This window comes from Pseudonocardia sp. MH-G8 (assembly GCF_002262885.1).
Classification (GTDB): Bacteria; Actinomycetota; Actinomycetes; order Mycobacteriales; family Pseudonocardiaceae; genus Pseudonocardia.
This window is the reverse complement of record NZ_NKYF01000033.1, coordinates 57126-98395: the sequence shown is the minus strand read 5'-3', so window position 1 is coordinate 98395 and position 41270 is coordinate 57126. Positions and strand designations below refer to the sequence as shown.

The window sequence follows — 41270 nt, the reverse complement described above, 5'->3', positions numbered from 1 at the left end:
GGCACAACACCGGGATCTCCACGCCCACCTGCTTGGCGGCGTCGTAGATCGTGGTGCCCTCGGGAACGGTCACGTCCCGACCGTCGATCGAGGCGGTGACGGTCCGGAGCGTGGTGGGCGGCTCCTGGACTGTGGTCATGAGGTCTCCCGATCGGTGCGGCGAGCCGAACGAGGTGCCCGGCGACGGGTCGTGCCGACTCTCGTTCGCATCACGCCCGAGGTCAAAGCAATCCTGGCTATGGGTTGATAACCGTTGCTCATGACTGCGGGACGAGACGGATCAGCCCGCGAGCTCGGCCCGGCTGCGCTCCATCAGTCGCATGATCATCGGCGTGAATATCAGCTGCATGGCGAGGTCCATCTTCCCGCCGGGGCACACGATCGTGTTCGGGCGCGACATGAACGAGTCGTGCAGCATCGCCAGCAGGTAGGGGAAGTCGATCCCGTGCGGGTCGCGGAACCGGATGATCAGCATCGACTCGTCGGCCGCGGGGATGGTCCGGGCGATGAAGGGGTTCGACGTGTCGACGATGGGCACCCGCTGGAAGTTCACGTCGGTGTGGGAGAACTGCGGGCACATGTAGTTCACGTAGTCCGGCATCCGGCGCAGGATCGTCTCGGTCACCGCCTCGGCCGTGTAGCCGCGCGTCACCTTGTCCCGGTGCAGCTTCTGGATCCACTCGAGGTTGAGCACCGGCACGACGCCGATCCGCAGGTCCCCGTGCCCTGCCACGTCGACGGTGTCGGTGACGAGCGCCCCGTGCAGGCCCTCGTAGAACAGCAGGTCGGTGTCGGGCGGCAGGCTCTCCCACGGGGTGAACGTGCCGGGCTCCTGGTCGTAGGGCGCGGCCTCCACCTCGTCGTGCAGGTACTTGCGGATCTTGCCGGTCCCCGTCTCGCCGTAGGTGCGGAAGAGCTCCTCGAGCTGGTCGAAGAGGTTCGCCTCGGGGCCGAAGTGGCTGAACGTGTGGTCGGCCCGGGCGTGTGCCTCGGCCATCGCGGCCTTCATCTCGGCCCGGTCGTAGCGGTGGAAGCTGTCGCCCTCGACGTAGGCGGCGTTCACGCCCTCGCGCCGGAAGATCTGCTCGAACGTGCGCATCACCGAGGTGGTTCCTGCCCCGGACGAGCCGGTGACCGAGATGATGGGGTGCTTGCGTGACATGGTGCCTCCTTCAGCTCGCGGCGACCCGGAACAGGCCCCGGTCGCCGTACAGGGGCGAGTCGTACGGACCGTCGTTGAACTGGCGGTGGTAGCGGTCGATCAGCGCGACCTCGTCCTCGGCCCCGAAGATCAGCGGGCAGCGCTGGTGCAGGCCGGTGGGGACGACGTCGAGGATCCGCTCGCGCCCGGTGCTCGCCGCGCCCCCGGCCTGCTCGATCAGGAACGCCACGGGGTTGGCCTCGTAGAGCAGCCGCAGCCGGCCCGGCTTGGCCGGGTCCTTGGTGTCGCGGGGATAGAGGAACACCCCGCCGCGGGTGAGGATGCGGTGCGTCTCGGCGACGAGCGAGGCGACCCAGCGCATGTTGAAGTCCCGGTGCCGCGGCCCGGACCGGCCGATCAGGCACTCGTCGACGTAGCGGCGCACGGCCGGTTCCCAGAACCGCCGGTTCGACGTGTTGATCGCGAACTCGCTCGCGGGCCCCGGCAGCCGGATCGACTCCCGCGTGAGGACGAACTCGCCCAGCGCCGGGTCGAGGGTGAACGCGTGCACGCCCCGCCCGAGCGTCAGCACGAGCATCGTCGCCGGGCCGTACAGGGCGTAGCCCGCGCAGACCTGCTCCGTGCCCGGCTGCAGGAAGTCCTGCGTGGTCGCGTCCGCTCCGGGCTCGGGTGCGCGCAGGATCGAGAAGATGCTGCCCACGGACATGTTCACGTCGATGTTGGAGGATCCGTCGAGCGGGTCGAAGACCAGCAGGTGGTTCCCGCGCGGGATCTCCGCCGGCGGCAGGTGGGGCTCGTCGAGCTCCTCGGAGACCAGTCCCGCGAGCCGGCCGCTGCGCTCCGTCGCGCGGAGGAAGTAGTCGTTGGCGAGCACGTCGAGCCGGTGCTGCACCTCGCCGTGGACGTTGGTCCCGCCCGGTGCGTCGAGGGTGTCGCGCAGCGTGCCGAGCGCGACGCGGTTGGCCACCGCTTTGCAGGCGAGGGCGACGTCGAGGATCAGGGAGTCCAGGTCCGCGGCGGGCGCGGGATGGCGCCGGCGCTCCTCGATGAGGAACTGCGCGAGGGTCACGTGGTCGGCGAGCATGGGTTTCCTCTCATCCCGGTGCACGGGTGGGCGGAACACGGCCGCCGCATCCGACTGTGCGCGCGCTCGCGGGTCCGGACATCCCCCTGACGGGGGGCCGGTGGGGGGTGTCAGCCGGGCGGTGTGCGCCATCCGAGTTCGGGGACGCCGAGCAGGTGCTCGATCAGGAGCCGGGTGGACGGCGTCGGGTCGTCCTGGCTGACGACGTGCCACGGCCGGTCGAGCGGTACGCCGGGTACCGGCAGCTCGACGAGCGCCCCGGAGTCCAGCTCGCGGCGCACGGCCCGTTGCGACACGAGGGTGACGCCGAGCCCGGCCACGGCCGCGGCGATGACCGCGCCGTTCGAGCCGAGCGTCAGCTGCGGCGGGGTGATGTCGAGGCGTTCGAGCAGGGTGGCGCAGGTGGCCCGCATCCCCGACGCCGGCTCCCGCAGCAGCCAGGTCACCCGCCCCGGGTCGAAGCCCGCGCGCTCGTCGGGCGGACCGACCACGACCAGCGAGTTCGGGCTGACGGCCCGCACCCGGGCGGAGCGCAGGTCGTCCGGCGGCCGCCCGGCGACCACGAGGTCGGCCTCGTGGCGCGCCAGCATCGGCCAGATCAGGCCCCGCGGCGCGACCTCGAGCCGCAGCACCACGCCGGGGTGCTTCGCGCGGAACGAGGCGAGCATGTCCGGGATCAGGAACTCGCCGGCGGTGGTGACCGCGGCGAGCCGGATCGCGCCGTGCTCGGGATCGGCTTCCGAGCGCGCCGCGACCACGGCCTCGCCGTGCAGGCCGAGGATCCGGCGCGCGTACTCGGCGTAGCGTTCCCCCGCCGGGGTCAGCCGGACGCCGCGGCCGTGCCGGGTGACGAGCGGGGTGCCCACCTCCGCGCTGAGAGCGCTGACGGAGGAGGACACGGACGACTCGGTCACCACGAGGCGCTCCGCCGCGCCGCGCACGGAGCCGGCGTCGGCCAGCTCGACCAGCGCGCGCAGCCTGGCGTTCGTGGTCATCTCGTCGCCCGGTCCGTCCCCGTCAGGCCGAGCGCACCGTGGCCCCCGGCTCGGCGTCGTCGCGGAACACGCGGCTGGCGAGCAGGTCCGGTGCCTCGATCGTGGTCAAGGCCGCCAGGTCGACCCGCGGGTCGGCCTGCTCGACGAGCCTACGTGCCTGCCGCAACCGGGCCCGTTCCACCGCGTTGCGGACGCTGCGCGCGTTGGCGAACCAGGGCTGCCCGGCCCGCCGCTCCAGGTAGCGGTGCAGGACCTCGCGCGCGTCGTCGGACAGGCGGTAGTGCAGCCCCTCGGTCATCAGGACCGCGATCTGCTCGAGCTCGCCGACCGTGTAGTCCGGGAACGTGACGTGGTGGGCGATCCGGCTCTGCATGCCCGGGTTCGCCGCGAAGAACGTGTCCATCTTGTCGGCGTAGCCGGCCAGGATCACCACGAGGTCGTCGCGGTGGGCCTCCATCACCTGCAGCAGGATCTCGATGGACTCGGAGCCGTAGTCCCGCTCGTTCTCCGCCTTGTACAGGTAGTACGCCTCGTCGATGAACAGCACGCCGCCCATCGCCCGCTTGATCACGTCCTTCGTCTTCGGCGCGGTGTGCCCGACGTACTCGCCGACGAGGTCGTCGCGGGTCACGCTGACCAGGTGCCCGCGGCGCAGGTAGCCGAGCCGGTGCAGCAGGTCGGCCATCCGCATCGCGACGGTCGTCTTGCCGGTGCCGGGGTTGCCGGTGAAGCACATGTGCAGGGTCGGGCGGGCGGCCTCGATCCCGTAGCGCTCCCGCATCCGGTCGACCAGCAGCAACGCCGCGATCTCGGTGATCCGGGTCTTCACCGGGGCCAGGCCCACCAGCTCGGTGTCGAGCCGCTCCAGCACCTCGTCGATGCCGGCCTCCCGCCGCGCCGTAGCCAGGTCGACCACGGCGTCGGCGGGAAGCTGCGCGGCCGCCTCACCGTCGGGCTCGGGTTCCGACCCCTGGTCGGGCCGGAACCCGAAGGGCGCCCCCTGTCCGGTCCCCGTCGTCACGGCGCCGGGTACCGGTCCCCGGAGGGACGCTCGGTCGCGTAGGAGTGCGTCGTGTACTGGATCCGCCGGTCGGAGGTCTCCTGCCGGTCGAGCCGGAAGCCCGGCTCCGCGGCGGGCCGCTGCACGATGAACGACAGCGCGGTGGTCTGGCGGCCCAGGCTCGCGTCGTAGGCGGTGAGCCGGATGTAGGTGTTCGGCTTGGCGGTGCGGCAGGCGTTGACCTCGAGCAGCACCCCGGCCGGGTCGCGCAGGTCGAACATCGGCAGGCCCCACATGTCCCAGTAGGTGTTGCGCGGGTGCGGGTCGTCGGTGAACTCCACCGCCAGCGGCCAGCCGTTGGCGAGGCAGTAGTCGATCTGCTGGGTGATCTCGGCGTCGGTGAGGTCGGGCAGGTAGGAGAAGGTGCCCTGGGTGATGCGCACGGTGTCGGCTCCTTCAGGCGCTCGTCGGCGTCGCGACGACGTCCGGGGTGTCGGTGGACTCGTAGTTGAAGGTGATGTCGCCCCAGGTGGCCAGGGCCATGTCCAGCGGACGGTTGCGGGCGGCGGCCCGCTTGAGGATCTCCGGGCCCTCCTTGTAGTAGTCGAGGCCCTCGTTCCGCGCCTTGATCATCGCCTCGAGCGCCACGCGGTTCGCCTCGGCGCCCGCCGCGATGCCCATCGGGTGCCCGATCGTGCCGCCGCCGAACTGCAGGACCACGTCCTCGCCGAGGTGGTGGATCAGCTGGTGCATCTGGCCGGCGTGGATGCCCCCGGAGGCCACGGGCATCACCCCGGGCATGGACGCCCAGTCCTGGTCGAAGTACAGGCCCTTCACCGGGTCGGCCTTGACGTTGTTCAGCCGCAGGGTGTCGTAGAAGCCGGCCGTGGTGTTCGGGTCACCTTCCAGCTTCCCGACGACGGTGCCGGCGTGGATGTGGTCCACCCCGGCCAGGCGCATCCACTTGGCGATCACCCGGAAGCTCACGCCGTGGGTCTTCTGCCGGGTGTAGGTACCGTGCCCCGCGCGGTGCAGGTGCAGGATCACGCCGTTGGCGCGCGCCCAGTTCGCCATCGACTGGATCGCGGTGTAGCCGACCGTGAGGTCGATCATCACGATCGCCGAGCCGAGCTCCTTGGCGAAGTTCGCCCGCTCGTACATCTGCTCCATCGTCCCGGCGGTGACGTTGAGGTAGTGGCCCTTGATCTCGCCGGTGGCCGCCTGCGCCCGGTTGACCGCCTCCATGCAGAACAGGAACCGGTCGCGCCAGCGCATGAACGGCTGGGAGTTGATGTTCTCGTCGTCCTTGGTGAAGTCCAGGCCCCCGCGCAGCGCCTCGTAGACGACGCGGCCGTAGTTGCGCGCCGAGAGGCCCAGCTTCGGCTTCGTGGTCGCGCCGAGCAGCGGGCGCCCGTACTTGTTCAGGTGCTCGCGCTCCATGACGATCCCGTGCGCCGGACCCTGGAACGTCTTCACGTAGTGGGTGGGGATCCGCATGTCCTCCAGGCGCAGCGCCTTGAGCGGCTTGAACCCGAAGACGTTGCCGATGATCGAGCTCGTCAGGTTCGCGATCGAGCCTTCCTCGAACAGGTCGAGGTCGTAGGCGATCCAGGCGATGTACTGACCCGGCGTGCCCGGCACGGCCTCGACCTTGTAGCACTTGGCCTGGTAGTGCTCGAAGGTCGTGAGGCGGTCGGTCCACACGACCGTCCACGTCGCGGTGCTCGACTCGCCGGCCACGGCGGCGCCCGCCTCCTCCGGTGGCACCCCGTCCTGCGGCGTGATCCGGAAGGCGCACAGCACGTCCGAGTCCTTCGGCACGTAGTCGGGCTGCCAGTAGCCCATCTCGGCGTAGGGGATGACTCCGGCGTTCCATCGGTCCGTCATGCCATCGAGAGTGAGCTGCGCCAACCTCAGTGTCCATCGAGACTTCCCGGCGGAACCTTGAGTGATCACTGAAGAGTCACGGTTCCCCCCGGCGTCTCCCCAGGTTGGGTGAGGCCCAGGTCAGGGGTTCCTCCGTACGTTCGCCGGCGACGCTCACCGACGGAAGGACCTCCCGACATGGGTTCGTGCAGGCAGATCGCGCAGCAGCTGGTGGCGCCCGGCAAGGGCGTCCTCGCCGCGGACGAGAGCATCGCCACGATGTCCAGCCGGCTGGAGAAGGCGGGGGTGGAGGCCACCCCCGAGAACCGGCGCCGCTACCGGGAGCTGCTTGCCACTACGCCGGGCCTGGCCGACAGCGCCTCGGGGATCATCTTCGCCGACGAGACCCTGCGTCAGACCTTCGCCGACGGCAGCCCGTTCGCCCGCGCCGTGCACTCGCTGGGCGTCCTGCCCGGCATCAAGGTCGACACCGGTGCCAAGCCCTGTCCCGGGCTGCCCGGCGAGACGGTGACCGAGGGGCTCGACGGCCTGTCCGCCCGGCTGGCGGAGTACGCCGAGATCGGGGCGGCGTTCGCCAAGTGGCGCGCCGTCCACGTCATCACCGACGCGCTGCCCAGCGCCGGGGCGCTCCGGAGCAACGCGAACGCGCTCGCCCGCTATGCGGCGGCCTGCCAGGAGGCCGGGATCGTGCCGATCGTCGAGCCCGAGGTGCTCATGGACGGCGCCCACCCGATCGACCGGTGCGCGGAGGTCACCGCCGCGGCGCACGCCGCCGTCCGCGAGGAGCTCGCGCTCCTGGGCGTCGACCTCGCCGGGATCGTGCTCAAGCCCAACATGGTGATCGAGGGCCGCGACCACGCCGGGACCACCTCGCCGGAGCGGGTCGCCGAGGCCACCGTCGAGGTGCTGCGCGCCTGGCCCGACGAGCTGGCCGGCGTCGCGTTCCTCTCCGGCGGGCAGCCGCCCGAACGCGCGACCGCCAACCTCGAGGCGATGCAGCACCACCGCACGCCGTGGCCGCTGACGTTCTCGTTCGGCCGGGCGCTCGTGGACCCGGCGCTGGCGGCGTGGCACGGCGACCCCGCCCTGGTCGGGGCGGGGCAGGCCGCGCTCGCCGAACGCGTCGCCGCGAACGCGGCGGCCGTGCGCCGCTCGCACACCGAGTTCGTTGCCGGCACACCGACTGCAGTCGGTGTGTGAGCACCGCTATCGGTGTGTGACGAGGGTCAGCGGGAGGGGACTTCCACCGTCACCGTTGTTCCTCCGCCTGGCTGCGACGTGATCTGCAGGCGTCCGCCTACCAGCTCCGCGCGCTCGACCATCGAGTGCAGGCCGTAGCCGCGGACCTCGGCCGGATCGGAGTCGGCGGTGGCGGAGGTGTCGAACCCGATCCCGTCGTCGGTGACCTCCAGCCGCGCGTGGCCGCCTTCCACGTCGAAGCGCACCGTGGCCGATGAGGCGCGCGCGTGCTTGACGATGTTCTGCAGGCACTCCTGCGCGATCCGGTACAGCGCGATCTCGACGTGCTCGGGGAGCCGGTGCTCGGCCAGCTCGACCTCCGTCTCGATCTGGGGTGTCGAGTGCGCGAGGCTCGCGAGGCCCCCGGCCAGCCCGAGGTCGTCCAGCACGGGCGGGCGCAGGCCGCCGATGGCCGAGCGGGCCTCGTCCAGGGCGAACCCGAGCAGGTCGCGCGCGCGGGTGAGCTGGGCCGCCACTTCGGCGGGCTCGCCGCTGCCCACGGCGTGCGAGGCGGCGTCGAGGTGGTAGGAGAGGCTGATGAGGCGCTGGGAGATCCCGTCGTGGATGTCGCCCGCCATGCGCCGGTGCTCGGCCTCCTGCGTGGCGATCACCCGCTCCACGAACTGCTCGTGCATCCGTTCCCGGGCCGCCAGCCGCCGGTGCAGGCGGGCCTGGTTCAGCGCCCCGGCGACCAGCCGCCCGATGACCCGCAGCAGCTCGATGTCGCGCGAGGTGAACTCGCGCCGCTGCACGGTGTGCACGTTCAGCACGCCGACCAGGCCGCCCGGATCGATCTCCATCGGGATCGACGCCATCGAGATGAAATCGGCCCCGCGCAGTCCGGGGATCGGGACGTAGCGCGGGTCGGACGCCTTGCCGTCGGGGAGCACCACCGGCGTCCGGTGCTTCGCCACCCATCCCGACACCCCGTGTCCGAGCGGCAGGTGCACGCGGCCCACCTGCTGGTCGAACGGCGGGGTCGCCCCGGCCAGGGTCAGCGAGTTCTCGGTGTCGTCGAGGAGGTGCACGAAGCACACGTCGGTGGCCGTCGCGTCGGTGATCAACCGGGCGACCTCGGCGGCGAGCGGCTCCACCTCCGGCCCGGTGGCGGTGAGGTGGATGACGTCGAGCAGCAGCGCGACCTCGCCGTCGCGGTCCACCAGCCCGCGGACGAGCCCGGGGCCGTGCCGGTGCTGGGCCATGGGCAGGCGCTGCCCCGTCGGACGCGTCACTGGAAGATCCCTTCCCGCAGGGCGGTGGCCACCGCGTTGGTCCGGTCCCCGACCTCGAGCTTGCGGTAGATGGAGCGCAGGTGGCTCTTGACGGTCTCGTCGCCGATGACCAGCCGTGCGGCGATCGCCCGGTTGGACAGACCCGAGACCATGAACGAGAGGATCTCGCTCTCGCGCTGTGTGAGCCCGTGCCGCGCACCGGGCCAGTACTCGTCGCGCTCCAGGCGTGCCGCGGTGTCCACGGCCCGCGCCGCCATCCCCGGGTCGATCACGGTGTCCCCGGCGTGCGCGCGCTCGATCTGCGCCACCAGCTCCTCCCCGCCGATCCGCTTCAGCAGGTAGCCGGACGCGCCGGCGCGCATCGCCTGGAACAGGTACTGCTCGTCCTCGTAGACCGACAGCAGCACGACCTTGCGCTCCGGGTCGCGCTCGCGCACCGCCCGGCACAGGTCCAGCCCGCTCGAGCCCTGCATGCGGACGTCGCACAGCACGACGTCGGGCGTGAGACCGACGATCACCGACATCGCACTGTCCGCACCGACCGCCTGGCCGACCACGCGCACCCGGCTGCGGAACGCGGCGAGCATCGCCTTGAGCCCTTCGATCACCATCTCGTGGTCGTCGACGAGGACGACCCGGACGGGCCCGTGTTCCGGCGTCACCATGCGAGGAGCGTAAGCGGCCGCGCGCTGGGGGAGGTGGGATCTGCGGCGCGATCGCGCCGCCCGATCCCCCGGCAGCCCCCCGGGAAGGGGGACGAGGAACCGGCCACACCTGCCTAGCGTCGGCGGCACGAGAAGGAGGTGGCGCGATGACGGAGACGGTGTCGCCGATGCTGGTCGCATCGGTACTGCCGGCCGATTTCGCCGACCTGGGCCGCCAGGTCCAGGAGATCGAGAAGGCCGGGGTCGACCGCGTCCAGTGGGATGTGATGGACGGGAGGTTCGTCCCCAACATCACGTTCGGGCCGGACGTGATCGCGTCCTGCCGGGGCCAGGTGGACCTGGGGTTCGAAGCTCACCTCATGGTCGCCGAACCCGACCCGATGCTGGCCCGGTGGGTGGAGGCCGGCTGCGAGATCGTGATCGTCCACGCCGAGGCGTCCCGGCACCTGCACCGCACGCTGGGACGGATCCGCGAGCTCGGCGCCCGGGCCGGGGTCGCGCTCAACCCCGCCACGCCACTGGCCGCCGTCGAGCACGTGCTGGACCTGGTGGACCTGCTGCTGGTGATGACCGTGAACCCGGGGTTCGGCGGCCAGGCCTACCTGGCCGGGATGGAGCCGAAGATCGCCGCGGCAAGGGCCGAGATCGACCGGCGCGGGCTGGACATCGAGCTGGAGGTCGACGGGGGCATCAGCACCTCCACGATCCGGACGGCCGCCCGGGCGGGCGCGCGGGTGTTCTGCACCGGTTCCGCCCTGTTCACCGGGCCGGGGACGATGGCCGACAGCGCACTCGCGATGCGCGCCGCCGCGACGGGGGAGATCGCGTGACCGGCCCCCTGAACGCCGCCGCCGGCGGGGCGGCCACGGCCGTCACCGTGCCGGCCGTGCACCCGGACGACCTGGCCGTCGACACGCTGCGGTTCCTCGCCGCCGATGCCGTCCAGGCCGCGGCCAGCGGGCACCCGGGGCTGCCCCTCGGCATGGCCCCCGCCGCGTGGGTGCTGTGGTCGCGCCACCTGCGCCACGACCCGGCCGACCCGGACTGGCCCGATCGCGACCGGTTCGTCCTGTCCGCGGGCCACGGCTCGGCGCTGCTGTACGCGCTGCTGCACGTGACCGGCTACGACCTGCCGATCGAGGAGCTGCGGCGGTTCCGCGCGCTCGGTTCGCGCACCCCCGGGCATCCCGAGCACGGACTCACTCCGGGCGTCGAGACCACCACCGGGCCGCTGGGTCAGGGTCTGGCCAACGCGGTGGGGATGGCGCTCGCGGAGCGGATGCTCGCGGCCCGCTGCAACACGGGCGGGCACCGGGTCGTCGACCACCGGACGTGGGCGCTGGTCGGTGACGGCTGCCTCATGGAGGGGATCAGCCACGAGGCGGCGTCGCTGGCAGGGCGCCTGCGCCTCGGCAAGCTGACGGTCGTCTTCGACGACAACGACGTGACGATCGACGGTCCGGCGCGGCGCAGCTGCGCCGATGACGTGGAAGGCCGGTTCCGGGCCTACGGCTGGCACACGCTGCGGGTGGACGACGGCACCGACCTCGAGGCCCTCGACCTCGCCTACGCGGCGGCCGCCGACGACGAGCGGCCCACGCTCATCGCCGTCCGCACGACGATCGGGTACGGCGCCCCCGAGGTGGAGGGAACGTCGAAGGCGCACGGCAGCCCCTTGGGCGAAGAGGCGATCGCGGCGATGCGGCGCCGATTCGGGTGGCCCGCGACGCCGTTCCACGTGCCCTCGCCGGTGCGCCTGGCCGTCGCCGAGCGGAGCGGCCACTGGGCCGCCGAACGAGCGGAATGGGAGCGGGCGCACGCCCGCTGGCGCGCCGCGCACCCGGACGTGGCTGGGTGCTTTCCCCTGGACCGGATCCCGGGGCCCCCGGACCTCACGGTCCTCGCCCCGCTCGCCGACCGCTGCGAGGCGGGCGGGGCGATCGCCACGCGGAAGGCGTCGGGCGCCGCGCTCGACCTGCTCGCGACGGAGTACCCGGCGCTGGTGGGCGGCTCCGCCGACCTCGCGTCGTCGACCAACACCGCGATCCCCGGCGGGGACGTCGGCCCGGGCGACTTCGCGGGGCGGACCATCCATTTCGGGATCCGGGAACACGGGATGGCCGCGGCGCTGAACGGCATCGCGCTGCACGGCGGGCTGAGGCCTTTCGGCAGCACGTTCCTCGTCTTCTCCGACTACCTGCGGCCTGCGCTGCGGCTGTCCGCACTGATGCGGCTCCCCGTCATCTACGTGTTCACCCACGACTCGGTGCACGTCGGCGAGGACGGGCCGACGCACCAGCCCGTCGAGCACGTCGAGTCCCTGCGCCTGATCCCGGGGCTCACCGTGCTGCGCCCCGGTGACGCCGCGGAGACGGCGCTGGCGTGGGAGCTCGCGGCCGCCGACCTCCACGGCCCCACCGCACTCGTGCTGAGCAGGCAGGACCTGCCGGTGCTCGGCGGCGACGGCCTGGACGACGCCCGGCGGCACGGCGCCCGGACGGTCGCAGACCCCACCGGCGCGGTCGACGTCGTCCTCGTGGCCGCCGGGTCGGAGGTGGCGCTGGCGCTCGACGCGGCCGCGTTGCTCGCGGCCCGCGGCGTCGGGTCCCGCGTGGTGTCGGTGATGTGGCGCGAGCGGTTCGAGGACGCGCTGGCCGCGGGGACCTACCACCTGCCGGACGTGCCGGTGGTGTGGGTCGAGGCCGGCGTGCGGACGGGGTGGCGCGCGACCGCCGGTCCCCGCGACGCGGTGATCGGGATCGACCGGTTCGGGGAGAGCGGCAAGGGGCCCGACGTCGCCGCGCACCTCGGGCTGTCCGCCGAGGCGGTCGCCCGGGTGGCCGTCCGGGTGCTGGAGGCATAGGTGGCGCCGCAGTTGCGCGCGGTGATCTTCGACGTCGACGGCACCCTCGCCGACACCGAACGCGACGGCCACCGCCCGGCGTTCAACGCCGCGTTCGCCGAGCACGGCCTGGACGTCGAGTGGGGGGTCGCCGAGTACGGGCACCTGCTCGCGATCACCGGCGGGCGCCGGCGGATCGTCGCGGACCTGCGGGCCCGCGGCTTCGGCGACGAGGCCGACGAGCTCGCCGCCCGCGTTCACCGCACGAAGACCGACCTGTTCATCGAGTGCGTCACGAGCGGCGCGATCGTCGCCCGTCCCGGGCTGCCCGAACTGGTCGCCGACCTCGCCGCCGCGGGCATCCGGCTGGCGGTGGCCACCACCGGCCGCCGCTCGTGGGTCGAGCCGTTGATCGACCGGCTGCTGGGCGCACACCCGCCCGAAGTCGTGGTGACCGGCGACGACGTGGCCGAGCTCAAGCCCGATCCCGAGGTGTACCTGCGGGCCCTCGCCGAACTCGGCCTGCCGGCCTCGGAGGCGCTGGCCGTGGAGGACTCGGCGGTCGGGCTGCGCGCGGCGACCGCGGCGGGCCTGGCGACCGTCGTGGTGACCAACGGCTACACGGCCGAGCAGGACTTCGCGGGCGCGGCAGCCGCCCTGCCCGGTTACGACGGCCCGGAGCCGCTGCGCGCGCCGCGGTGCCGCGCGCTGCACGGGCAGTGGTGGAGCGCCGCCCTGCGGCACGCCCACCAGGAACGAGGCGGCACGGCGTGACGGTGCGCATCGGTGTGAACGGGTTCGGACGAATCGGGCGCAAGGTCGTCGGCTGGTACGACAACGAGTGGGGCTACGCGAGCCGTCTCGTCGACTTCACCAACCTCGTCGCTCGAAGATCTGACCCGCATGCCGCGGTACCAAGGCGATGATCGTTGCGAGATCCATCGATTCGCCCCGCCGAGGGCGCTCACCTCGATCTCAGATCGATCGATCGATGCGAGGTCGAGCTCTTCGCCCTGAGCGGGGCGATCCGGTGGATCTCGCAATGATCTTGTTGGAGGCTCGAGGCGACCTCTACAGGAGCTGGCCTGTGCGGTGCGGGGAGTAGCCGAGGCGCAGGGACAGCTCGTGTGCCGCCTCGCGGGTGGCCCGGCCCAGCTCGTCGAGGCGGGAGGTCGGGACGCGCTGCTCCGGCCCGGCGACCGACAGCGCGGCGACGGGTCGGCCGCGGTAATCGAGGACGGGGGCACCGGCCGCGCGGATGCCGGGCTCGTTCTCTGCGTCGTCCACGCTGTAGCCGCTCTGGCGGCACCGCGCGAGCTCGGCGAGCAGCTCGGGCGCCGAGGTGATCGTCCGGTCGGTGCGGCGCGGCAACCCCGCCGCGATGGCCTGCTCGACCACCCACTCGGGCGAGAAAGCCAGGATGGCGCGGCCGAGCGAGCTGGTGACCGCGGGGTTGCTACGCCCGATCCGTGAGTGCATCCGCACCGGGTGCGGGCTGTCGATCTTCTCGATGTAAACGACCCTGTCCTCGTCGAGGACGCCGAGCGCGCACGTCTCCCCGGTGTCGTCGGTGAGGCGCCGCATCAGGTCGCGCGCTTCCGAGCGGATCTCGACGGAGTCGAGGTAGGACGCGCCGAGCTCCAGCAGGTGCCGGCCCACGCGCCACCGCCCGCCCTCGCCGGTTCGCGCGACCCGCAGGTCCTGCAGCACGGTGAGCAGCCGGTGCACCGTGGCTTCCGGCAGGGAGGCTGCGGTGGCGAGCTCCGCGAGCGTACGGCCGTCGACCGCCTCCGAGAGGAGGTCGAGGAGTGCGAACGCGCGGACGAGGTTGCGCGCGTGGCTCGGTTTGGCCGCGTCCTCGGTCGCGGGGGAGGCCGCTCGCCTGGTGGAGATCTGCTGCTCGGTCATGTCGGTCCTCGTCGGTTCTCGCTGAGGTAGAGGTGGGCGAGCCGTTCGTACAACTGCTCGGCCTGGGACAGCTGGGATACCCCGACGTGCTCGTCGGGTCCGTGTGCGACCGAGAGCCAGCCGGGGCCGAGGGCAGCGATCGAGGGGGTGCCACCGAGGTTGCTGAAGTGGGTGGCATCGGTTCCGCCGGGATATGCGCCGAACGGCAGCGCGCGGCCCAGGACGTCGACGCACGCCTGCTGGGCAGCGGTGACGACGGAGTGGCCGGGGTCGATCTCGGCGGCATCCATCCAGCCGAGCGAGCCGTCGGCGTAGCGGATCTCCCAGTCGACGTCGGCGGGGAGCGCGGAATCGAGGAGGTGGCGCAGCTCGCGGTCCAGGGTCTCGCGGTCCATCCCGGGTACCAGGCGGATATCGGAGGCGATCACGGCCTCGCCTGGATGGACACCGTAGAAGACGCCGCCCGACATCCGGACAGCCGCGTTGACGGTCGGTGTGCAGGGGATCGACGGGGCGCGTGCGACGTCGGGGGTGAAGTCCGCGATCGCGATGGCAGCCCTGGCGGCGGCGACGGTGGCGCTGGTGGGGAGGCGCTCGGACAGGCCGCTGTGGCCCTGCTTGCCCCGGACAACCACCTCGAAGCAGCAGATCCCCCGGGAGATCAGGTACAGCGCCTCCCACGGGTCCGACACTCCTGAAGGTTCGCCGATGACGATCGCGTCGGCGTCGACCAGGCCCTGTCGGGAAAGTGCGATGGAGCCGTGGTCGGAGCCGGCTTCCTCGTCGGCGGTGAGGATGAGCGACAGACGGCCGCCCCGCGCCGTTCGGGCCCAGGACCGGATGGCGAGGAGCATCGCCGCGACCGCGCCCTTCATGTCGGACGAGCCGAGGCCATAGGCGAGGTCGCCGTCCACGACCAGGTCGAGCGGGGGCGTGCGCCATGCCGACAGGTCGCCGATCGGCTTGGTGTCGAGGTGCCCCGACAGCGCCAGGTGCGGCCCGGTTCCGGCGTCGGCGGTGACCAGGACGTTGCAGCGACCCGGTGCGGTCTCGACCACCTCGGCGGTCAGCCCGCCCTCGCGGGCGTGGTCGGCCACGAACGCGGCGATCCGCGCCTCGCCGACACCCGGGTTCTGCGAGTCGATCGCCACCAGCTCCGCGGCCAGCTCCAGTACCGGTGATCCCACACCAAGCTCCCTTCCGGGTGGCATGCCAGGAGATGCCGTCCGCATCAAGTCTTGACGTAGTCTTCCATTTTTGCCTAGCGTTCGGAACCGCCTTCCAAATTTGCTCATCGAGGAGCGTCATGGGACGTGCGGAACCTGGAACACCGCTACCGGGGTGGCGCGCGCTGCTCGCCCTGCTGCTGGCCGTGGGGATCGCTGTGTCCGGCTGTTCCATGACCCCACCCGGCCGCATGATCGATGCTGGCGCTGCGCCGCCTGCGGGCGGCCAGCCCGGTCTCCCCGTCATCGGGGTTTCCGCGATCGACCTGACGTCGTCGTTCTTCGTCGGGATGCGCAGCGCGGGGGAGGAGGCGGCCGCCGACTACGGCGTCACCACGGTCTGGCAGAGCGCCGAGGGCAGCGTCGAGCGGCAGGTCTCGACGATCCAGAACTTCGTGAACCAGCGGGTCAGCGCGATCCTGATCGACCCGCTGGACAAGAACGCGTTGCAGCCTGCCATCGCCCGCGCTACCCAGGCCGGGATCCCGGTGGTGACCATGGGTAACAAGATCGAGGCCGACGGCAATCACAGCACCCTCTACCACGACGCAGAGAACATGGCGATGGTGGCGCGCGCGACCGGCGCATACCTGGGTGGGCGCGGTGAGGTGGCGCTGCTGGTCGGATCGCGCGGCAACTACGTCTCCGACACCCGGGAGCAGGCGTTCGCGTCCACGCTGCAGCGGGAGTACCCCGGTGTCCGGCTGGTCTCGGTGCAACCCACTGCGTTCGACGCGCGCAAGGCCTCCAACACCACGGTGACGTGGATGACCACCTACCCCGACCTGGACCTGATCGCCTGCATCAGCGGCCCGCTGTGCCTGTCCGCCAAGGCCACCGCGTCGTCACTGAGCAGGCCGGACCTGAAGGTGGCCGGGCACGACGGCGAGCAGGACCTCCAGCCGTTGCTGGACAACGGCTCGATGATCATCGACGTGCTGACCGGTCCCGAGCGGGTCGGGTACTGGAACGTCGCGGTCGGGGCCCGGCTCGCCAAGGGGGCCGACCTGCCTCGCGACCTGTACATGCCTTCGTACTTCATCACCACCGACGCGACGGCTGCCCAGCTTGAGCAGCGCGGGCTCACCTTCCCGTACGTGACACCCGAGCATGCCGCGGAGCTCAGCCGTTCCTACGAGTCCGAGTTCGGCCCGTCCTTGCCCGATTCCGAAATGACCACCGTCCAGTGACGCCCTGGGCGCCCTGACCCTGAAGGACAAGGCCATGTCCGCGATCCTGCGACGCAGCCCGCTGCTGGTCCTCATCGTCGTCACCGTTGCTGTGTTCGGCGTGCTGCGCCCCGAGTTTCTCAGCGTCACAGGCTTCCTCGACATCGGGCAGCAGATCGCAGTCACCGCGATCCTGGCGTTCGCGCTGACGGCCGTGATCGTCGCGCGCGGGATCGACATCTCGGTGGGCTCGACGCTCTCGGTGTCGGGCGTGATCGGCGCGCAGACGCTGTCGGCCGGGCTACCCGCGCCGCTGGCGATCGGCGCGTGCGTCCTCACCGGCGCGGCGATCGGCGCGTTGAACGGCGTGCTCATCGGCCTGCTCGGGGTGAGCCCGCTGATCGCCACGCTCGGCACGATGGCGTTCGGGAGCGGTGCCGCGCTGGCGCTGTCCGGCGCCTCCTCGATCGCAGTCGATCAGATCGCGATGCTGATGCCGGGCGGCAGCTACGTCGGCCCGATCCCGTCGTCGGTGCTCATCGCCGTGGTGCTCATGTTCGCCTGGATGCTGGTGCTCGGCCGCACTCTGTACGGCCGGTGGGTCTACGCGGTGGGCGGAAACGTCGACGCCGCCCGTGCATCGCTCGTGCCCGCCCGGCTGGTCCAGCTGTCGACGTTCGTGCTGGCCGGTGCCTCGGCCGGATTGGGTGCGGTCGTGATGATCGGTCGGGTCGGCTCGGCACAGCCGATGGCCGGGCAGGGACTTGAGTTCGCCGCCATCACCGCTGCGGTGGTCGGCGGCGCCAAGCTCTCCGGCGGGTCCGGCACGATCGGCGGCACCATGCTCGGCGCGATTTTCGTCGGTGTCGTGAACTCGGGCTTGTCGTTCCTGGCCGTACCGCAGCAGACCATCTACGTCGTGACCGGAGCGCTGGTCATCATCGCCGTGCTGCTCACCCAGCGGCAGGAGCTGACCGCATTGTGGGACGGCGCGCGCCGCGCGTTGCGAAGCGGCGAGGCGCGTGCGGGCACGTCGGTCGGCAAACGGCGCGCGCACCGCATCGAGCTGGAGGGCGTCGGCAAGAGCTACCCGGGTGTACGGGCGCTGCACGAGGTGTCGTTCGCGCTCGGCTCGGGCGAGGTCGTCGGGTTGGTCGGCGAGAACGGTGCGGGCAAGTCGACGCTGGTGAAGATGCTCGCCGGCGCCCACGAACCGGACACCGGGCGGCTGCTGCTCGACGGTGAGCCGGTACGGCTGCGCTCCGCCGAGGAGTCCCGCGCAGCCGGGGTCAGCGTGATCCACCAACACTTCAGCCTGGTGCCCGATCTGACCGTGCTGGAGAACCTCTTCCTCGGCCGCGAGCCGACCCGGTTCGGGGTGCTGCGTCGCCGCCACATGCGCGAGGAAGCGCGCAGCGTTCTCGACGAGCTGGAGCTGGACGTCGACCTGGACGCGCGACTGGCCGGGCTGCCGGTCGGCGAGCGGCAGCTGGTCGAGGTCGCCAAGGCGATGCTGGACGACGCGTGGCTGGTCATCATGGACGAGCCGACCTCGACGCTGTCCCAGCGCGAGCGCGAGCGGCTCTACGAGCTGGTCGGGCGGCTGCTCGAACGCGCCGTGGCGGTCCTCTACATCTCGCACCGGATGGAGGAGGTCTACCGGCTGGCCCCGCGCGCGGTCGTGCTGCGCGACGGCGAGCTCGTCGGCGAGGCCGACCTGTCGGAGGTGGCCGAGCCGGCGTTGATCGCGATGATGGTGGGCCGGCGGATCGACGCGGTGTTCGCGCACCGCGGGACCGAACCGGGCGAGGCGCTGCTGGAGATAGACGGGATCGCCGACGGCGGCCGACTGGTGGAGGCGTCGCTGACCGTGCGGGCCGGGGAGATCGTCGGGCTTGCAGGGCTGATGGGCTCGGGCCGTAGCGAGGTGCTGCGTTGCGCCGCGGGTCTGTCCCGCCGGACCGCGGGGCGGGTGCGGGTGGACGGGCGTGAGCTGCGGTCCGGCGACCTGCCCGAGGCGAACGAGCGGGGCGTGGCGTACGTGCCGGAGGAGCGGCTGCGCGAGGGCGTCGTGCCGGCGATGTCGGTCGCGGACAACATCGTGCTGGCCTGGCTGCGCAGCCACTCCCGGTTCGGCGTGGTGCCGCGGGGTGCCGGGCAGCTTGTGAGCGAGTCGATCGAGCGGCTGGGGATCAAGCCGCCGGCACCGGACCGGGCCACCGGCGTCCTGTCCGGGGGCAACCAGCAGAAGGTGGTGCTGGCCCGCTGGCTGGCCACCGAGCCGCGGGTACTGCTCCTGGACGAACCCACCAACGGTGTCGACGTGGGGTCGAAGGCGGAGATCCACGCGACGATCGGTGACCTGAAGGAGCGCGGGCTGGCCGTCCTGTTGGTCTCCAGCGAGCTGCCCGAGCTGCTGGGGGTGGCCGACCGGATACACGTTATGCGGGGTGGGCGCGTCGTGGGCGAGCTACCGCGCGGGGCGACCGAGGAGCAGGTCATGGAGCTGGCCTTCGGGCAGAGCCCCGCGGCCACGGCCGGACAGCACGAGATTCGATCTGGGAGGAACCAATGACCGTGAAGATCGCCGTTGTCGGGGCAGGCTTCATGGGGCGCCTGCATGCCCGAACCGTCGCTGAATCCACCGAGGCCGAGCTGACCGCCGTGGTCGACCGGGACCCGGAGGCCGGCCGGGCCACGGCCGAGGAGCTGGGCACCCGGCACCTCGCCGAGGTCGAGGACGCGCTGCAGGAGGACGTCGACGCGTTCGTGGTGGCCGTACCGGACCGGGCGCACGTCGGCCCGGCCACGACGGTGCTGCGCGCGGGGCGTCCGGTTCTTCTGGAGAAGCCGATGGCCGACACCCTGGAGGGCGCGCGGGCGATCGACCGCGCCGCCGCCGAGGGCGGGACCGGCGTGATGGTGGGCCAGCTCCTGCGCTTCGACCCGCGCTACGCGGGCGCCGCGGCCGCTGTCGCCGCCGGTGACATCGGTGATCCACTGCATGTGACGGCAGGGCGGATCGCGGCCCGCGACATCGGCCTGCGGATGAACGGCACCAGCTCGGTCCTGTTCTACCTGGGCGTCCACGACGTGGACGCGATGCAGTGGGTGACCGGCAAGCGCATCACCCGGGTGTACTCGCGCGCGGTCTCCAAGCTCATGCCGAGCCACGGCGTGCGGTCCGAGGACGCGATCCTCACCGTCGCCGACCTGGAGGACGGCACGATCGGTGAGCTGTTCAACGGCTGGACCCGCCGCTCGGACGACCCGGTCGGCATCGATGGCCGCCTGGAGGTGATGGGCACCGAGGGCACGGTCGCGGTCGACGTGCGCGACCACGGCCTGCGGGTGTACGGAGACGCCGGCCTCGCCACCCCGGACGCGCTGCACTGGCCGGAGGTCAATGCACGCATCCGTGGCGACCTTGCCGCCGAGGTGCGGGCGTTCGTCGCCTCCGTACGCGACGGTGCGACGTTCCCCGTCCCGACCACCGCCGCCATGCGCAACGTGGCGGTCAACGACGCGATCCTGCGTTCAGTGGAGAGCGGGAAGCCGGAGGACGTCGAGCTCGTCGACGAGGCCGAGTCGGCACGATGAACCGGCCCGGGACGGCGGCGCGGGACCTCGCGTTCCCCGATATCGGCGACCTCGCCCACCTGGACACCGCCACCATGGGCGTCCTCCCGGGCGAGGCCGCCGCAGCGCTGCACGACGCGATCACGCAGTGGACCCGCGGCACGGGCGACCACGGCGTGTGGGAGGCGGCCGCGGAGGAGGCGCGGGGCCTGGTGGCGGGCCTGATCGGGATGTCGGCGTGCGACGTGGCGTTGCTGCCCTCGCACGTCGCGGCTGCAGCCACGGTGGCACGGGCGTGGCCGCACGCCCGCGTCGTCGTCCCGGAGGAGGAGTTCCGCGCGAACCTGCTGCCCTGGATCGCCGACCGCGACCGGGGCGCGGTACGGCTCGTGCCGCCGCCCGCCACGACCGACGCGCTGTGTGCCGCGGTGGACCAGGGCGCCGACCTGGTCGCGGTGTCGAGCGTCCAGTCCGCCGATGGGCTGCGCGTCGATCTGCCACGTCTGGTCGAGCACGCGCACGATCGCGGGGCACTCGTGTACGTCGACGCCAGCCAGTCCCTCGGGGTGGACGCGACGCTCCGCCGCAGCGGCGCCGACTTCATCGCGGCCGTCGGGTACAAGTGGCTGCTCGGTGCCCGGGGCACCGCGTTCCTGGCAGTGCGGCCCGAGCACCAGCGGCGCTTCGCCCCCGTCCTCACCGGGCCCGAGTCGTGCGCCGACGGGGCGATCTACGGCGCCGAGCACCGGCTGTGGGACGACGCGCGGCGCTTCGACCAGCCCCAGGGGTGGCACGCGTGGGTCGCGACCGCGGCCTCGCTGCGCCACCTGTGCGCCTACGACCAGGCGGAGCTGGAGCGCCATGCCACCGGCCTCGCCGGGCGCTTCGTCGAGGCGGTCCACGCGCTGGGCGCCGCGACCGCCCCGGCCGACGTGCCCTCGGCGATCGTCGGCGTGGCCCACCGCGACCCGCAGGTCGCCGTCCAGCGGCTCCGGGACGCCGGGGTACGGGCAGCGGCGCGTGCCGAGTCCATCCGCTTCGCCTTCCACCTCTACACCACCGAGCGCGACGTCGACCGCGCGATCGCCGCACTCGCAGCGACTACCGGGAGCACGACATGACAGCCCTCGCCCCGTCCCGCCGGCCGTTGTCCCCGCGGCTGGCCGGTCCGGCAGTCGCACTCGTGCCCGTCGTCCTGCTGGTGCTGCTGCTGATCGCTTTCGCAATCGCGGACCCGCGCATCGCCGCACCGGTCAACCTGCGCAACATCCTGCTGCAGGCCGTTCCGATCGCGCTGCTGGCGCTGAGCGCCCACGTCGTGCTGGTGTCGGCGGGCATCGACCTGTCCGCCGGGTACGCGGTCGGGCTCTCGGGCGTGGTGATGGCGGGTCATCTCGACGTTGGCGGCAGCCTGCCGGCCGCCGCTCTCCTCGGCCTCGGTGGCGTCCTCGCGGTCGGCCTCGCGAACGGTGTCCTGGTCGGCGTCACCCGGTTGCCCCCGTTCATCGCGACGCTCGGCACGATGACGATCGTCCAGGGCCTCACACTGCTGGCCGCGCCCCAGGGCATGGTCCTGGTGGAGAGCGACTTCCTGGCCTTCCTCGGCCAGGGCTCGCTGCTCGGGATCCCCGTACCGCTGGTGGTCGTGGCCGTCGTGTCCGTCGCGCTGTGGTTCCTGATGCGGCGCACGCGCTTCGGGATCCGCACCTACGCGTACGGGTCCGACGAGCAGTCGAGCCTGCTGGCGGGCGTGCGGCGCGCGCCGCAGATGATGGGTGTCTACGGCGTCGCGGCCGTCCTGGTGTTCCTGACCACGGTCATGGTGGTCGCGCAGGTGCCGCTGGTGCAGCCGAACCTCGGCGGGATCAGCCTCCTGCTGGACGCGATCGCGGCCGCGGTTATCGGCGGCACCAGCATCTTCGGCGGCCGCGGCACGGTCGGCGGCGTCCTGGTCGGCGCGATGATCATCGCGCTGCTGACCAACGCCCTGCAGGTCCTCGGCGTGGATCCGTCCGCGATCGAGCTGTTCAAGGGCCTCATCATCGTTGTCGCCCTCGTGGTCGACGTGGCCGTGCGCCGCCTGCACCAGCGGGTCACCGGGATCGCCGGATGAGCGCCCGCGAGTGGACGCCGGTCTGCCGCGCCTGCGGAGCGCGCAATCCCGGGACGTGGTCGCGCTGCCCGGGCTGCGGCGGGGTCCAGGTACTGGAGGGCCCTCGGACCGTGCCGACGCCTTCGGGTGCCGGCGGTCTGTGGCGGTTCCGGGACGCCCTGCCGCCCGTTCGCCACGAGATCACGATGGGGGAGGGCGGCACCCCCCTGGTGCGCTGCGAGCGGCTCGCCGCTCGTGCCGAGGTGGCGCAGGTGCTGGTCAAGAACGAGACCGTCAATCCCACCCTGTCGTTCAAGGATCGGGCGATGGCCCTCGGCGTGAGCCTCGCACGCGCCGCCGACGCGCCGGGGGTGGTGGCGGCCTCCACCGGCAACACCGCGGTGTCGGCCGCCGCGTACGCCGCCCGCGCCGGCCTGTCTTGCCGGCTGTACTGCGCCGCCGACGCCGCCGGGAGCGCGAAGCTGCGCACTGCGCGGGCGTACGGAGCGGGTGTCGAGCCCGTGGACGGTGACTTCAGCTCCGCCCACGCCGCGGCCGCGGAGCTCGAGGCGGACGGGTGGTTCCCCCTGACAACCACGTTCCGCAACCCGTACCTGGTTGAGGCCCACCGCACCGTGGCGCTGGAACTGTTCGAGCAAACCGACGGCTTCGTACCGGACTGGGTGCTGGTACCGGTGGGAGCAGGCCCGCTGCTCGTCGGTGCGTACGAGGGCTTCCGTGCCCTCGCCGACGCGGGCCGGATCCCCCGCGTGCCCCGCATGGTCGCCGTCCAGGTCGACGCCTGCGCGCCTCTGGTGGACGCCTGGCGCACGAACGCGACCACGGTGACGGCGGCGAACCCCCGCCCGACCGTGGCCGGCGCCATCGCCGACCCGCTGCGCGGCTACGAGGACGAAGGCGTGCTCACGCTGGAGGCGGTACGCGAATCGGACGGCCTCGCCGTCTCCGTCCCGGACGAGGCCGTGCTCGAGGCGGTGGATGACCTGGCACGCCACGAAGGTCTGCTCGTGGAGCCCGCGGGAGCGGCGCCCCTCGCCGCTCTGGCGGCGCTGGCCGCGGACGGCACGGTCGCACCGGATGCCCGGGTCGTCCTCGTGGCCACCGGCCACGGCGCCAAGGAATGAGAAGGGACGAGGGAGAGCCCGTGACACGAGTGGCGATGGTAGGTGCCGGTCGCTTCGGAGCGCTTCATCTTCAAGTGCTCCGATCGCTGCCGGTCGAGGTCGTGGCCGTGTGCGAGCCGGACGTGGGGCGCCGGGCAGCCGTGCAGGAGGAGTTCGGGATCGCCGCGGGCTACGCGTCACTCGGCGAGCTGCTGGCACGGGAGCGCGTCGATCTCGTCGACATCGTGTCGGACGAGTCCTCGCACGGGAAGCTGGTGCTGCAGGCCATCGCTGCCGGCTGCCACGTCTTCGTCGAGAAGCCGATGTGCACGGACGTCGGCGAGGCGGAACGGATCGGTGCGGGGGCCCGGGAACGGGGCATCGAGGTGGTGACCGGGCAGATCAGCCGGTTCGGCGCGGGGTACCAGCACCTGCGGGACGTGCTCGACCGGGGCGAGCTGGGGCGACCGGTGAACCTGCGGTTCCGGCGCGACTTCAGCCGGTCCTGGTTCCCGGCGTTCGGGAAGCGGACCCATCCGGTCTGGGAGTCCGGGATCCACGACATCGACCTCGCCGTCTGGTACGCCGGGGCGCCGTGCCGCGAGGTCTACGCCGTGCAGCGCACCGTCTCCGGGCTCGAGCACCCGGACACGCTGGTCGCCGTGCTGACGTTCGCGAACGACGTGGTGGCCACGGTCGAGAGCGCCTGGCTCGTTCCGGACGCGGCGCCGCAGACGCTGCGGGGTGCGTTGGAGCTGGACGGGACGATCGACGCGGTGACCGAGCTGATCGGTGACCGGGGGACCGCGGCATACCGGCTCGCCCACGACGGGCTCTCGGTCCGCACCGACAGCGCGGTGGCGCACCCGGAGCTCACGCTGTGGCCGACCGTGGCCGGGCGGGTGTCCGGCGCGCTGCGGGACGAGCTGGGCTACGCGGTGGAAGTGGCGGCCGGGCAGCGGCCCCACGACGTGATCCCGCTGGACGAGGCCGTGGAGGGCGTGCGGATCGCAGCGGCGGTCCAGCGTTCCGCGCAGCGTTGCACACCCGTCACGCTGGCGGGCTGAGATGGGCGCGCGCAGGCTGAGCGACTCACTCTGGCTGGTCGACACGGGGTCCGCGTACGACTGCCACGTGTACGTGGCCGATGGCGGGAGCGGGGCGGCGCTGATCGACTGCGGGACCGGGCTGGCTGCCGAGCGCCTCCTCGAGGGGATCGAGGCGACCGGCTGCCTCGACCGCCTGTCGCACGTCCTCGTGACGCACTACCACGCGGACCACGCAGGTGGCGCGGCCGGAGTGCGCGCGGGGCGGGACGTGCGCGTGCTGGCGAGCGCCGAGACCGCGGCGGCGCTGGGCGCCGGGGACGAGGACCGCACTCAGGTGGCAGTCGCGCGTGCGGCCGGTGTCTACCCGGCCGACTACCGGTATCCGGCCTGCCGCGTGGACGAGGTGGTGGCCGACGGCGCCCGCCACGAGGTGGGGGAGCTGTCGGTGACCGTGCACGCCTCGCCTGGGCACTGCGACGGTCACCTGTGCTTCCTGGTCGACGACGGGGATCGGCGTGCGCTGTGCACGGGCGACGCGATCTTCAGCGGTGGACGGGTCTCGATCCAGCCGATCCCGGACTGCAGCCCGTACCTCTACGCCCGAACGTCCCAAAGACTGGCGGAGCTTCCGGTCGACATGCTGCTGCCCGGGCACCTGGATCTGGTCCTGACGAATGGGTCCGCCGATCTGGCCCGAGCCGCGGAGTCCTTCCGCCGGCTGATCCCCCCACCGAACATCCTGAAGGCAGACGATGCCGAGCCCGGCTGACGGGCGGGCGGGTACGGTCGCATCCGTGAGCAACGCCGCCTCGCTCCGCGCCGCCGTGCCGAGCCCGCTCGGGTGACGTCACGCCGCACCGTCGCGCTCGGCGCGCTGCTGGGGCTCGTCGTGGTCGTGGCCGCGGGGAGCCAGGGAACGGCCACCTTCACCGGACTGCGCTGGAGCCTGGATCGGACCGCGGGGCCGGCCGCGATGCCGGCGCGACCTCCCGTCCCGTCGCAGCCCCTGCCGTCCCGGGTACCGGCGACGCCGGGTGCAGGCGGCTCGTTCGACCTGTCCCGGATCCTGCTCTGGGTCGCGGTCGGGGCCGTCGTCCTGCTCGTCGCCGTGCTGGTGTGGCGCCGGCTCGCGCGCCGGTCGCCCCGCTCGACCAGCGGCGTACCGGCCACCGGCCCGCTGCTGCCGCCACCGCCCGAGCCCGAGCCCGAGCCCGAGCCCGTCCCGGAGCCGGAGCCGGAGCCGCCGGTCCTGCGCCGCGGGGTGGAGGAGGCGCTGCGGCTCCTCGACGAGGAGCGCGAGCCCGGCGACGCGGTGCTGAAGGCCTGGCTGGGCCTGCAACAGACGGCCGAGGACTCGGGCATCGTGCGCGGCTCCGCGGAGACCCCCACCGAGTTCACTGCGCGGATCATGAGACGGGTGTTCGCCGACGATCGCGCGATCCGGTCGTTGCTCGCCCTCTACCTGCGCGTCCGGTTCGGCGACCACCCCGTGAGCGCCGCGGACGTGGCACAGGCCCGGGAGGCGCTCGCGGGCCTGGCCCGGACGTGGGACGACGGCGCGGCGCGACGGCCCGCCTCGTGACCCCCGAGCTCCCGCACACAGGAGGGCTTGGCCGCCACCGCACCCGGGTCGGGCTCCTCGTCGCCGCGGCGACGCTCGTCAGCGTGGTGTGCTGGGTGGTCGGGCTGGACGCCTGGCACGCCGCCACGGCCGGGCTGGTCCTGGTGGCAGCGGGCCTCTGCTGGACGGCGCTGCCGGCGCACCGGGACGTGGCGTGGCCGCAGACCACCGGGCTGCAGGAGGAGGGCGCGCGGTGGGACGTCGCCCGGCTCTCCTGGTCGCTGCGCCCGAAGCGCGGGCGCGTCCCGCACGCGGGGCTGCGCCCGGTGCAGGACATCGCCCGGCGCCGGCTCGCGCCCCGCGGGCTCGATCTGGGGGATCCGCGGGACCGGCGCGCGATCGAGCACCTGATCGGCGAGGCCGCCTACGCCACCCTCGCGTTGCCCGCGAACCGCCCTCCACACGTGCGCGCGGTGCAGCACTGCCTCGACGCGCTCGACCGCCTCGACCCCACCCCCGCAGCAGAAGGAGACCCGGCATGACCGATGACCCCGCCCAGGCCCCGGTGCCGCTGGCGGTCGACGAGGTCGCGCGGCGCAGCGACGAGATCCTCGACGTGGTCGGCACGGTCGTGGTCGGGATGGCCGACGCCGTCGAGCTCGCCCTCGCGAGCATCCTCGCCGGCGGGCACGTGCTCTTCGAGGACGTCCCCGGGCTCGGCAAGACCCTCGCGGCCCGCAGCCTCGCCTCCGCCCTCGGCCTGGGGTTCCGCCGGGTGCAGTGCACCCCCGACCTGCTCCCCGCCGACATCACCGGCTCGTTCGTCTACGCCCCGGCGACGAACGACTTCGTCTTCCGGCGCGGACCCGTGTTCACCGGCCTCCTGCTGGCCGACGAGATCAACCGCACCTCGCCCAAGACGCAGTCGGCGCTGCTCGAGGCGATGGCGGAGGGGCAGGTCAGCGTGGAGGGGGAGAGCTTCGCGCTGCCGTCCCCGTTCCACGTGATCGCGACGTCCAACCCGATCGAGTACGAGGGCACCTACGCGCTGCCCGAAGCGCAGCTCGACCGCTTCATGGTGCGGCTCGCCGTCGGCTACCCGGACCGCGCGGGGGAGCGGCGCGTCCTGCTCGCCCGGGTCGAGCGCCGCCACGAGGTCGCCGGCGTGGACGCGGTGGTCGACGCGCCGACGCTGCGGGCCATGCAGGCCGGGGTCGAGACCGTCTATGTCGAGCCGGACGTCGCCGGCTACTGCGTGGACCTCGCGGTCGCGACCCGCGAGCACCGCTCGGTGCAGGTCGGCGCGTCGCCACGGGGCTCGCAGGCGCTGATGCTCGTCGCCCGCGCGCGGGCCGTCATGGCCGGGCGCGACTTCGTGACGCCGGAGGACGTCAAGCACGTCGCCGTCCCCGTGCTCGCGCACCGGCTCTCGCTGACGGCCCAGGCGTGGGCGGGCGGGATGACGGCCACCGACGTCGTGGCCTCGATCGTCCGGGAGGTGGCCGGACCGCCGACCGTCGGCGAACGCTCGGCGGCCGCCGCGGTGTCATGACGGGAGGTGAGCTGACGGAGTCGCCCACGGAGTGGGCGCTGAGCAGGAGCGGCACCGCGGTGGTGGCCGTCGCCGTCGTCCTCGCGGGGGCCGCACTCGTGCTCTCCCGGGTCGACGTCGCCCTGCTCGCGCTGCCGTTCGTCGTCGTGGCCGCTCGGACACGGGACCGGCGACGCAACGGCCGGAGCAGCACCGTGGCGGTGGACCTCGCTCCTCCCGCCCGCGGCGACGCCGAGCTGGAAGCCGTCCTGACGCTCACGCCCGCTCCCGGCGTCGACGGCGCCGCGCTGCGGGTGTCGAGCTTCGGCGGCGAGGCCCAGGAGATCGTGCTGGCCGCCGGCGCCCGCCCCGTCACGCTGCGGTTGCCCGTGCTGCACTCCGGACGCCACGAGGTGCTGCGTGTGGAGCACCGGCTGCTCGGCACGGACGCCGCGGTCCTCGGCGGTCCGCAGGGACCGTCGAGTGTGGAGCGCATCGTCCCGGTGCCCTACGCGGTGCTCGCGAACCTGCCGCTGCCGGGGCGGCTGCGCGGGCTGACCGGCACCCACGAGTCCTCCCGACCCGGTGACGGCGGCGAGTTCCGCGACGTCCACCCGTTCGCGCCCGGGGACCGGCTGCGCCGCATCGACTGGAAGGCCACCGCCCGGCGCGGCCGGTTCGCCGGTGACCTGTACGTGCGCCGCACCGCCGCGACCTCCGACGCCACGGTCGTCATCGTCCTCGACAGCGGCGACGACCTGGGCGAGCAGGTGGCCTCGTGGAGCCCGAGCGCGGGCACCACGACGGGGATCAGCTCCCTCGACCTCGCGCGGGAGGCCGCGGGCTCGCTCGCGGCCGGCTACCTCCGCGTCGGCGACCGCGTCGGGTTCCAGGACCTCGCGGGGTCCGACCGGATGATCGCCCCCGGTGGCGGGCAGCGGCACCTGTGGCGGTTGCTGCGCGCGATCGAGCTCACCCGGCCCTCGGGCGTGCGCGCCCGCAGGCGCCGGCCGCCGGTGATCCCGGCGAACGCGCTCGTCTACGTGCTGTCCACGTTCCTGGACGAGGAGGCGTCGCGCATGGCGGAGCTGTGGTCGGGCAGCGGGCACCGGGTGATCGCGGTCGACGTGCTCCCCGCCCCGGGCTTCGCGCGGGCCACCCGGGCGGAGCGGCTCGCCCACCGGATCGTGATGATGAACCGCAGCGACCGGATCCGGTCCCTGCAGGCGCAGGGTGTGGAGATCCTGCGCTGGCAGGACGACGGTCCGGGGGACCCGCGCGAGGCGCGCCTGCGGACGCTGTGCCGACCGGTGCTGTCCCGGCCGTTGCGGGGCCGGCGGTGAGCGACTCGTCGCCTCGGGTGCGCGCCCGGCCGCTTCCGGCGATGGGCCCGTGGTTCCCCGTGGCCGTGGTCCGGGTGGCCCTGGGCGTCGTCGGTGTCCTGCTCTGCCTGGAGCGCCTGGCGCCGGGCTTCTGGCTCGTCGTCGGGCTCGGGCTCCTCGGTGCCGCCGTCGCCGTCCCGGCGTGGGCCACGGCGTGGGTGCTGCTGCTCCTGCTCGCGGGCACCCAACTGCTGGAGCAGCCCAGCGCCCAGGACGGGCGCTTCTTCCTGCTCCTCGCCGGCCTGCACCTGCTCCACGTGCTCGCCGCGCAGGCGATCGCCCTCCCGCGGCGCGGCCGCGCGCAGGCGGCGGTCCTCGGACGCCCGCTGCTGCGGTTCGTCGCCGTGCAGATCCCGGTGCAGGCCGCGGCATTCGCCGCGCTCGCGCTCCTGGCGCCGGGCCCGGACGGCGCGCGCGTAGTCCTGCCCGCGGCGGGGATCGCCGGGGGCGTGGCGCTCGTCGCCGTCACGGTGCTGCTGATCGTGCCGCTGCTCCTAGAGCGGGAGCGTGGGCCAGGCCCCCCAGGGCTGTGACCAGTCGTAGCGCAGTTCCTGGTCCCCGGCGCGCCAGCGGCGCGGGGCGGTGGTGTCGAGCCAGTCCAGCGGCTCGATCCCGCCCGGCTGCCCGCCGTCCAGGGCGAGCCGGACGGCGGCGGTGAGGTCGGCGTCGGCCTGTGGGGTGCGGGCGGCGGGGTCGACGGAGACGAACAACGCGGTGCCGGACCGGGCCACGAGGTCGAGGAACCTGCGGTTGAGCGCCCACTCGGTGGCAGGCGTGCACGGCACGCAGTCGGCGTCCACCGCGTAGAAGCGATCATGCTGGGCCAGCCGGAACGCGAGGGTGTTCACGCCCATCCGGCGGGTGCGCTCCCAGTGCCGCCCGGAGGTGTCGTCCCCGGTGCGCTGCACCTGCACGAGCCCCGCGGCCAGGTGCCCGACGGTGTTGCAGCCGATCACCAGCGCGTCGCCCGCGGCCTCGGCGATGGTGCGGTAGAGGGCCACGAGCACCTCGGCGCTCGTGCGGCTGCGGTCGGCCATCCGCACACCGGGTTCGGGCATCTCGGGCGGCGTGCCCGGGTGGAACCGCCCGAAGACGTCATAGGTGCTGAAGTCGTGCTTGACCAGCTCGAAACCCCAGGCGCGGAAGCGGGCGACGTCGGCGGCCACGCCGGCCAGGGTGGAGGGGAGCGACGGGTCGAGGGGGAACCTGCCCGGCGCGCCGACGTCGGTCCGCATCCCGGCGGTCTCGATGCGGGACAGCAGCGGCCGGAACCACAGGCCCGGTCGGGCGCCTTGCGCGGCGATACCGGCGGCCAGGCCGGCCATGTCGTCGAACAGCCCGGGCAGGCCTGCGTCCCACGGTCCGCCCGGCGCGGTGCCGCCGCCCTCGGTCCAGCCGTCGTCGACCACGCAGAACGGGCGCACCGGGTGGTCGCCCGCGTACTCGGCGATCGTCGCGGCGTCGCGCAGCACGGCGTCGGGGCCGAAGTCCCGGCCGTAGGCGTAGTACCAGTTGTTGCAGCCGACGACCGGCTCCTCGGGGAGCAGCGGGTCCGGGGACATGGCCGCGCACAGCGCTCCCAGGGCCGCGTACGCGCTGGTGCCGTCGGCGGCGACGCCGACGACGGTGGCGGCGTGCAACTCCCGGTCACCGGGCAGCACCGGCAGGCCCCCGGAGCGGACGTCGAGCCAGAGCGTGGTGCCGTCCTCGTCCACCGTCCAGCAGCACAGGGCGCCCGCCCGGGTGCGCACCCCGAGGCCGGCGGTGGTGCCGGCGGCGGGGTCGGTGCCCAGCCAGTACCAGGGCAGCGGCCGATCCGGCTGGATGCCGCGCCACTGCAGCTCACCGTAGGACCGTTCCCACGCGTCGCCGAGCACGAGGGCCGGGCGGCCCCCGGGATGGCGGCGCCAGCGCAGCGCCACCGTCGACAGCCCGTGCGGACCGGGCGCGCCCACGGTCAGCCGTACGCCGCCGTCCGGCTCGCGGTGCGCGGTGACCTCGACGCCGGGCGCGGTCCAGCGGCCGGCCCCCGCGGAGGACGCGAAGCGGGGCGCCTCGCCGGCGCCGGTGACCACGTGGACGGAGTCGGGGAGGGGTACGTCGATCGTGAACACGGTCATCCCTTGACCGCGCCCGCGGTGAGCCCCTGGACGATGTGGCGGCTGGCGAAGGCGAACAGCAACATGGTGGGCGCGATGGTGAGCACGGCCGCCGCCGACATCGAGCCCCAGTCGATGTTGAAGCTGGAGATGAAACCGTTCAGCGCGGTGGGGATGGTCTTGTTGCTGTCGCTGTTCATCAACGTCACCGACAGGAAGAGCTCGTTCCAGCAGTTGACGAAGTTGAAGATGAACGCGGCCACGATGCCGGGCCGCATCACGGGCAGCAGCACCCGGAACAGGGCCCCGAACCGCGAGAGGCCGTCGATCATCGCCGCCTCCTCGAGGGCCTCGGGGATGTTGGCGAAGAAGCCGCGCAGCATCACCGTGCAGAACGGGATGCACACGGCGATGTAGACGAGGACGAGCCCGAACCGGTTGTCGACCAGGTTCAGGTCGGTCATCAGCAGGTAGAGCGGCCCCAGCGCGATGAAGGCCGGGATCATCTGGGTGACCAGGGCGGCCATCAGCAGCGCGGACTTCGTGCGGAACTCGAAGCGGGCCAGCACGTACCCGGACAGCATCGCGATCACCGTGGCGGCCGCGGCGGCCACGCTCGCGATGACCAGGCTGTTGACGAGGTAGACGCCGAAGTCGGCCTTGTCGAACAGGCCGCGGTAGTTCTCCAGCGAGAACGTCTCGGGCCAGTAGGCGATGGGCCAGGCGAAGACGTCGCCGGGCTCCTTGAGCGAGGTCACCACGATCCAGTAGAGCGGGAACACGGTGAAGAGCAGCCACAGCCCCAGGAAGACGAACTTCGTGGTCCGGCCGGCCGCGGTCTGGTTGCCGATCACGACCTCACCTCTCGCCTGTCGCGGGTGGCCAGCAGGAAGAAGATCGCGAACAGCAGCAGCCCGGCGACGATGAGCAGGCCGAGCGCGGAGGCCCTGCCGTAGTCGCCCTGCTGGGTCGTCTGGATCATCCACGTGGTCACGATGTGCGTCTCGTTGTTCGGCCCGCCGCCGGTCATACCGAAGATCAGGTCGGGGAAGTTGAAGGTCCAGATGATCCGCAGCAGCACGGTCAGGACCAGTGTGGTGCGGATGTAGGGGATGATGATCTGGAACAGCGTGCGCGTCCGGCCGGCGCCGTCGATCGCCGCGGCCTCGTACAGCTCGTCGGGGATGGACTGCAGCGCGGCCAGGATCATGATCGCGAAGAACGTGACGCCATACCAGATGTTGGCGGTCACGACGGCGACCATCGCCGTGTCGGAGGCGGCCAGCCACGCGATCGGCTGCTCGATGAGCCCTGCCTTCTGCAGCAGGTCGTTGACCGGACCGAACTCGGCGTTGAACAGCCAGCGGAAGAGGATGCCGATGAGGAAGCCGGAGACCGCCCAGGGGAAGAAGATCAGCGCCTGGTAGAGGCCGCGGAAGCGGAACTTCCGGCGCAGCCACAGCGCGAGCGCGAACCCGATCACCAGCTGGGGCACGATCGAGCCGACCACCCACACCGCGGTGTTGGCGAGGACCTTGCCCCAGACGGGGTCGGCGAAGACGTCGCGGAAGTTCTGCAGGCCCACCCACGAGGTGTCGGTCAGGTCCGACAGCTTCCAGTTGCGGAAGGCCATCTGGCTGCCCGCGATCACGGGGTAGTACGTGAAGATCGCGACGAAGATCGCGGCCGGAGCCGTGTAGGCGGCGATGACCAGGCCGCGGCGGGTGGTGAACTCGCGCTTGCGACCCGCACCTCCCTGCGGTGGGGCGGCTCCGGCGGGGGAACGCTGCCCCGCCGCGGGCTCCGTCGTCGCTGACGTGGCGGGCACGCCTACTCCCCCTGCTGCCACTTCTGGGTCCAGAAGGCGTCCCACTCGGCGAGCAGGTCGGTGGGCGTCATCGTGCCGAGCAGCACCTGCTGCACGTCGGTGTCGGCCTTCTGCTCCCACTCGGTCCACCAGGCGACGCCGCGCGGCTGCGTGACGTTGAGGTAGGTCTGCGGGTTCTCGGTCATGGTCACGTAGCTCGCCCACGGGCCGGTCCGGTAGAACTCGTCCTCGCCCGCCGACGTCAGGGTCGGCACCAGGCTGTTGCCCTTGGCGAAGCTCGCCGCGGCCTCACCTCCGGCGAGGAACTTCACCAGCTCGACGGCTTCGGGCTTGTGGGTGCTCGCCGCGGCGACGCCCCAGCCCGCGCTGGCCAGCGGCTGCACGGTCTTGCCGCTCGGGCCGGTCGGCAGCGGGGCGGTGGTCCACTGGTCCTCCGAGATCGCCTGGGACTCGCGGACCGTGGCGATCACCTCGGGGTCCTGCAGCAGGAAGGCGGTGGACCCGTTGGAGAAGGCCTCGACCATCTCCGGGTACCCCCAGGAGACGGACGACTCCGCGGATGCCGTCCGGAACAGCGCGAAGTACGTCTCGACGGCCTCCTTCGCCTCCGGGGCGGAGAAGATCGTGCTCCCGTCCTGGAGCCGGAAACCGTTCGCGGGGTCGATCCGGTCGGCGACGTACGCCGAGATGGCGGCCGTGACGTTGCTGTTGGCGTTGTTGCCCCCGCGGAAGGCGTAGCCGTAACGGCGCTGGGCCGGATCGTGGATCGCCGAGGCCTGCTGGAGCAGCTCGTCCCAGGTGGCGGGCGGCGCGCTGAAGCCGGCCTGCGCGATCAGGTCCGCGCGGTAGAACAGGCTCAGACCGTAGAAGCCGTACGGCACGTAGAAGGTCTTGCCCTCGCCGTTGTCGGCGGCGTTGACGGCGTTCTCGGTCATGGCCTGCCAGCCGTCCCAGTCCGCGAGGTCGGCCTTCATGTCGTGCAGCCAGCCGTTCGTCGACCACGGCCCGACGGTGATGTCGCGGACCTCGAGCACGTCGACGCCGCTGCCCGACATGAGCATCTGCTGCATCTTCTGGTCGGCCTGCTCGGTGGGCGGCGAGACCAGGTTCACCTCGACGTTCGGGTGCTGCTCCTCGAAGTCCGCGATGAGACCGTCGAGCAGGTCCGTGCGGGTCGGGTTCGTGAGGCTCTCGACCATCGTGAGGGTGACCGTCCCGCTGTCGCCGCCGCCGAAGGCGGAACAGCCGGGCAGGACCATCGCGGCGGCCACGCCGAGCGCGAGAGCTGCCTTCGTTCTTCTTCTCATGGGCTGACCTCCACTGGTTGTGCGGCCGCGCGGGCCCACTCGCCGAGAACGGGGACGCAGGCGTCGGCGAAGTGCTCGTAGTCGGCGGCGGTGTTGTAGACGTGCGCGGACAGGCGCATGTACGCAACGCCCCGGAAGCTGGTGAACGCGGCCTCGACGCCGAGCTCCTGGGCCACCCGGTCGCGCAACCGGTCGGCCGGCACGCGGTCGTCGGCCAGGCCGTCGGGCAGCCGCACCAGGCGCATTCCGGGCACCGGCATGCCGACGTCGACGGGGCGGGTGTCGCCGGTGAGCTCCGCGAAGGCAGCGCCGACGACCTGCTCCGCGTAGTCGGCGAGGTCGGTCATGTAGCGGCGGGCGGTGTCCCAGCCCCAGGTGCGCTCGATGAAGTCGAGGGACGTGGGCGCGGCCAGGTAGCTGGTGGCGTCGATCGTGCCCTGCTGGTCGAACCGGTCGGGGTAGGGCTCGGCCGCGCCCCACGAGTCGATCAGCGGGTGGAGCTGGTCGCGCAGCGGGCCCCGGGCGACGAGGGCTGCGGTGCCGCGCGGCGCGCAGCCCCACTTGTGCAGGTTGCCGACCCAGAAGTCGCACGGCACGTCCGCCGGCGGGGCGGCGATCAGGCCGGGCGCGTGCGCACCGTCGACGAGCAGCGGGACCCCGCGCCGCCGGGCCTCCGCGCCGATCCGCGTCACCGGCATGCGGCGCGCCGTCGCGGAGGTGATGTGGTCCACCACGATCAGGTCCGTGGCGTCGCCGAGCTCGGCGGCCACCGCCTCGTAGGCCTGCTCCTCGTCCGCGTCCAGCGGCACCCGGGCGGTGCGGACGCGGCCACCCCAGCGGCGCGCGAGCCGCTCGGCGCCCATGGTCACGGCGCCGTACCCGTGGTCGGTGACGATGATCTCGCCGCCGCGGCGGCGGGGGAGCGCGGCGTAGACGGCGCTGATGCCGGCGCTGGCGTTCGGCACGAGGGCGAGGTCATCGGCCGCCACCCCCAGGAAGGCGGCGATCTCGACGCGGGCGGCGGCGATCCGCTGCGGCAGCGTCGGGAACCACACCACCGGAGCGCGCTCCATCTCCGCGCGGAACCGGCCCTGCCGCTCCTGCGCGGCCAGCGGGACGGCGCCGAACGAGCCGTGGTTCAGGTGCGTGATCGCGGGGTCGAGCGACCACGCTTCGCCTGCCGGCCGCCCGTCGGGCAGCCGCAGCGGCCGCGGGGCGGTGACGAGCTCGGTCTTGCTCACGGGGCTTCACATCTCCAGATCGAATGACATCGGACGGTGCTGGTGACAGGTCCGATGACTCGACACCTTGGCAGGCTCGATCGCGACATTCAAGTGCGGATCTCGCATAGTCGTTAGACGACTTGGCGCTCTCGCCCCCGACAGTTCTGATGACTCGCTACAGTGCGGACGTCCGCCAGGTGCCCGCGCGGATCAGGAGGAGACCGGTGTCCGCAGTCGAGAAGGCGTTCCACGGGCTACGGCACATGATCGCGATCGGCCGTCTCGGCGCGGGCGAGCGCATCCCGCCCGAGGGCGACCTCTGCGCCGAGCTGGGAGTGTCGCGGGGGTCGCTGCGCGAGGCCGTGCGGATGCTCGCGGCCCTGGGCGTCCTGGAGCCGCGGCACGGCTCCGGCACCTACGTCTCGCCGCTGCGGCCCGAGGACGTCATCGGCAGCCTGTCACTGACCTTCGAGCTCCTGCCGCTGTCGGGCCTGCTGGAGATGTACGAGATCCGGCGCGTCCTGGAGGCTCACGCCGCGGCCGCGGCCGCCGCCCGAAGAACCCCGGAGACGGTGGAGACCCTCTTCTCGCTCATCGAGGCGATGGCGGCCACCGACGACCCGGCCGAGGCGTCGGAGCTCGACCACCGCTTCCACGCCGAGATCGCCCGCAGCGGCGGGAACCCTGCCCTCGCCTCCCTGCTCGCCGTCTTCCGCTCCCGCTCCCGCAAGTACCAGATCTTCACCTTCCCCGAAGGCCCCGAGCTGCGGCGCAAGAGCGACGAGGACCACCGCGTGCTGGCCACGGCGATCGCCGACCGGGACCCGGGCGCCGCCGCGGGCGCGGCGGAGGCCCACGTAGCGCAGACCGAGCGGTGGCTGCGCGCCCTCATGCCCCCGGTGGAGGAGGGCGGGGCGGGGGGCTCGCCCGCTGCGAGTAGCTGATCACCTGGACGGTCCGCGGGACGCAGCCCCAGGGTGCCCGCCGAGACCACCGGCGGTGGGCCGCACACACCTCCCGACTCCGGCACACACGTCCGGACATGTGTGCCGCACCCGGAAGGTGCGTGCCCCCGCCGTGAGGCGCACAGGGTGCGGTCGGGAGAACGGCGACGTGATCACCAATTCGGTGCAGGAACGGCGAGATGGAGCCTGTTGCCGAATCGGTCACGGGGCCGCACCGCGGGCGCTGGCGGGCGGGACGCGATCCGCGGTGATCGATCTGATCAGCACCTGGCAGCGGTCGCTGCGACGGTGGCGTACTTGTCGGGGTGTTCGGGGCCGGTTGATCGGTCTGAGCAGTGCGTGGGTGCGGGTGCTGCGACGGTGGCGTACTTGTCGGGGTGTTCGGGGCCGGGTGATCGGTCCGAGCAGTGCGTGAGTGCTGTCGCGGCGACGTCAGGTGCTTCTCGCAGCGATCACCATCGGGCATCCGAGGCCCGGGTCGGCCGCACGCTCGATCTGTCGCCCTCGCACCATTTTCGCTGATCACGGCCACCTCGCGTTCCCGACCGCGGCCGTTGCATGATCAATGAGACGTGAGCGGGGTCTGCTGGAGATCCAACCCCGCTGAGGTCTCGCTCGTGGCGCATCCTGCGGACGTGGCCGCCCAGGTTCCGTGCCCGTTGCATGACCAGGTAGACGTGAGCGGGGTTGGGGGAAGATCCAACCCCTCTCACGTCTACGTCGTCGTGGAATCTCCTGTGGGCGGGCCGTTCCCGGCTCGCGACCACTGCCTCACACCCCGGCCCTGGCCTTGGGCGCAGTCGGTCGGGTTTCCCCTGCTCCTGCCCGTCGGTGGGGTGGCCGGGTTGGCAGAACTGCCGAATATCGGGGTTGGGTGGGCGGCCGTCCCCGGCGCGGGCCCAGGCCTGTCCGCGACGAGTCCGTCGCTGCTGCGTGCTCGCGCACCTTGCGGTGGTCCCGATCCACCCCTTCCCGGTGATCATCGGGGCCGGTTCGAGGCATGGCCACCCCAATGATCGGGCGGGATCGGGACATGGGCTGCAGGGGGAGCCTGTTGCCGAATCGGTCAGGCCCGCACCGCGGCTGCTGCGTCGATCACGGGCACATGGTGGTCGGTCGATCTTCGGTCACGACCGTCCGCCCGTGATCGACGCTGCCGGTCGGGGCGCGGTGCGCGGTGATCGATCTGATCGGCACCTGGGTGCGGGTGCTGCGACGGTGGCGTACTTGTCGGAGGATCACGGCCGGGTGATCGGTGTGAGAAGTGCGTGGGTGCTGTCGAGGCGCCGTCTGGTGCTTCTCGCTGCGATCAGGGTTGGGTGATCGGTCCGAGCAGTGCGTGGGTGCTGTCGCGGCGACGGTGGCGTACGTGTCGGAGCGGTCAGGGCCGGGTGATCGGTGTGAGGAGTGCGTGGGTGTTGTTGCGGCGATGTCTGGTGCTTCTCGCAGCGATCACCATTGCGCGGCCGCGGGCCCCGATTCGGCAACACGCTCGATGCTGCCGCTTCTGCGCCGAACCGGCGATCATGGACAGTGAGGCGTTCCTCGCCAGGGCAGGAGGCGCGGGGCAAGCGGCCGCGAGCCGGGAACGGCCCACCCACAGGAAGGTTCACGTCCATCTGATCGCGAGAAAGGTGCGTTCAGCGGAACGCGAGGCGATCATCCCGGCGCGCCGGGGTGCGAGACGTACGTGAGTGCGGTGGTGGGGAGGCTGACGTGCGGCTCAGAACGTTCACGCCGGGCCCGACCACCGTCGTGGACAGCCTGGGACGGACCGGACCCCGCGGTCCGGGCGTGGACCGCCCACGCAGGGGGCACAGTGGTCGCGAGCGGCCACCGAGGACGAGAGGAACACCGATGAGCGAGGCGAACCCGGAGCAGCTCGAGGCGCCGGTGCCGGTCGTGTCTTCACCGTTCCACACCCGTGAGCGGGAGGAGCTGCAGGAGCAGGCCCGCGAGTTCGCGATGGGCCGCGTCCTGCCGCTGGCCGACGAGCTGGACCCGCGCAAGGGGGAGATCCCGCGGGAGCTGCTCGACGAGATGGGCGCGCTCGGCTACTTCGGGATCACCGTCCCCACCGAGTACGGCGGGTTGGGGCTGGGTGCGTTCGAGTACTGCATGGTGGCCGAGGAGCTGGCCCGGGCGTGGATGAGCGTGGGGTCGATCATCGCCCGCGCGCAGGGCGCCGGCACCGGCGTCGCGGACGGGGAGCGGCGCGCGGACCTGCTGCGGCGCAGCGCGCGCGGCGAGTGGATCGGCGCGATCGCGCTGTCGGAGCCGGACGCCGGGTCGGACCTGGCGGCGGTGCAGACGCGCGCCGAGCGCGACGGCGACGAGTTCGTGGTCACCGGGCGCAAGCGCTGGACCGGCAATGCCAAGGCCGCCGACTTCATCCAGATCCTGGTGCGCACCAGCGATCCCGGACCGGGGGAGCGGCGCTCCGCGGGCCTGGCCACGCTCGTGCTGGAGAAGGAGCGCGACGCGTTCCCGCCCGGGATCACCGGCACCCCGATCGACAAGATCGGGTACCACGGCTTCGTCACCTGGGACCTGGAGTTCGACGGCGTGCGGGTGCCGGTGTCGAACCAGCTCACCGGCGGCGGCGAGGGTTTCGCCTCCACGCAGGCGTGGCTGAACATCGCGCGCGTGCACACCGCGGCCCGCGCGGTCGGGCTGGCCCGCGCGGCGGTGGAGGACTGCATCGGCTACCTGCAGCAGCGGCGCCAGTTCGACCACCCGATCGGCGACTTCCAGGCCGTCCGGTTCACGCTTGCCACGATGGCGGCGCGGGTGGAGCAGGCGCGGTCGTTCTACCAGCACGTCGCGCACCGCATCGACCAGGGTGAACCGTGCGAGCGGGAGGCGGCGATGGTGAAGCTGCTCGCCACCGAGATGGCCGCCGAGGTCACCGGCGACGGCATCCAGCTGCACGGCGGCAACGGCTACACCACCGAGCACCAGGTGGAGCGGCACTGGCGCGACGCCCGCCTCACCACGATCTTCGAGGGCACCAGCGAGATCCAGCGCAAGATCGTGGCCGACCGGCTGCTGCCGCGCAGCCCCCTGGGATGACGGGGCGGCGGACCTGTATCACTGCGACGTCATGACCCGGTGGTGCAGCCCGCCGGCGTGCTCGTCGGGGCACTCCTCGCCCAGATCGATCCGGACGGTGTGGACCACGCCGCGGAACGCGTTGTCGATCACCGGGTAGTCGTCGGTGACCGGCGTGCCCAGGTCCACCCCGACGTCGAGCGTCTCGTCGAAGGAGAAATAGTAGGGGATCGTCTTCTCGACACGCCCCTCGGCCTGCTTCTCGCCGTCGACGGTGAGCACGACCGTGCCGCCCCTGCCGACGCCGCCGCCGTCGTAGTGGAAGTCCATGCGGATCTCGCGTCGGCCCGGCGGGATCCGCATGCGGGTCTGCGTCCGGTCGAGCTGCAGCCCGAAGAAGTTGTAGGCGTAGTGGACGTAACCGCCGCTGCAGTACAGCGACCACCCGCCGAACCGCCCGCCCTGGGCGACGATCACGCCCCCGGCGTCGACCTCGGTGGTCTCGACGTCCGCGACGATGCTGTGCGAGCGGTTCTTCACGTTCGGCGTGGTCTCCTCGGTGAACCGCCGCATCCCGCCGCGGTAGGTCACCGACTGCCGTGCGCCGAGCAGGTCCAGGCGCCCGGCCAGCGTGGGGTTCTCGCGCTCGGTGACGCGGTTGTCCAGCGGGAACACCTGGTGCTTCGCCGCCTCGACCAGGAACAGGTCCTGCAGCTCGCGCAGCCGCTCCGGGTGTTCGGACGCCAGGTCGTGGGCCTGGGTCCAGTCGGTGTCGAGGTCGTAGAGCTCCCAGACGTCGTCGGAGAACCGCCTGCCGGCGGGCGGGATCATCTCCCAGGGCGTGCCGTGCCGGGTGACGGCCATCCACCCCTCGTGGTAGATGCCGCGGTTGCCGCACATCTCGAAGTACTGGGTGCGGCGCCGGTCCGGGGCGTCGGGCGCGTCGAACGTGTAGCGCATGCTGGTGCCCTCGACCGGCTGCTGCGCCACCCCGCTCACACTCGCCGGCTGCGGGACGCCGGCGCATTCCAGCACCGTGGGGAGCACGTCGATGACGTGGTGGAACTGGTGGCGCAGCCCGCCACGGTCGGCGATCCCCCGTGGCCAGTGCACGATCAGCCCGTCGCGGGTGCCGCCGAAGTGCGACGCCACCTGCTTGGTCCACTGGTAGGGGGTGTTGAGCGCGAGCGCCCAGCCGGCCGGAGCGATCGGGTAGGTGCTGGGGCCGCCGATGTCGTCGATCTCGGCGATCATGTCGTCCGGGTCGTCGACGATGCCGTGGCCGAGCCGGTGCTCCACCACCGTGCCCTCGATGCCGCCCTCACCGGATGCGCCGTTGTCGCCGAGCAGGTAGACGAACAGGGTGTTGTCCAGCTCGCCGAGCTCCTCGAGCGCGGCGACGAACCGGCCGACCTGGGCGTCGGCGTGCTCGGTGAACCCGGCGAAGGTCTCCATGAACCGCGCGGCGAGCGCCCGCTGGTTCTCGCCGAGCTCGTCCCAGCGCGGTACCCCTTCGGCCCACGGGGCGAGCTCCGCGTTCCCCGGCACGACGCCGAGCTCCTTCTGCTGGGCCAGGGTGCGCTCGCGCTGCCGGTCCCAGCCGTGGTCGAAACCGCCCCGGTAGCGCTGCTGCCATTCCGGCGCCACGTGCAGCGGGGCGTGCGACGCGCCGAGGGCGAGGTAGGTGAAGAACGGGCGGTCCGGCGTGAGCGTCCGCTGGGTGCGCACCCAGTCGATGGCGTGGTCGGCCAGGTCCTCGGACAAGTGGTAGCCGTCCGCGGGGCGCCGGTCCGGCTCGACCGGCGTGGTGCCCTGGTACAGCAGCGGGTACCAGTGGTTCATCTCCGCGCCCATGAACCCGTAGAAGTGGTCGAAGCCCTCGCCGGTGGGCCAGCGCTCGAACGGGCCCACCGCGCTGATCTCCCGCGGCGGGGTCTGGTGCCACTTCCCGAACGCCGCGGTGCTGTAGCCGTTGCCCTGCAGGATCTGCGCGATCGTCGCCGCGCTCCGCGGCCGGAACCCGGTGTAGCCGGGCGCGGACGTGGCCATCTCGGTGGTGCCGCCCATGCC

Annotated in this window: 37 protein-coding genes (1 of these 37 only partly in view); 20 read left to right on the top strand and 17 right to left on the bottom strand. The window is 72.5% G+C overall.

Going from position 1 to position 41270, the window contains the following annotated elements; genetic code table 11:
• The 7 genes from CFP66_RS50535 to CFP66_RS41090 form a co-directional block, all read right to left on the bottom strand.
• A partial coding sequence (locus CFP66_RS50535; RefSeq protein ID WP_198962019.1) for a 2Fe-2S iron-sulfur cluster-binding protein occupies window positions 1-139 on the bottom strand: 139 nt, incomplete at its 3' end.
• Between the two features lie 141 nt (window positions 140-280).
• The gene (locus tag CFP66_RS41115) at window positions 281-1162 is read right to left on the bottom strand and encodes a phosphoribulokinase (RefSeq protein WP_094930784.1); all 882 of its coding nucleotides are present in this window, start codon (window positions 1160-1162) and stop codon (window positions 281-283) included.
• Between the two features lie 10 nt (window positions 1163-1172).
• The gene (locus CFP66_RS41110; protein ID WP_094930783.1) at window positions 1173-2246 is read right to left on the bottom strand and encodes a class 1 fructose-bisphosphatase; all 1074 of its coding nucleotides are present in this window, start codon (window positions 2244-2246) and stop codon (window positions 1173-1175) included.
• Window positions 2247-2356: 110 nt separating this feature from the next.
• Window positions 2357-3241, bottom strand: a complete 885-nt coding sequence (locus tag CFP66_RS41105; protein WP_094930782.1) for a LysR substrate-binding domain-containing protein — start codon at window positions 3239-3241, stop codon at window positions 2357-2359.
• A 22-nt stretch (window positions 3242-3263) separates the two neighbouring features.
• Window positions 3264-4262, bottom strand: coding sequence for a CbbX protein (gene cbbX, locus CFP66_RS41100; protein WP_094930781.1), 999 nt, complete (start codon window positions 4260-4262; stop codon window positions 3264-3266).
• Entirely contained in the window at window positions 4259-4684 is a 426-nt protein-coding gene (locus tag CFP66_RS41095; RefSeq protein WP_094930780.1) for a ribulose bisphosphate carboxylase small subunit, read from the bottom strand. The genes cbbX and CFP66_RS41095 overlap by 4 nt, the downstream gene beginning before the upstream one ends.
• Before the next feature lie 13 nt (window positions 4685-4697).
• On the bottom strand, window positions 4698-6128 hold the full coding sequence (locus CFP66_RS41090) for a form I ribulose bisphosphate carboxylase large subunit (RefSeq protein WP_094930779.1): 1431 nt from the start codon (window positions 6126-6128) through the stop codon (window positions 4698-4700).
• A gap of 177 nt (window positions 6129-6305) precedes the next feature.
• On the opposite strand from CFP66_RS41090, the gene CFP66_RS41085 reads away from it, so the two are divergent.
• The gene (locus tag CFP66_RS41085; RefSeq protein ID WP_094930778.1) at window positions 6306-7328 is read left to right on the top strand and encodes a class I fructose-bisphosphate aldolase; all 1023 of its coding nucleotides are present in this window, start codon (window positions 6306-6308) and stop codon (window positions 7326-7328) included.
• Between the two features lie 26 nt (window positions 7329-7354).
• Here the strand turns inward: CFP66_RS41085 and CFP66_RS41080 are convergent, their stop codons facing one another.
• Both CFP66_RS41080 and CFP66_RS41075 read right to left on the bottom strand, forming a co-directional pair.
• Window positions 7355-8599: a GAF domain-containing sensor histidine kinase gene (locus CFP66_RS41080; RefSeq protein ID WP_233160133.1), complete on the bottom strand. Its 1245-nt coding sequence runs from the start codon at window positions 8597-8599 to the stop codon at window positions 7355-7357.
• A complete protein-coding gene (locus CFP66_RS41075) occupies window positions 8596-9264 on the bottom strand; it encodes a response regulator transcription factor (RefSeq protein ID WP_094930777.1) in 669 nt (222 codons plus the stop codon). The genes CFP66_RS41080 and CFP66_RS41075 overlap by 4 nt, the downstream gene beginning before the upstream one ends.
• A gap of 146 nt (window positions 9265-9410) precedes the next feature.
• Between CFP66_RS41075 and rpe the strand changes: the two genes are divergently transcribed.
• From rpe to CFP66_RS48305, 4 genes are read left to right on the top strand one after another with little or no spacing between them, the layout of a single operon-like run.
• The gene (gene rpe, locus CFP66_RS41070; RefSeq protein ID WP_094930776.1) at window positions 9411-10094 is read left to right on the top strand and encodes a ribulose-phosphate 3-epimerase; all 684 of its coding nucleotides are present in this window, start codon (window positions 9411-9413) and stop codon (window positions 10092-10094) included.
• Window positions 10091-12127 carry a transketolase gene (tkt, locus tag CFP66_RS41065; protein WP_233160131.1) on the top strand — a complete coding sequence of 679 codons (2037 nt, stop codon included), beginning with the start codon at window positions 10091-10093 and terminating at the stop codon, window positions 12125-12127. Before rpe ends, tkt begins: the two co-directional genes overlap by 4 nt.
• Window positions 12128-12880: an HAD-IA family hydrolase gene (locus CFP66_RS41060; RefSeq protein WP_198962018.1), complete on the top strand. Its 753-nt coding sequence runs from the start codon at window positions 12128-12130 to the stop codon at window positions 12878-12880. It begins immediately after the preceding gene.
• Complete coding sequence (locus CFP66_RS48305; protein WP_158228422.1) at window positions 12877-13032, top strand: hypothetical protein; 156 nt, start codon at window positions 12877-12879, stop codon at window positions 13030-13032. The genes CFP66_RS41060 and CFP66_RS48305 overlap by 4 nt, the downstream gene beginning before the upstream one ends.
• A gap of 145 nt (window positions 13033-13177) precedes the next feature.
• Here the strand turns inward: CFP66_RS48305 and CFP66_RS41055 are convergent, their stop codons facing one another.
• Both CFP66_RS41055 and CFP66_RS41050 read right to left on the bottom strand, forming a co-directional pair.
• Window positions 13178-14014, bottom strand: coding sequence for an IclR family transcriptional regulator (locus tag CFP66_RS41055; protein WP_094930775.1), 837 nt, complete (start codon window positions 14012-14014; stop codon window positions 13178-13180).
• Entirely contained in the window at window positions 14011-15201 is a 1191-nt protein-coding gene (locus tag CFP66_RS41050) for a M20 family metallopeptidase (RefSeq protein WP_158228421.1), read from the bottom strand. The genes CFP66_RS41055 and CFP66_RS41050 overlap by 4 nt, the downstream gene beginning before the upstream one ends.
• A gap of 32 nt (window positions 15202-15233) precedes the next feature.
• Between CFP66_RS41050 and CFP66_RS41045 the strand changes: the two genes are divergently transcribed.
• From CFP66_RS41045 to CFP66_RS40985, 13 genes are all read left to right on the top strand, one after another.
• Window positions 15234-16430 carry a sugar ABC transporter substrate-binding protein gene (locus CFP66_RS41045; protein ID WP_143517559.1) on the top strand — a complete coding sequence of 399 codons (1197 nt, stop codon included), beginning with the start codon at window positions 15234-15236 and terminating at the stop codon, window positions 16428-16430.
• Between the two features lie 34 nt (window positions 16431-16464).
• Complete coding sequence (locus tag CFP66_RS41040; RefSeq protein WP_198962017.1) at window positions 16465-18984, top strand: ATP-binding cassette domain-containing protein; 2520 nt, start codon at window positions 16465-16467, stop codon at window positions 18982-18984.
• Window positions 18981-20009, top strand: a complete 1029-nt coding sequence (locus CFP66_RS41035) for a Gfo/Idh/MocA family protein (protein ID WP_094930773.1) — start codon at window positions 18981-18983, stop codon at window positions 20007-20009. Before CFP66_RS41040 ends, CFP66_RS41035 begins: the two co-directional genes overlap by 4 nt.
• Window positions 20006-21109, top strand: a complete 1104-nt coding sequence (locus tag CFP66_RS41030) for an aminotransferase class V-fold PLP-dependent enzyme (RefSeq protein ID WP_094930772.1) — start codon at window positions 20006-20008, stop codon at window positions 21107-21109. Before CFP66_RS41035 ends, CFP66_RS41030 begins: the two co-directional genes overlap by 4 nt.
• Window positions 21106-22101: an ABC transporter permease gene (locus CFP66_RS41025; protein ID WP_094930771.1), complete on the top strand. Its 996-nt coding sequence runs from the start codon at window positions 21106-21108 to the stop codon at window positions 22099-22101. Before CFP66_RS41030 ends, CFP66_RS41025 begins: the two co-directional genes overlap by 4 nt.
• Window positions 22098-23225, top strand: a complete 1128-nt coding sequence (gene thrC / locus CFP66_RS41020; RefSeq protein ID WP_094930770.1) for a threonine synthase — start codon at window positions 22098-22100, stop codon at window positions 23223-23225. The genes CFP66_RS41025 and thrC overlap by 4 nt, the downstream gene beginning before the upstream one ends.
• Window positions 23222-24271 carry a Gfo/Idh/MocA family protein gene (locus tag CFP66_RS41015; protein ID WP_094930769.1) on the top strand — a complete coding sequence of 350 codons (1050 nt, stop codon included), beginning with the start codon at window positions 23222-23224 and terminating at the stop codon, window positions 24269-24271. Before thrC ends, CFP66_RS41015 begins: the two co-directional genes overlap by 4 nt.
• Before the next feature lie 67 nt (window positions 24272-24338).
• Window positions 24339-25022 (top strand): MBL fold metallo-hydrolase, encoded by a 684-nt coding sequence (locus CFP66_RS41010; RefSeq protein WP_158228419.1) that lies wholly within the window; start codon window positions 24339-24341, stop codon window positions 25020-25022.
• A gap of 72 nt (window positions 25023-25094) precedes the next feature.
• A complete protein-coding gene (locus CFP66_RS41005) occupies window positions 25095-25835 on the top strand; it encodes a DUF4129 domain-containing protein (RefSeq protein ID WP_094930767.1) in 741 nt (246 codons plus the stop codon).
• The gene (locus CFP66_RS41000; RefSeq protein WP_143517558.1) at window positions 25832-26356 is read left to right on the top strand and encodes a hypothetical protein; all 525 of its coding nucleotides are present in this window, start codon (window positions 25832-25834) and stop codon (window positions 26354-26356) included. The genes CFP66_RS41005 and CFP66_RS41000 overlap by 4 nt, the downstream gene beginning before the upstream one ends.
• A complete protein-coding gene (locus CFP66_RS40995) occupies window positions 26353-27366 on the top strand; it encodes a MoxR family ATPase (protein ID WP_094930765.1) in 1014 nt (337 codons plus the stop codon). Before CFP66_RS41000 ends, CFP66_RS40995 begins: the two co-directional genes overlap by 4 nt.
• Window positions 27363-28688, top strand: coding sequence for a DUF58 domain-containing protein (locus CFP66_RS40990; RefSeq protein WP_094930764.1), 1326 nt, complete (start codon window positions 27363-27365; stop codon window positions 28686-28688). Before CFP66_RS40995 ends, CFP66_RS40990 begins: the two co-directional genes overlap by 4 nt.
• Window positions 28685-29260, top strand: coding sequence for a hypothetical protein (locus CFP66_RS40985; RefSeq protein WP_143517557.1), 576 nt, complete (start codon window positions 28685-28687; stop codon window positions 29258-29260). The genes CFP66_RS40990 and CFP66_RS40985 overlap by 4 nt, the downstream gene beginning before the upstream one ends.
• Here the strand turns inward: CFP66_RS40985 and CFP66_RS40980 are convergent.
• Genes CFP66_RS40980 through CFP66_RS40960 form a run of 5 tightly spaced genes read right to left on the bottom strand, consistent with a single transcriptional unit; the run spans window position 29222 to window position 35202 of the window.
• Complete coding sequence (locus CFP66_RS40980) at window positions 29222-30847, bottom strand: hypothetical protein (RefSeq protein WP_198962016.1); 1626 nt, start codon at window positions 30845-30847, stop codon at window positions 29222-29224. The genes CFP66_RS40985 and CFP66_RS40980 overlap by 39 nt on opposite strands.
• Window positions 30844-31680, bottom strand: coding sequence for a carbohydrate ABC transporter permease (locus CFP66_RS40975; protein ID WP_094930762.1), 837 nt, complete (start codon window positions 31678-31680; stop codon window positions 30844-30846). The genes CFP66_RS40980 and CFP66_RS40975 overlap by 4 nt, the downstream gene beginning before the upstream one ends.
• The gene (locus tag CFP66_RS40970; RefSeq protein WP_094930761.1) at window positions 31677-32654 is read right to left on the bottom strand and encodes a carbohydrate ABC transporter permease; all 978 of its coding nucleotides are present in this window, start codon (window positions 32652-32654) and stop codon (window positions 31677-31679) included. Before CFP66_RS40970 ends, CFP66_RS40975 begins: the two co-directional genes overlap by 4 nt.
• Before the next feature lie 2 nt (window positions 32655-32656).
• Window positions 32657-33961 carry a sugar ABC transporter substrate-binding protein gene (locus tag CFP66_RS40965; RefSeq protein WP_094930760.1) on the bottom strand — a complete coding sequence of 435 codons (1305 nt, stop codon included), beginning with the start codon at window positions 33959-33961 and terminating at the stop codon, window positions 32657-32659.
• The gene (locus CFP66_RS40960) at window positions 33958-35202 is read right to left on the bottom strand and encodes an aminotransferase class V-fold PLP-dependent enzyme (RefSeq protein ID WP_094930759.1); all 1245 of its coding nucleotides are present in this window, start codon (window positions 35200-35202) and stop codon (window positions 33958-33960) included. The genes CFP66_RS40965 and CFP66_RS40960 overlap by 4 nt, the downstream gene beginning before the upstream one ends.
• Window positions 35203-35408: 206 nt before the next feature.
• Between CFP66_RS40960 and CFP66_RS40955 the strand changes: the two genes are divergently transcribed.
• Together CFP66_RS40955 and CFP66_RS40950 are read left to right on the top strand one after the other, a co-directional pair.
• Window positions 35409-36128, top strand: coding sequence for a FadR/GntR family transcriptional regulator (locus CFP66_RS40955; protein WP_094930758.1), 720 nt, complete (start codon window positions 35409-35411; stop codon window positions 36126-36128).
• Window positions 36129-38006: 1878 nt separating this feature from the next.
• Window positions 38007-39221, top strand: a complete 1215-nt coding sequence (locus CFP66_RS40950; RefSeq protein WP_094930757.1) for an acyl-CoA dehydrogenase family protein — start codon at window positions 38007-38009, stop codon at window positions 39219-39221.
• A gap of 18 nt (window positions 39222-39239) precedes the next feature.
• On the opposite strand, the gene CFP66_RS40945 is transcribed toward CFP66_RS40950, so the two are convergent.
• On the bottom strand, window positions 39240-41270 hold the 3' portion of the coding sequence (locus CFP66_RS40945) for an arylsulfatase (RefSeq protein ID WP_233160127.1). Its footprint extends 324 nt past the window's final position; 2031 of the gene's 2355 nt are visible here — the last part of the coding sequence; the start codon falls outside the window, past its right edge; the stop codon is at window positions 39240-39242.

Bases quoted from the DNA above. Each gene is read 5' to 3' on its own strand.
- CFP66_RS41115 (WP_094930784.1), bottom strand. From the start codon at position 1,162: ATGTCACGCAAGCACCCCATCATCTCGGTCACCGGCTCGTCCGGGGCA.
- CFP66_RS41110 (WP_094930783.1), bottom strand. From the start codon at position 2,246: ATGCTCGCCGACCACGTGACCCTCGCGCAGTTCCTCATCGAGGAGCGC.
- CFP66_RS41105 (WP_094930782.1), bottom strand. From the start codon at position 3,241: ATGACCACGAACGCCAGGCTGCGCGCGCTGGTCGAGCTGGCCGACGCC.
- CFP66_RS41090 (WP_094930779.1), bottom strand. From the start codon at position 6,128: ATGACGGACCGATGGAACGCCGGAGTCATCCCCTACGCCGAGATGGGC.
- CFP66_RS41085 (WP_094930778.1), top strand. From the start codon at position 6,306: ATGGGTTCGTGCAGGCAGATCGCGCAGCAGCTGGTGGCGCCCGGCAAG.
- CFP66_RS41075 (WP_094930777.1), bottom strand. From the start codon at position 9,264: ATGGTGACGCCGGAACACGGGCCCGTCCGGGTCGTCCTCGTCGACGAC.
- rpe (WP_094930776.1), top strand. From the start codon at position 9,411: ATGACGGAGACGGTGTCGCCGATGCTGGTCGCATCGGTACTGCCGGCC.
- CFP66_RS41055 (WP_094930775.1), bottom strand. From the start codon at position 14,014: ATGACCGAGCAGCAGATCTCCACCAGGCGAGCGGCCTCCCCCGCGACC.
- CFP66_RS41045 (WP_143517559.1), top strand. From the start codon at position 15,234: ATGCCGTCCGCATCAAGTCTTGACGTAGTCTTCCATTTTTGCCTAGCG.
- CFP66_RS41040 (WP_198962017.1), top strand. From the start codon at position 16,465: ATGTCCGCGATCCTGCGACGCAGCCCGCTGCTGGTCCTCATCGTCGTC.
- CFP66_RS41035 (WP_094930773.1), top strand. From the start codon at position 18,981: ATGACCGTGAAGATCGCCGTTGTCGGGGCAGGCTTCATGGGGCGCCTG.
- CFP66_RS41030 (WP_094930772.1), top strand. From the start codon at position 20,006: ATGAACCGGCCCGGGACGGCGGCGCGGGACCTCGCGTTCCCCGATATC.
- CFP66_RS41025 (WP_094930771.1), top strand. From the start codon at position 21,106: ATGACAGCCCTCGCCCCGTCCCGCCGGCCGTTGTCCCCGCGGCTGGCC.
- thrC (WP_094930770.1), top strand. From the start codon at position 22,098: ATGAGCGCCCGCGAGTGGACGCCGGTCTGCCGCGCCTGCGGAGCGCGC.
- CFP66_RS41015 (WP_094930769.1), top strand. From the start codon at position 23,222: ATGAGAAGGGACGAGGGAGAGCCCGTGACACGAGTGGCGATGGTAGGT.
- CFP66_RS40995 (WP_094930765.1), top strand. From the start codon at position 26,353: ATGACCGATGACCCCGCCCAGGCCCCGGTGCCGCTGGCGGTCGACGAG.
- CFP66_RS40990 (WP_094930764.1), top strand. From the start codon at position 27,363: ATGACGGGAGGTGAGCTGACGGAGTCGCCCACGGAGTGGGCGCTGAGC.
- CFP66_RS40980 (WP_198962016.1), bottom strand. From the start codon at position 30,847: ATGACCGTGTTCACGATCGACGTACCCCTCCCCGACTCCGTCCACGTG.
- CFP66_RS40965 (WP_094930760.1), bottom strand. From the start codon at position 33,961: ATGAGAAGAAGAACGAAGGCAGCTCTCGCGCTCGGCGTGGCCGCCGCG.
- CFP66_RS40950 (WP_094930757.1), top strand. From the start codon at position 38,007: ATGAGCGAGGCGAACCCGGAGCAGCTCGAGGCGCCGGTGCCGGTCGTG.